Here is a 57,384-nt window from a genome sequence, read left to right as displayed (position 1 = left end):
ACCATCGGGAACATGTGGTGTTCGACGTGATAGCCCATGTTCCAATAGATGAAGCGGCTGACGGGATTCATATGGACGGTGCGCGAATTAAGCCTATGGTCGAGCACGTCCTCTGCGAGCCCGCCGTGCTGGAGGAGCCCGGTCATCACCATATGCCAACAGCCATAGATGCGCGGACCGCCGATCAGAAGAAGCGGGATCGCCGCCTTCCAACCGGCACCGGCGATGAGCATGCCGATGCTGGTCAGCATAGCGGCTGCGTAGATTGCCATATGCACCCGCGCCCAGAACATCGCCTTGGGCCATTCGCTCTCGGGCACATAGTCCTTCTCGTCCGGCGAGAGGGCCCCGGCCGCATTACGCGCCAGCGTCCTGAGGTTCTGCCAGACCTCGACCACGCCGGTATAGGCCAGCGCTTTCAGCGTCAGCGCGATTGGATGCATCCAGGCGATCTCGGGGTCTCGGCCGACAATGATTGTATCGGTATGGTGGCGGGCGTGGCTCCAGCGCCAGTTCACCGGGTTGCGTGCCACCTGGAACGAGCAGATGTGATAAAGCACGTCATTCATCCAGCGCGTGCGAAAGGCGGTGCCGTGGCCGCATTCGTGCCAGCGTGCGTCGCAGGCCGAGCCATACATCACCCCATAGGCAAACCAGAACGGCACCGCCCACCAGCTGCCCCAGAACCAGATGCCGCCAGCGGCAAAAGCCACGTGGAGAACTGCCCATAGAATCGTGTCGCGGATCGCTGGCTGGTCGCTGCGCTGCATCAACTCCTTCATCAGCTTGCGCGGCACGTCGGTGTGATACCATTCGGCCGCCACCAGGCCGGCCTCGACGGCTTGTCTAGCGGAAGCACCGGTCAAACCGTAGCCGCGGGGGAGGGCGGCAGACTGCCCGCATGTTTCGCTATTGGCCGAATTGGCGCTCATGCGATCATCTCCGGTGGCGGGAACAAATGCTGCGCTGAAAGCGACTGACCGGTCCCGCTCAGGCCGTTCACCTGTATTGCCGCCGGCACCTCGGATCGCTCCGGACACATCACCCGTTCGCCCCTACATCCATATTCATCACGCAGGGCCGCTGCGAGATCTGGCGATCCTCGGCCTGCTACCCGTGATGTTGTAATGACCCTGCCGATGCCAAACTGGGCTGCCGACAGAAGCTTCGCAACTCAATATCACATCAAATCACATCAGTTTCTTCCTCCCATATTGATTGGATTTCAGCGGAACTCTTGGTAATTATTGTATTTCAGATGCTCATTTCATTTCGCGGCCCTTACTTATGTTGCAGGTGGAGTATGATGTAATTAGCTTCATCTTTTGATGTGACAAAACGGCATTTCCCTCAACTGCGCAAAGGGAAGGATCATGAAGAAAACGACGATTTCCGATGTCGCCCGGAAGGCTGGCCTCTCGACTGCAACGGTCGATCGAGCATTGAATGACCGTGGTGGTGTCAGCGCCGCCAATCGCCAGAGGGTGTTTCGCGCCGCGAAGGAACTGGGCTATCTGCCGACCGAGGGGATGCTTGCCTTGCCCTCGCGCCCCGCACATCTGGAGTTCTTCATCCCCTTTGCGCACAACTCATTCATGCAGGACGTCGCCAGGAAGATCACCACCTTCGCGTCATCCCTGCCGCTCGTGGCGTCGTGCAATGTCACGGCACTCGACGGCATCGACCCTGACGCGCTCGTAGCGGCGCTGGAAGGTCTTCCGCTCCGGACCAACGGCGTCGGCGTGATTGCCGTCGATCACCCGAAGACACGGCATGCGATCCGGCGCCTGTGCGAATCCGGCGTCCGCGTCGTGACCATCGTGACCGATGTTCTCTCGACCCCACGCTCTGCCTTCGTCGGCGTCGATAATCTGGTGGCGGGGCGAACCGCGGCGCTGATCATGGGCCTCACGTCGCGTGAGAAGAAGGGATCGATAGGACTGTTCCTCGGCTCGCGAACGCTCCACGGACACCAGCAGCGGGAATATGGATTCCGGACGTTGCTGGAGGAGCAATTCAAGCATCTGACGATCCTTCCTGCCATCGAAACCCGTGACGAGAACAAGCTGTCCCAGCCGGCGATGGAACGGATGCTACGCGACACCGACGATCTCGTCGGCGTCTATTGCGTCGGCGCAGGCAGGGCCGGCATCGCTGAAGTTCTGCAAGCAGCGCAAGGAAACAAGCGTCCCTTCGTCATCATGCATGACCTCACTGACGCGACGCGGGCATGGCTGGCAGAAGATCTGATCGACGTCGTGATCGACCAGAATGCGCGCCTGATCGGCGAGCAGGTTGTCATAAGGCTCCTCGGCTCGATCGCGGCAAGCACGCCGACCTTGTCCTTGAAGAACATCGAGCCACGAATCATCTTTCGCGAGAATATCCCACTCGTTTGAAGCAGAGTGATTCCATGACGGGTTGTTGCGCCGGGCAGGCGTTGCACTTTCTGCTATGCCATGCCAGAAAACGCGCGATAGTGGAATGTGGCCGAGTCGGGGGTTCCATTGAGTTTGAGTCTGGCAAAGATAGAAGAGCTTGCCCCGGATCAAGGCTCGCTCGCCGCGGCCAAGAAGCTTCTCAAATCCTCGAGCTGGCCGACACTCGCCCAGGACGGATCGGGCCTCATCTGGGGCGAATGCCAAGGCTCCGGCGCCACGCCCTACAGAATTTCCGTCACCGAACCCGATGCCGGCTACAAATGCAGTTGCCCCAGCCGGAAGTTTCCCTGCAAGCATTCGCTCGCCTTGATGTGGATGCGCGCTGACGGCAAGGTCGATTTTGCGACCGGAACGGCGCCGGACTGGGTGAACGACTGGCTGTCGCGCCGACGCGGACCTTATGCGGGCGCTCCAGCAGCCGGCGCCGATAAACCCAAAGCGTCGATCGCGGCGACCGAGGAAATCGACGCGGTGGTTGATCCGAAGGCGGAGGCCCGGGCCGCGGCGGCTCGGGAACGCAACCGGCTTGAGCGCGAGACGTCCATCGCCAACGGCCTCGACGAGCTCAATATCTGGATTGCAGACCAGATGGATGCTGGTTTCGCCGCCTTTCCGGCCAAGGCAACGGCTACCTGCCGGGTAATGGCTCAGCGCCTGTTTGACGCCAAGGCCTCCGGCCTGGCGCTCCGGGTCGATACCATTCCGGCGCGGCTTTTCGCCTGCGCGGAGGCTGCCCGCCCGATTGCTGCCATTCAGGAACTCGCTACCCTGCATCTCCTGGCCGAGGCCTATCGGCGCCAGGATAGCCTGTCCGAGCCGTTGCGCCAGGATCTCAGGCAGATGATGGGCTGGAACGTCACGCGTGAAGCGCTGCTCGAGGATGAACGGGCGCTACGCGTTTCCGGCGCCTGGCGAGTTTGGGCGACCCGCAGCGAGGTGCAGCCGGATAAGCTCCGCCGAATCGAGACCTGGCTTCACGGTAGCGACAGGCATGCGGTGCTCATCGAATACGTCCCGGTTTCGACGGGCGCCTCCTCAAGCGGCTACAGCGTTGGCGATACTTTCGAAGCTGAATTGATCTTTTATCCGTCGAGCGTGCCATTGCGGGCGCTGATCGCCAGCCAGGCAACCGGCAGCGTCATGTCCGACGCTGCGCTGGCGCTTCCGCCGCACGATCTCGCCGACGCCTATGGCCTTTACGAGGAGGCCTTGACCGAAAAACCCTGGCTCGGCGACTATCCGGTCATGTTTCGCGGCGCGCGGCTCAGGCGCTCGGGCGAAACCATCCACCTCAGCGGCCATGGGATCAGTCTTCCGCTTGCGAAATCGCAATCGGCGGCAAGCTGGCCGCTCCTGCAACTCGAAGCGATCGATGGCGCCGGGCTTTGGGATGGGACCGAGCTGACGCTCTGCTGGTCTGAAACGGCGCTTGGACGGTGGACCGCATGAGCTTGACCAGCCTGAAGAGCGAGATCCTGCCGAAGCTTCTGTCCGGTACCCGGAGCGGGTTGCCACTCGATCGTATCGGCGCCACCGATCCGCTGCAGGCGCTGGCGCTTGCTGGCCAGGCATTGCGGTTCGACCGTCCGCCGCCGCCGGGACAGTTCCAAACCGAGGAGGCTATCACCGATCATGCGGCAATCCTGCCGGACGCGGCAAGGAAGCTCTTGCTTCGGCTGCTTTCCGGCAAGAACCAGGCGTCGGGTCAACTGTCCGCGGCAATCGTCCAAAAGCTTGCCGAAAAGAGGCTCCGGCTGCATCCGTTCGATCTGCCCAGGCTCGAACCGTTTGTGAAAGCCCACGCCGAAAATCTCGGAGCGGAAGCGCTTGCCTTTTCCGAGCGTGAAACGCCGGTCGCGCAGAAGCAGAATTACTTCGCGCCCGACAGCCTGAGTGACGACACCTGGATGCTTGCGACGCCAGCCGTGAAAGCTGGCTACATCAACGGCCGCAGAGCTTCCGATCCGGATGCTGCGCGGGCGATGGTCGAGGCAGCCTGGACGTCGGAGAATGCCGATAGCCGCGTGCGCCTTCTCGCCGCGTTCTGGAAAAATCTGTCGGAAGCAGATGCGCCGTTTCTGAGGAGCTTGGAGAAGGATCGCGCGCCACGCGTTCGCGAGCTCGCTCAGAGGCTGCTCGTCCGCTTGCCGGGGTTCGAAGGGGACAATCCGGCTTTGCGCGCCGCCCTGGAACGCATCAAGGTTTCCCAGACCGGGCTGATTTTCAAGAAGACGGCCCTGTCGCTCGACGTGCCCGCCACCGTCCGAGATTTTACAAAGATGAGCTGGCTCAACGAGACCTTCGGCTTAGTCGGTCTGGAGGTTCTGGCCGACGCCTTGTCGATGACGGTAGATGGCGTGGTGGCTGCCGCCGAGAAGCAAGGCGACCTCTTGGCGGCACTGCTTTTCATGGCGACGCAGGATAAGCGGCTGGATATCGTCAAGCTGATCACCGAGCGCCATCTCCTCAATGGTTGGGAGGCCTTTCACCAGCTCGATAGCGAAATACTGGCGGATTATCCCGCTGATATGCGGCAGCTCTGGATCGAATACATCTTTCGGCCGAACAGGTGGGCGGCCGACACGTCGCCTTGGGCGATGCGGGGGATGGCGCAATGGCTGGGAGGGCAGACGACGGAAAACGTCTTCGGCGATATCCTGCGCTCCAAGCCGTGGCAGGCGTTGCGCGGGGACAGTGGGCGCTTCGAAGCCGATATCGCCGACAGCATGGCCGTCATGTGCCCGTCATCGATGCGTTCGACGCTGCGCGCCGAGCTTGCCGGGCTCGATCCCGCCAAAAGCAGCAATGCCATTCTTTTCCTCGACCTCATGGACAGCCTGGAGACCGCAAATGCCTGAAGCCCAACTTCGCCGTCCTGCAGAGCAGATCTACGCTGGCGAACTGGCCGCCCTTGCGAAGGGCGACGACCGTCCCCGACCCGCCAACTGGAAGCTCTCTCCGCAGGCGGTCGTTACCTATCTCCTTGGCGGAAAGGCATCCGATGGAACGCCGGTATCGGCCAAATACGTCGGCAACCGGCGACTGATCGAAACTGCCGTCGCCACGCTCGCGACGGACCGGGCGCTGCTGCTGCTTGGCCTGCCGGGGACGGCGAAATCCTGGGTTTCCGAACATCTGGCCGCGGCGATATCAGGTTCTTCGCAACGCCTGATCCAGTGCACAGCCGGCACGGACGAAAATCAAATCCGCTATGGCTGGAACTATGCCTTGCTGCTCGCCAAGGGGCCGTCGCCGGAGGCGCTGGTCAAGACGCCTTTGGTGCGGGCGATGGAGGAGGGAACGCTGCTCCGGCTCGAGGAACTGACCCGCATGGGCTCCGACGTGCAGGACACGCTGATCACGGTTCTTTCGGAAAAGATCCTGCCTGTGCCGGAGCTCGATATCGCGATCGATGCCGAACGCGGCTTCAACGTCATCGCCACGGCCAATAATCGCGACAAGGGCGTCAACGAGCTTTCCTCGGCACTGAAGCGGCGTTTCAACGTCGTGGTCCTGCCATCGCCGAACACGCTCGAAGAGGAGACCCAGATCGTCGTGAAGCGCGTCGGCGAGATCGGCACCAACCTCAGTCTGCCGCCGATCCAGCCCGCGGACAAGGAACTCGCCCGCGTCGTTACCCTGTTCCGTGAAATTCGGGACGGCAAGACCCTGAACGGCAAGACGAAACTGAAGACCTCGACCGGTACGCTGTCGACCGCCGAGGCGATCTCCGTCGGCGTTTCGGCCTGGGCGGAAGCCGCTCATTTCGGCGATGGCCGCATCGATGCCAATGCGCTTGCCACCAATATTGTCGGCGCGGTCGTCAAGGATCCGGTGCAGGATGGCGTCGCCTTGTCGGAATATCTCGAAACCGTGGTGCGCACCCGCGACGGCTGGCGCGATCTTTACGAGGCCATCCGCGAGGTGATCTGAACCATGAAGCGGAAGGCGCATCTCTTCGGCATCCGCCATCACGGGCCGGGTTCGGCGGCGCTTCTGAAGGGCGCGCTCGACGCGCTCGATCCCGCCTGCGTGCTGATCGAAGGGTCGACGGAAGGCGATGCGCTGATCCAGCATGCGGCGCTGCCTGGCATGAAGCCGCCATTGGCCATGCTGTTTTACGCGGCCGATGAGGCCGCCAATGCCGTCTTCGCGCCTTTTGCTGAATTCTCTCCGGAATGGGTGGCCATGCAATGGGCGCTTGCTCACGGCCGTCCTGTCCGTTTCATCGACTGGCCGGCCGCCGTGTCCCTGGCGCTGACCAAAGCGGCCCGGGAGGAACGGCTTGCCGCCCTCGAAAGGAAGGCGGCGGAGTTGGCAGAAAATAGCGAGGGCGAAGATCCGGAGGAGGGCGTTTCGGAAGCCCCCACGATCCGCCTCGACCCTCTCGATCTGCTTGCCGAGGCCGCCGGATATGGTGATGGCGAAAGCTTCTGGAACGGATTGATCGAACAGCACGGCAGCGGCCAGTCGCCGCTCGAAATTTTCGCCGCCATAGAAGCGGCAATGACGGAAGCGCGTCAGCATCAGGCGGATGCGGGCGGCATGAGCGATGCCGAATGGCTGCGCGAAAAGCGCCGTGAGGCCTTCATGCGCGGGCATATCCGGGATGCGCTGAAGCAGCATGACGGCGAGGTCGCGGTCGTGATCGGCGCCTGGCATGTGGGCGGGCTGCGCGCCGAGACAACGGTCGCCGAGGACCGCGCCATCGTCAAGGATCTGCCGAAGGTGAAGGTAGAGGCGACCTGGGCGCCCTGGAGTGACGGGCGGTTGAGCTACGCGTCCGGTTATGGCGCAGGCGTCATTTCGCCCGGTTGGTATCGGCATCTCTGGAGCCTCTATTCCAGCGATCGTCATGACGGGCCGGAAGCCTTTGCCGCCGTCTGGCAGGCGCGGACGGCAGCTCTTTTGCGGCAGGAAGGTTTTGACGCTTCGACAGCCTCAGCCATTGAGGCGGCCCGCCTTGCGCTCGGGCTCGCCAGCATGCGGGGGCTGAGCGTGCCCGGACTGGCCGAAATGCGGGATGCCTCGCTTTCCAGCCTATGCCATGGCGACGACATCCCGCTCGCGATGATCGAGCGCAAGCTTTATATCGGCAGCCGGATCGGCGAGATCGACGAAGCGGTGCCGCAAATGCCGCTCGCCAAGGATTTCGAGCTGTGGTGCCGCAGGACGCGGCTGAAGCCGGAAGAAACGGCAAGCGAGATCAAGCTCGATCTGCGAAGCGAGGCGGGGCTGCTCAAATCGACCTTCCTGCACCGCCTCAACCTGATCGGCGTCCATTGGGGCCGGCTGATCGACGCGGAGGCCGGGCGCGGAACCTACCGCGAGATTTGGAGCCTCGCATGGTCGCCGGACATGTCCGTCGGGCTGGCGGAGGCGCTTGTCTGGGGCCTGACGATCGAACAGGCCGCAGCGGCGGCGACGATCGATCGAGGCAGAAACGCGAACGGCATCGCGGCGCTTTCGGAACTGGTGCGCGGCGCGCTGGTTGCCGATCTTCCCGAAGCTGCCAGCGCCTGTATCGATCTTCTGCAGGCCGCCGCCGTGCAGAACAATGACATCACCGATCTGATGAACGCGGTCGCGCCGCTCGTGCGCATTGTCCGCTACGGAACCGCCCGCAAGCTGCCGGAGCCGGAGCTTCGCGCGCTGATCGCCGCACTCAGCGTCGAAGTCAATGCCGGCGTCCGGATCGGTTCTCGCCAATTGGACGATGATGCCGCATCTCAGCGCATCATCGCCATGCGCGCCTATGACGAAGCTCTTGGCCTGTTTGGCGATCCCGCGCTGCTCGAGGAATGGCGGCGCCAGCTCGCCCTCCTGGTCGACGACGAGCAGGCGGCGGCGCCGGTCGTGGGCGTCAGTCTCCGCCGTCTGCATGACCTTAGTCTTTGGGACGAGCCGCGAATCTCGGCTGCCTTCTCGCGGCAGATCGTGGGCGAGAGCCCCACACGGGCCGGCGCCTTCATCGAAGCCTTCATTTCGGGGTCTGCGGAGGTGCTGATCCAGGATCAGACGCTGCTCTTCCTCATCGACGAATGGCTCTGCGGGCTGGACGAAGAGGTTTTCGTGGAGAGCCTGCCGCTCTTCCGGCGTGCGTTGACCGGTTTCGATGCGGTCGGCCGCAAGCGGATCATGGAACGCATCGCCGGTGGAAGAAAGGAACGATCGGCCGCGCCTGATGTGATCGAGGACAACCCTGCCTTCGAACGGGCGCTGCCTTTGCTGAAGACGATCCTGGGAATGGACGCGCATGACTTCTGAACGTATCCGACGCTGGAAGCTGGCACTTGGCGACGACGACATGGAGGGTCTCGGCGAGCGGGACCAGCGCCTGAGCCGCGCGCTGTCGGTCCTCTACGAATCCGAGGGGCGCAAGGGGCGCGGCGGGCTCGGTGCATCCTCGCCGAAAGTATCGCGCTGGCTCGGCGACATCCGCGAGTTCTTTCCTTCGCCTGTCGTCCAGGTCATCCAGAAGGACGCGTTCGAGCGCCTCAATCTCAAGGCGCTGATGCTGGAGCCGGAGTTTCTCGAGACGCTGGAAGCGGACGTGCATCTCGTTGCCGATCTCATCTCCTTGCGCGGCGCAATGCCCGCCAAAACCATGGAGACTGCCCGCGCGGTGGTCAACAAGGTGGTCGAGGACCTGATGAAGCGATTGCAGTCCAAAACGGTGGAGAAGGTGACCGGCGCCCTGAACCGTTCGCAGCGCACCCGTCGGCCTCGTCACGCCGATATCGACTGGCCGAGGACGATCCGCGCCAATCTTCGCCACTACCAGGAGGATTTCCACACGATCGTGCCGGAGACCCTGGTGGGGTTCGCGCGTAAAAGCCGGACGCAGGCCGATCTCGATCATGTCATGCTGTGCGTCGACCAGTCCGGTTCGATGGCATCTTCGGTCGTTTACGCATCGATCTTTGCCGCCGTCATGGCGTCCCTTCCGGTCCTGTCGACGAAGCTCGTCTGTTTCGACACCGCGATCGTCGACCTGACGGAAGATCTGGCCGATCCGGTCAAGGTTTTGTTCGGCGTGCAACTCGGCGGCGGCACGGATATCAATGCGGCGCTTGCCTATTGCGAGACCAAGATCGACCGGCCGAACAAGACCCATCTCGTTCTCATCACCGACCTTTACGAAGGCGGGGATGCCGGCTCCATGCTGGCGCGTGTCGCCGCGCTCAAGCAATCCGGCGTCAACGTCATCGTTCTGCTGGCGCTCTCCGACGACGGCAGGCCGGGCTACGACGCCCGCCACGCCGGCGCGATCGCCGCCATGGATTGCCCGGTCTTCGCCTGCACGCCGGATCAATTTCCTGACTTGATGGCCGTCGCCCTAACGAAGCAGGATATCGGACAATGGGCAAGCGCAAATGGAATCGGACTTGTGCGCGGTGCTTGAGAACGCGTGAAATGGTCAACTTGGCCGCGGGGCGGGGCTTGCCTATGACGCAAGCGGGGCGCTGCTTGCCGCCCATCCGGCAATCGTCGGCATCGTCAAGTTCGGCGACCAGAACAGGATGTCGCCCGAAAACCGCTCACACTTTTCGGCATCATGCTCTAGTCCCCCTCAAAGCCGTTCAGCTCAGGCCGACCGCCCTGAGCAGCGCTACGCAGACGACGCCGGCCGCGACGGAGACCAGCATCGGCAAGCGAAGGGCCGCGAGCGCGGTAACGCCACAGGCGGCGCTCTCCGCGATCCCTGTCGAAAAAGCGGTCGGCGCCACCACCGCCATGAGCACTGCGGGCGGAATGGATTCGATCGCTTTGCGCCTGCCGCCGTCCAGCGACACATACCGCAGCAGAAAGAGCCCGCTGACACGCGTCAGGATCGTCGCAGCCGCCATGGCCAGAATGGCGAGCAGGGTCTGCAGGTCGAGAGTCATGGCGTCACCTCCAGGCGGCGCATACCGCTGAAGGTCGCGGCCGCGACACCGGCAAGAGCACCGGCCGCGACATACCAGACGCCGGGTACGAAGTGATGGGTAAGCACGGCCGCCGCGGCGCTCGCAAGCAGAACGGCGCCGGTCTCTCGTCCCTTCCAGAAACCCATGACGAGCACGATGAAGACGGCCGGAAAGGCAAAGTCCAATCCGAGCGTTGCGGGATCGCCGAGGAACGTCCCGAGTGTGGCGCCCGCCAGCCCGGAAAGAACCCATGCCAGGTAGAAGGGCGCTGCCAGCCCAGCAAACCATGCCGGTTTCAGCCTCGCCGCCCCGGCGCGGAATTCCGCCATCGCCCAGATTTCATCGGCCAGAAAGAGTACCGAGAGATAACGGGCGCGCGGTGAAAACGACTGCATCTTTGTGACGATCGATGCTCCCATCAGCACGTGGCGGATGTTGACGAGAAGGGCTGCAAAACCGAGGCTTGTCCACGAGGCGGGATGTGTCCAGATATCCATCGCCACGAATTGCGAGCCGCCGGCAAAAACCAGCGCGCTCATCAGGCCGACTTCAAGAGGCGAGAGCCCCTTCGTCGCGGCGACGGCACCGAACACCAGCCCAATCGGGATGACGGCGGCAACGAGTGGCGCGATCGCCCGCATTCCGCCTGAAAATTCGGCCCAGATCTCATTTTTGCGCACGTTCGAACCTCCGCTTGATGCCGAGGTCATAGAGCCGTGCCGAAGCGACGTCTTGAACGAAAGTGATTATCTCGCCCGATACTGGCCAGGAGTTAATCCCGTGCGCGCCTTGAAGTGCCTGGTGAAATGCGCCTGGTCGGCAAAACCGCATTCCAGCGCGACCTCTGCCGGCAGGTCACCCGCCCGCAGCCTGCGGCGCGCGCTCCTGACTCGGACATCGGTAAGGAAGGCGTGCGGCGTGATATGGAATTCCTTGCGAAAGGCGCGGATCAGATGCGCGCGGCTGAGGCCGGCGACGGCGGCGAGTTCTTCCAGCCCCAGATCGGTCGCATAATGTTCCGTCAGATAATCCCGCGCGCGCCGAACCGCTGAACGCTCCGAGGTGTCGGTCGGCACGATGATCGAGCTTCCATGCTGACGAAACATTGCGTCGAGCACCAGGAACATGCTCTGGCTGGTCTCCAGTGCCCCGACTCCGGCCTCCAAGGTCCGGTGGGCACCAAGAAACGCCGCGGCCAGTTTGGGATCGTGAAGAATCTGCTTGCCGAAGGCCGGCGTGCCGCGAAAGGTGCGGCCGGTGACATCCTCGAGGATTTCGCGAAAGAGCGACAGGTCGGGATAGATCATGCGATAGCGATAGCCGCCATCGGTCGGCGCCCCGTCATGCGTCTCGCCCGGATTGATCAAATAGAGATCGCCGGGGCCGGAGGCCTCGCGTGCACCGCAGATCGTGGCGATCTGGCTGCCGCTCTCGATGGCGCCGATGCTGAACGTATCATGGGCGTGCGGTGCGAACTCATGCGTCAGGAAGGTCGCGCTCAGGCATTCCATGCCGCCGAAGCGCGGATCGCGCCAAAAGCGCGTCGTCTCCGCTCCCGCGAGTGGCATGGCTTCGGTCGCCTGTTCCTGGGAAATATTCTGCATCGGGCGGATATAGCAGTTTTCCCGCGACGCTTCTTGAACAAAAGTGATCATTGAAACTGGCCACATTCCCAGCCGATCGGCAAAAGATACCGGTCTTCTGGAAACGTTGAGCTGGACTTATGCCGCGTTCAGACGTTCGGCGCTAACCGGCATTCCCACATGAAAGCCTTGGACGCGGTCAATGCGAAGATCCTTGAGCAGGGACAATTGTGCTGCCGTTTCGACGCCTTCCACCAGGATCGTATTCCCACGATTGCGGATGAGAGAGACCATGTCCTGAAGCATCGTCAACCCGCGTGGGTTGGAGCAGTCGTGCAGAAAAGTCCGATCGACCTTGACCGTCTGAAACTCGATCGCCCTCAGCCAAGAGAGGCCGGCGAAGCCGGAGCCGAAATCGTCAAGCCAAATTTCGACGCCGAGAGCCCGCAGATCGGCAATGCATTTCAGCACCTCCGACTGCATATCCATGTCCAGGCCCTCGGTGACCTCTAAGGCCAGCCGCGACCCGCAGACCCCGCACCGAGCAAGAATATCAGCGACGCTCGCAGCGAAGCCCGGGGAGCGCAGTTGTATGGGCGACACGTTGACGCTGACGGTGGCCATCCGATCTGTCATCAGTATGTCACGGCATGCCGTCTCGATCGCCCACTTACCCAATTCGAGGATAGCGCCCGTTCGTTCTGCAACCGGAATGAATGTCCTCGGCGAAACCGCAGTACCGTCCGGCATCCTGAGGCGCATCAAAGCCTCGACGGCTTTTGCTCTCCCGTTCGTCAGGTCGAAGATCGGTTGGTAAACGAGCGAGACCAGTTTGCGGTCAATGGCGGCCGTCAGTAGCGGGACGAGCTTACCAGCATTGTCATCGGGGCGAGGCAACGAGGGATCAAACCTACGAATGCAATTTCGGCCACTTGCCTTGGCATTGTAGAGAGCAAGATCGGCTTCGCGCACTATTCGCTCCACTTTCTCTCCGACGTCGTCGCGGGTGAAAGCAACGCCGATGCTGACGGTTACGATCGGGCTATCATCTGGTCGCTCGTCATGGGCAATCGCAAGAAACTCGACTTCCATTCTGATCTTTTCGGCCAAGCTCATCGCGATCGAGGGAGTTTCAGCCGGCATGACCACGATAAACTCCTCGCCGCCGTACCTGCCGATCATGCCACCGGACGACTCTACAACCGCCTTCAGCGCATTGGCGACGACGGTCAGGCATCGGTCTCCCTCCTGATGCCCGTAGCGATCATTGAAGCGTTTGAAGAAGTCGACGTCGATGAGGAACACGACAAAGTCACGGCCTTCGTCTTTCCAGGCGGCCCAGCATTCGTCGAGCCGCAGGTCCAGCGCGCGTCGGTTGCTTATGCCTGTCAGATAGTCGGTATTTGAAAGCTCGAGCAGCGACCTTCCGCGCTCGGAGGCTTCCCAGTGCTGATAGCGAGCCTCCGCCGCGTTCAGCAGCACGTTTCGACGCTCGACATTCAATCGCCAATTGATGGAAGACGTGAAGACAAAGCAGGAAATATAGAACATGCCGAAGGCGAGCTTGTAGATTTGACTTGAAGGAAAATACGCCTCGATCGTCACGAAAAACGCGCAGAGCACGAAGCTGGAGGTGATCACCGACAGCCGAAACGAGAAACTGAAAAAGAGGTTGGCGCCCATCATGAAGATGGCGCCGAAAATCATATAGTAAGACATGGCAGCGACGTCACGGGTGCCAATCGCCGGGTAAAGCCAGCCCAAATAGCCCGCAAGCAGTGCCGCGGCGCATGTGATGTCGAGCCAGACGATTTTCGCTTTTGCCAATCGCAAGGCTTCGAAAGTCAGCAGCGCCATCGTTGCGACGACGAATCGCGCGGCGATCGTCACAGGCGCAACGTCGGGGATAAGCCACTGGTCGGGAAGTGCGAAGGACAGATAAACGGCGACCGCGATCCAAAGACCATGCCGTGAGCTTTGCCTTCTGGCAGAATCATTTTCGGCTTCCAGAGATTTGCAAGCCTCGGCAAATGAAAAGCTGTCGGTTGATTCGTCACCCCGCACAGTAGGGTAAGCCGCGCTCATGTAACGATGCCAGCTCGGCTACGATCCAGCGAAAATAAACTGCAAGCCATGCTTCGGCGCCCTCCAAAATTTCGTTCGGCAACCTGCAACGGGTTTGTCTTGTTATTTAACATTCGTAGAGAAGCAGGTTCCCACCCGCAACAGTAGAATTACCCTTATCCCGTGTGGATTCCAGTCGCATCCTATTTCGAGGTTGATTATGCTTAACGCTAGGTCAAGGGAGTCTCGAAATGGCACGAAGTCTTGTCTTGGATGGTGAAAGTCTTGTTGCGCCCGGTGAAATTCGCCAGGCAGCAAGGAGGTTTGCCGCGCCGAAGCCGGGCGACCTTATAGTTGCCAAAGCCGAGCTTGCCGTCAGCCTTGACGTGTCGCTCCGTCAGTTCAAATCCGGTGTCGAGCCAGGTGCGATAATCGAGCGGCTCACCGAGGCCCTGCATCAGTTGCGGCGTCGCTTTCATCCCGACGTGTGGGACGTCATCGTTCCGACCGCGCAATCTCATCCGGTTGCTCACTATCTGCATCAAGATCCATTAACCCGCTGGTCGTTCGAAAAGCCGCGCGGCTATTCCGGCGACGCACGTCTTCTCGACTTCATCTACGGCAGGCCCGAGATCGAGGACGCAGTCGCATCATCGAGCGACTTGGGACGTTCGATCTACGCCTATACTCGAAATGCTTCGTCATCCGTCGCGGTAAGGGAGCGTCGAGACATTCTGGCGCGCCGCGTCGACGAAATCGCTTCGGCTCGGCCTGGTTCCACCGAAGTTCTGGCCATCGCTTCGGGGCATCTTCGTGAAGGGCCTTTGTCGCGCGCACTCGGCGCCGGCGCGATCAAACGCTGGGTCGCTTTGGATCAGGACCCGATGAGCGTCGGAACCGTAGCCCGCGATTTCGCCGGCACGTCGGTCGAGGCGGTGAACGGGTCGGTCAAATCCGTGCTCGGTGGAAAGCATGCGCTGGGAATGTTCGATTTCGTCTATGCCGCAGGTCTCTACGACTATTTGCCGGACGCGGTGGCCGTCAGGCTGACCAGGAAGTGCGTCGGCATGCTTAAGCCCGGCGGCACATTTCTCTTCGCCAACTTCTCTCCGGAAACGGATGTCGATGGTTATATGGAGACATTCATGAACTGGGCGCTGCTGTTGCGCTCAGAACGCGAAATGGGCTTGATCGCCGGTGAAAGCGTGACTGGGACAGATGCGAAGATGTCTGTTTGGTCCGGCTCAAACCGCAGCATTGTCTACTGTGAAATTGAAAGAAAGTCCTAGGCCGCGCGTTCATCGACGCATGAAGGGAACTTCCGGCACTGGGTCTTTACAGCTAACATGTCAGTCTGCTAGATCTGATCCACCAGATGGGGGAGGAATGATTTTGCCATCAAAATTCGGGCTTTCTGTCGCCCTTGCCACGCCGTTTGACGGCAATAGCGATATCGCCCTCGATGCGATGATTGCGCAGGGGCGGCGGTGCCTTGCTGCTGGCTGCGGCAGCGTGACGTTGTTCGGGACGACGGGCGAGGGCTCATCCATCGGAAGCCGGGAACGCGAACGCGTGCTGGCGGCCTTTCTCGATGCAGGGATCGCGGCAGAGAACATCATCGCCGGCGTCCTGGTCGACTCGGTGGAGGATGCGGCGATACAGGCGGGCCATGCCCTTTCCCTGGGAGCCAGGAACATTCTTCTGGCTCCGCCGTCCTATTTCAAAAATGTCGGTGACGACGGCGTTTTCCAGTGGTTTTCGGCCGTCTTCGCCATGCTGGGCGATCGGGCGCGGGACATCATCGTCTACAATATTCCCTCGATCACCATGGTTCCGCTGACGGTGTCGCTGATCGGCCGCTTGCGGAGCGCCTTTCCGAACATCGTCACAGGCGTCAAGGATTCGTCCGGCGACTGGCCGTTCACGGAAAGCCTGCTCAAGGCCCATGGTGACCTCATCATCCTGATCGGCGATGAACGCCATCTTGCCAGGGGCGTACGACTTGGCGGCCAGGGCGCGATCTCGGGCATGGCAAATTTCGTACCCCACGACGTCAAGCTGATGGCCGAAGACGGCAAGGACGATCCCCGCATCGAGGCATTCGTGGACGAACTGCTCAAATATCCGGTCGTCCCAGCCGTGAAAGCCATGGTGGCACATCAGACATCGGATGAAATCTGGCTTGCGGTTCGTCCGCCGCTCGTTTCAATATCCGGGGAGGGGCGGACCGAGCTCTTCCGCGCCTTCGACGGTCTTTTCCGGTCGAAAGCCGCATAGGTCGGACATGGTGCTGGAGGAGGCGATGGACGGAACGGACGAGCAGCCGACGCTGCGGGAAAAGGCCTATGCGAGTTTCACGCGCCACCTGCTCGCGCGTGACGTGCGTCCCGGCCAGTTCGTTTCGCAGCGCCGTCTCGTGGAATTGACGGGACTGACACTCGGCGCCATCCGCGAGCTCATTCCCAGGCTTGAAGCCGAAGGGCTGATCAAGACGGTGCCGCAGCGGGGCTTGCAGATCGCTCACATCGATCTGAACCTCATTCGCGAAGCGTTCCAGCTGCGTGTGTTCCTGGAGAAGGAGGCCGTGGCACTCTTCACCCGGTCGGCGTCGGACGAGACGATCGCCGGGCTCTTGAAGCAGCATCGGGATATTGCCGACGCCATCCGAAACGGGGATGGCTCGCACGAATTGGAGCTGCGCGCCCAGGCAGTCGATTGGGGCATGCACGATGCCTTTATCGACGCTCTTGGAAATACCATCATTTCGAACGCCTACCGCGTGAACTCGATCAAGATGCGGCTGATCAGCCAGGATCGCTTTCGCATCGAGGGTCACGTCGGACCCGTCATGGGCGAGCATCTGAAAGTGCTCGAGGCAATCGAACGACGATCGGCGGAGGACGCCGTCAACAGCCTTGTCGCACACATCAATCATGCAAGGGATCGTGCGCTCAGGATATAATCGGGAATGAACAGCCGGGGATGAGGAGATCGCCGGCAAAAGGAGGAGGATCAACATGCCATCATTCATCAATCCGACGCGGCGCGGTTTTCTGGCGGGGACGGCCGCTCTCGGGGCCAGCAGCGTGCTCGGCATGCGGCCGGCCGCCGCTGCCGTCGACTGGAAGCGCTTCGCCGGCACCACGCTCGAAGTCAACCTGGTCAAGAGCCCGCGCAGCGAGATCCTGACCAAGTACCTGCCCGAGTTCGAGGAACTCACCGGCATCAAGGTCAATGCCGAAGCAACGCCCGAACAGCAGCAGCGCCAGAAGACGACCATCGAGCTCAGCTCCGGCAAGCCGAGCTTCGACGTCGTGCACATGAGCTACCACGTTCAGAAGCGGCAGTTCGAGAAGGGCGGCTGGCTTGCCGATATCAGCGGTTTCCTCAAGGACCCGGCTCTGACCGATCCGTCGCTCACTGAAAGCGATTTTGCCGAAGCAGGCCTGGCCTTCGCCAAGGATGCGGATGGCGTCCTGCGTTCCCTGCCTTTCTCGGTCGATTACTGGATCATCTACTGGAACAAGGCGCTGTTCGAAAAGAAAGGGCTTGCTTACCCCACCAACTTCGAAGAGCTGGCAAGTGCCGCCGAAGCGCTCACCGATCCCTCGACCAATACTTACGGCTTCGTCGCCCGCGGTCTGAAGAACGCCAACACGCCGGTCTGGACGACGTTGCTGCTCGGCTACGGTTCGAGCCCGCTCGGACCGGACGGCAAGCTGCGCACGACATCGCAGGAAGCGGTCGATGCCGCCACGCTGTACCAGAAGCTGATGACCAAGACCGCCCCTCCCGGCGTCTCCGGCTTCAACTGGGCCGAGGCGCAGTCGGCCTTCCTGCAAGGCAAGATCGGCATGTGGCTGGACGGCGTCGGCTTTGCGCCGCCGATCGAGAATCCGGAAAAGTCGCGTGTCGTCGGCCAGGTCGGGTACGGCATCATGCCGAAAGGCCCGAAGGCGCAGGCAGCGGGAACCTTCGGCGACGGTCTTGGCGTCGTCGCGGCAAGCCAGAAAAAAGAAGCAGCCTACCTCTTCTGCCAATGGGCGATTTCGCACGACATGGGCGCGCGCCTGCTGCAGGCCGGCGCCGGCGTTCCTTTCCGCCAGTCCGTCCTCGAGGATGCGAAGGTCCGCGAAGGCGTCAAGATGCCGGCCGCATGGCTGGATGCGGTCGCCGGCTCCGGCAAGATTTCGCAGCTCGCGCTGCCGGTCATCATTCCGGTCACCGAGTTCCGCGACATCTATGGCGTCGGTCTGACCAACATGATCGGCGGCGCCGATCCGGCAACCGAGCTGAAGGCGGCGACGGCCCAGTTCGAACCCGTGCTGGCGAAAAGCGAGGGATAATGGCGGCGAGCATCGAAACGGCCACAGCGACCAAGACCGCGTCCAAAGGAAGGAGCAAACCGGATCGGTTTGCTCCCAACTACTGGCCCTTCGTCATCCCGGCGCTGATCGTCATAGCCGCCGTCATCGTCTTTCCATGGGTGTTTACCCTGTGGATGAGCGTGAACAGCTGGACGCTCGGTCAATCGCAAGTCTTTGCGGGACTGGACAATTACGCCCGCCTGGCGGTCGACATGCGTTTCTGGGAGTCGCTCTGGCACACGGTGCTCTATACGACGCTCTCTGTGGCAGCGCCCCTGTTTCTCGGGACGCTCGCCGCGCTGATCTTCGATGCCCAATTTCCGTTCCGCGGTCTGTTGCGCGGCATATTCGTGATGCCGATGATGGCGACGCCTGTCGCCATCGCGCTGGTGTGGACGATGATGTTCCATCCGCAGCTCGGGGTTCTCAATTACCTCCTGTCCTTTGTCGGCATTGGACCGCAGGAGTGGATTTATAACCAGAGGAGCGTCATCCCCTCGCTGGTTCTGGTCGAGACCTGGCAATGGACGCCGCTCGTCATGCTGATCGTGCTCGGCGGCCTGGCGGCGGTTCCGCGCGAGCCTTATGAAAGTGCGGAGATCGACGGAGCGAATGTCTGGCAGAAATTCCGTTATCTGACGCTGCCGATGATTGCGCCGTTCCTGATGATCGCCGTGATCATCCGCAGCATCGATGCCGTAAAAAGCTTCGACATCATCTACGCCATGACCCAGGGCGGCCCCGGTACGGCCTCGGAAACGATCAACATCTATCTCTACAACACTGCCTTCGCCTATTACGATATCGGTTATGGCTCGGCCATGGCGGTCATCTTCTTCATCCTGATCGTGCTGCTGTCCTTCGTGCTTCTGATGGTCCGGCAGCGGGCGAACTGGTCGAACGGGGAGGGACGCTGATGAAGCGCAAGACGCTCGACCGCATCGGACTGCTGTTCGTCGCTCTGGTGATGATCTCGCCGGTCATCCTGTTTTTCCTCTGGATGATCTCGCTGTCGCTGAAATATGAAATCGACAATGGCGCCTATCCGCCGATCTTCATTCCGGAGCGTTTCGCCTGGACGAACTATCTGAAGGTCTTCGAGGAAAACAACTTCTTCCTCTATCTCTGGAATTCGCTGCTGGTGACAGGCAGCGCCACGCTTCTGGCGCTCTTGATCGGCGTGCCTGCCGGATATGGCATTGCCCGCCTGAAGGCGGAGAAGTCGGCGATGGTCATCATGATCGCGCGCATGACGCCGGGGCTGTCCTTCCTCATTCCGCTCTTCCTGCTGTTCCAGTGGCTGAACCTGCTCGGCACACTGATGCCGCAGATCATCATCCACCTCGTGGTCACGGTGCCGATCGTTGTCTGGATCATGATCGGCTATTTCGAAACCACGCCGATGGAGCTGGAAGAGGCCGCAAGCATCGACGGCGCCACCCCGTGGCAGGTTTTCCGCCTGGTCGCTCTGCCGATCGCGAGGCCGGGCATCGTCGTCTCCTTCATCCTGTCGGTCATCTTCTCGTGGAACAACTTCGTCTTCGGCATCGTGCTCGCCAGCCGCGAGACGCGCACACTTCCCGTCGCCGTCTACAACATGCTCTCCTTCGAACAGGTCAGCTGGGGGCCGCTTGCAGCGGCGGCGTTGATCGTCACCTTGCCCGTGCTGATCTTGACCGTGTTCGCGCAACGGCAGATCGTGGCAGGCCTGACGGCCGGAGCCGTCAAGTGAGCGGGCGAGGCAGCCCTTGACGATTTCCTCCGACTTCAATCCACCCCGCCGCGTCCTGTGTGTTGGCGCGGCGGTTCTGGACACGCTGTTTCGCGTCCGAACTCTGCCCGCCGGCCAGGGCAAGATCCTGCCCTATGAGATGCTGCAGGTCGCTGAAGGCATGGCGTCGAGTGCGGCCTATGCCATCGTCCGGCTCGGCGGCGCTGCCAGCCTCTGGGGCGCGGTCGGCAATGATGCCGCCGGCGAACGCATTATAGCCGATCTCGGCAAGAGCGGCATTGAGACGAGCGACATGCTGCGTGTCGACGGCGCCCGCTCGGCCATCTCGACGATCCTCATCGATGATCAGGGCGAACGCTTGATCGTGCCCTTCTACGACGAGCGGCTGCACGATACGGTCAGGCCGGTCAGCGCGCAGGAGATTTCTGCCTTCGATGCCGTGCTTGTCGACGTCCGCTGGCCGAAGCTGGCGCTGCGGACGCTGATCGCGGCCGGCGAAGCCGGCAAACCTGCCATTCTCGATGGCGATGTTGCAGGCGAGGGCGTCATCGAGATGCTTGCGCCGGCCGCCTCTCACATCATCTTTTCACAGCCGGCGGCCGAGCGGCTTGCCGGGACCGCGGATCTGGTGGAAAGCGTCGGCCTTCTGAAGCGGAAATTCGAACATGCCTTCATCAGCGTCACGGCCGGCGAGAGCGGCTCGCTGTGGTTCGATGAACCAAGCGGCGACATCCGCCATCTTGCCGCTCCGACAGTCAGAGCGGTCGACACGCTTGCGGCGGGCGACATCTTCCATGGCGCCTTCGCGCTGGCGATCGCTGAAGGCCTGCCGATCGAAGAGACGATGCGATTGTCGTCCATGGCGGCGGCGCTCAAATGCCAGGTGTTCGGCGGACGCACCGGCGCGCCCACGCGAGCCGAGGTGTGCGATGCTCTTCGGGCTTGGAACATTGGCGTTTCCCAGCAGGCGAGCAAAATCGTTCGATAGCTGAGCCGGACGCAGTGGCGTCGCCGACGGCGCGATGCGCCTCGCCGCCGGACGAAGGCTCATGCCTTGCCAAATTTTGCCATGGCGGCTACTTTGGTCCCATGAGCACAATGAATATCTCGCTACCGGATAATCTGAAGCACTTCGTCGACCAGCAGGTCGCCGGTCGAGGATATGGCACGAGCAGCGAGTACGTGCGCGAACTGATCCGTCGCGATAGGGATCGGCAGCAGTTGCGCAATCTTCTGCTTGAGGGCGCGTCATCCGAGGCGACCGAACCCGTTAATACGAGCTATTTCGATAGTTTGCGCGAGCGCGCAACGAAACAAAGCTCCAAGTGACCGCGAAACCTATCGTCCCGCGCCAGTCGGCTCGCGGGGATGTCGAGAATGCCGTGGATTATTACGCTCACACGGCGGGAGCACAGATAGCGATAGGCTTCATCGATGCACTGCAATCAACCTATACCTTGATCGCAGAGCGTCCCGCATCGGGTTCACTGCGCTACGCATATGAACTCGGCCTGCTCGATCTGCGCTGCACGACGATCAGGGGTTTTCCCTATGTGATCTTCTACCTTGAGCGGGCCGACCATGTCGACGTGTGGCGGGTTCTGCACGCCAAGCAGGATATTCCGGCGTGGCTGCAGGGCTCAGAGGCATCGGATCAGCTCCGCATATGATAGGCCCCAAGACTGACACGGGACTGGCTCCATAAGCTATCTAGGGGAGCTGGCCCGGCATGTCTTCTTTTCAGACATCGCTCCGCAGCTTCATGAAGCAGGGTGCTTCGACGCCCGCGTATTCGGCATCCCGTCTGGCCGCAGCCGTCTCTTCAGCGCTGCGATGCGGAAGATCGCATTGGGTGCTCCGTAGCCGGCATAGCCGCGGCGCTCCACAATTTCAAAGAAGAAACCTTCTCCAAAGGTCGTGCTGTAGAGCTGGAAGTATTCTCCGTGTTCATCATGGTCATAGAGGATGTTGTGTGCCTTCAGCCGCTCGGTCAGCTTCGGATCGAGGCCGAAACGGGCTTCGACATCGTCGTAGTAGTTCGGAGAGATATCGAGTGGCCGGAAGCCGTTCCGTTGCAACCCCTCGGCTGCTGCGAAGATGTCGTCTGTGTGGAAGGCGAGGTGCTGCACGCCCGAGCCGAACGTCTCGGCGATGAAGTGGCCCGCGAGCGTGCGGCGATTTTCCGCCCCATTGAGCGTGATTCTGAGCGTGCCTCTATCATTCTCAACGACTTGGCTGCGCACGACCCCGCCAGGATCGATGATGTCGACCATCGGCGTCTTTTGTGAGTCGAAAATCGACGTGTAGAACAGGAGCCAGGTGAGCATCTCGTCATAGGCGACAGTCTGCGCGACGTGGTCGACCCGTTCGAGATGAACCGGCGCAATCTCACTCTCGTCGTCGACCGCGATGAAGTCGATCTCGGAAAAGCGGCCGAGTTCGCTCTTGTCGTCGATTAGATAGATCAGCCCGCCGCCAACGCCGCGGATCGACGGAATCCGCACCTCTCCGTCCGCCACCGGTTGCTCGAACGGCTCGGCACCAAGCGCGATCGCCCGGTCGAGCGCCCGCTGCGCGTCCTCGACTTGAAGCGCGATCGCATAGGCCGTCGTGCCGTGCATGGCGAATGACGCACCGGCGAAGCCGCGCTCCTCGCTGTTGATAATCAGCCTGATGTCGCCCTGGCTGTAGAGCGAGACCTTTTTGGTCCTGTGCCGCGCGCTCAAACGGAAACCCAGCGTCTTGAGGATTTGGCCGAGATCGGCGGCGCTCTCCTCGTCAGCGGAGAACTCCACGAAACCCACGCCCTTGACGACCGCGCGTTCGGGCATGGCGGGCAGGGTGAGCGCCGAAACATTCGGGCTGCGGCGCACTTGGTCGCCGAGATAGATCAGAGAGCGATAGCCGTCGGCGGCGATCGAGCGCGTGGAGCCGCCGCGGAACTGATCGTTGAAGATTTCCAGCGAGAAATAGCCATCGTAGCCGGTTTCGGCGATCGCCTCGGTGAAAGCGGTCACCGGCAGGTCGCCTTCGCCGGGCATGCTGCGAAAATGTCGTGACCAGTAAAGAAGGTCCATGTCGATCAAAGGCGCGTCGGCGAGCTGGACGATGAAGATCTTGTCCTTCGGGATCGACCGGATCGAATTGACGTCGATCTTGCGCGAAAGCGTATGAAAGCTGTCGAGAATGAGGCCGATATTGGGGTGGTCGGCGCGCCGGACTATTTCCCAGGCGTCGCGGTGATCGTTGATATGACGGCCCCAGGCGAGGGCCTCGTAGCCCACGCGCAGCCCGCGCCTCGCGGCCCGCTCGCCGAGTTCGCGAAAGTCGTCGGCCGCGCGTTCGATACCACCGAGCGATATCGGCGAGACGTTCGAGCAGACAAGGACGAGATCGGTGCCCAGCGCCTCCATGACATCGAATTTGCGTTCGGCACGGTCGAAGGTGCGTTGCCTGTGGCTGGGCGGCATGCCTTCGAAATCGCGAAACGGCTGGAACAGGGTGATTTCCAGCCCGTGATCGCGCACCATTCGTCCGACATCCGCCGGACTGCCATCGAATGCGAGGAAATCGTTTTCGAAGATCTCCACGCCAGCAAAGCCGGCGCGCGCGATCGCCTCCAGTTTCTCCGGTAGCTCCCCGCTGATGGACACTGTCGCTATCGATGTCTTCATCGTCGCCTCCTCATGCGCCGAGCAACCCGTCCGCCGTCAAAGCCGAACGGTGTCGCCAGTGGCTGCCGCTTGCTTCACTGCCAGGACCACGCGCAATGTCTCCAGCCCTTCGCGACCGCTGACGAGCGGCTCTTCATTACCGCGGATGACATCACAGAAGTGCCGGATCTGTTCTGCCAGCGGGTCCTTTTGTTCGAATGTTTCGGCAGACTTTTCGAAGGGTTCCCACCAGCTCCGTTCGGCGGTGTTCCGCCACAGCTGCAGGCCTGGCATGCTCAGCGATCCATGCGTTCCACCGATCAGGTAACAGAATTGATCTTCGCGCGGATAAACGGGATTTTCGCCGGTCGTATGCTCCCAGCTCCATGGTGCGACGACGGCATCGCTTATAGAGCAGGTGGCCAGGGCGCCACTCGCGAATTCCAGGATGATCACCGCTGTCTCCTCGACAGCATGGCCGCGTACTGCGTTCGATTCCCTGGCCTGCACGGATACGACGTCGCCAAGGAGGTAGCGCAGATTGTCGATGTCGTGGATGAGGTTGATGAAAACCGGCCCTGCGCCGGCCTGGCGCCGCCAGTCGACTTCGAAATAGTCGTCCGGCTTGTAGAGCCAAAACATCGCATGTGCTGTGAGCACACGGCCGAGCTTGCCGCCTTCCACCACGGCCTTCGCTTTCCGGATTATCGGGTTATATCGTCGATGATGGCCCACGAGAACGGGCACTTCTGCCGCCGCCGCTGCCTCCACCAGGCGTCTTCCGGATACGACATCGTCGGCGAGCGGTTTCTCGATGAGCATCGGCAATCCGGCCGCAACGGCTTGCAGGCCGTTTTCGACATGCATCTGATTGGGCGTCGCGATGATCAACCCATCCGGCCTGTGTTGCCTGAGCAGGCTATCGAGGTTCTGCGCCCATGGCACGCCGAGCTTGTCGGCAAGGGCCCTGGCAGGTTCGGATGGATCGACGATGGCGCAAAGACGGGCCGATTGGTCACCGCATATGAATTCGATGTGGCGTTTTCCGATCAGTCCGGCGCCGAGAACGGCTAGGTTCACGGGAGCATTCATTGGCTGACTCCGGGGCTGACTCCGGCCAGAAGTGACGCCATCCGCCGCAGCGCCAGGAGGTAGCCTTCGGTACCGCATCCGGCGATGACGCCTCCTGCGACCGCCGATACGTAGGAGTGGTGCCGGAAGGACTCTCGGCGGTGGATATTCGAGATGTGCACCTCGATGATCTCGCCTTCGAAGGCATTGAGAGCATCAAGTATCGCGACGGACGTGTGCGTAAACGCGGCGGAATTTATGATGATGCCCGCCGCAACGTCCCGCGCCTCATGGATCCAATCGATGAGTTCGTATTCGCGGTTGCTTTGACGGAATTGCAATTCGAGCCGCAGCGCGGCGCCTAGTTCGCGGCATCTGACCTCAACATCGGCCAGGGTCTCATTGCCATAGATCTCGGGCTGGCGCTTTCCGAGAAGGTTCAGATTTGGCCCGTTGAGGACGTAGATCACACGATTCTTCACACTTGCTCCCTCGGTGCGTGGCCGAAACGTGGGCCGAGAGTGCCGCAGCAAATCGTAAATTGCAATGCAAATCATCTTATCAAAATAAAAATTATAAGATGATTGACGAATTATCTTTTCGCGTCGATTATTGTCATGTGCTAGAGATGCACATATGAAATCAGCCAGGGGAGGAATCGCTGATGGATTTGACAAGACGAGGAACGCTTGGCGTTATCGGTGGACTGGCGGCCACGGCTGTGCTGCCCGGTCTGGCAAGGGCGCAGGCCTATCCCACCAAGCCGATCACGATGATCGTCGGCTTCGCACCGGGCGGCCTGACCGACCTTCTGGCAAGACTTGTTGCACCGATCATGGCCGAAAAGCTGGGTCAGCAGGTGCTCGTCGAAAACCGTACAGGCGCGGCGGGCAATGTCGGAACGGCTGCTGTCGCCAATGCCACGCCGGACGGCCACACGCTGCTCTTCACCTCCGCCGGGCCGATCATCTACAACCCGCATACCTACCAGACCATGCCGGCTGATCCGCTGACGCAACTCAAGCCGATAACCATGGTGGCCGAAGGACCGCTCTTCGTGACCGTGAGCAGCAAGACGGGGATCAAGTCGGTCGCCGATCTGATTGCTTACGCGAAAGCCAATCCCGGCCAGCTCAATTATGCGACGTCAGGCGCGGGCGGCAACATGCACGTCGTGCTCGAGATGTTCCGAGCCCATCTCGGCGTACCGGTGACGCCTGTGCATTACCAGGGTACGTCCGCCCTGCTTCCCGATCTTCTGACCAATCAGGTGCAGTTCTTCGCCGATAGCGCCTCGTCGATCGTCGAGCACGTCAAGAGCGGGGCACTCACGGTCATCATGGCGACTGGCCGTGAACGTTATCCGGCCTTTCCGGATGCGCCGACGGCGGCTGAGCTCGGCTATGACGATTTGGCGGCCATCAAGAACTGGTTCGGCGTTCTGGCACCGAAGGATACGCCCGATGACATCGTGAACAAGCTCTATGAGGTCATCAAGGTCGCAGTGGATAACCAAGAGGTCCGGAAGCGCCTCGAAGCCGCCGGCATGAGCCCGGTGGCAAGCACGCCGAAGGCCTTTTCGGAGGAAATCGCAGCATCGAGTCCTTTGATCGGCAAGGTCACTGAAACCGCTCACATCAAGGTCGAGTGAGCGTATGGCCATGACGAAGATAACGTTGAACAAGGAATTCCTCGGCGGCGTCCTTCTCATGGCCCTCGCTGCTTTTTTCATCTTTTTCGGATGGCGCCTCCGCGTCGGATCGCCCGGTCAAATGGGGCCGGGCTTCATTCCGATGTCGATCAGCGTGCTCCTTGCTTTCATTGGCATGACAAAAATCGCCATGTCCGCCCGGGCCGCAATGGAGGAAGAAGCGCCGATCGCAAAGCTGCGGCCATTGCTCTTTGTTGCGATAGCGCCCGTGCTCTTCGGGCTTCTCATCGGCCCCATGGGCGTCGTCGCGACAGTCGTGATCGTCTCGGTCTTCTGTCGGTTCGCGATGGGCGGCGGCTTTTCGCGCTCCGATATGGTGATCGCGTTGCTGCTTAGTGCATTCTGCGCCGTCGTCTTCGTGGTCCTGCTTGGCCAGGCACTTCCGCTTTGGCCGAGGTGGACGCCATGATCGACAGCCTCGCAAGCTTTTTCGCCGGCTTCCTCCACGCCGCGACGCCAACCAATATCTTTTTTGCTTTCATCGGTTCGATCCTCGGCACGCTGATCGGCGTCCTGCCCGGCATCGGGCCGCTCGCCACGATCTCGATGTTACTGTCGTTCACGCTGATGATGGACCCGCTGACATCGCTCATCATGTTGGCGAGCATCTATTACGGTGCGCAATACGGCAGTTCGACCACGGCGATCCTGTGCAATCTACCCGGGGAAGTGACCTCGGCCGTCACCTGCATCGACGGTCACCAGATGGCACGGCAGGGCAGGGCCGGCGTGGCACTCGCGACGGCGGCTCTTTCATCCCTCTTTGCCGGCTGCGTCGCGACGTTTCTGATCGTTCTCTTCGCGCCGCCGCTGGCGTCTCTCGCATTGAACTTCAGCGCGCCCGAATATTTCCTGCTGATGCTGCTTGGCCTCGTCGCCTCCGTCGTTTTCTGCCACGGCTCCGTCCTCAATGCCTTTGCGATGGCGCTTCTTGGTGTGCTCTTGGGGCTGGTCGGCACGGATGTCGAGACGGGGTCCCTGCGCTATACGTTCGGAATCGGCGAGATATCGTCGGGACTCGATATCGTTCCGGTCGGAATGGCGCTTTTCGGGCTGACCGAGATCATCTTCAACCTGTCGATGCCCATGTCCCGCCAGGTGATGACGCAGAAGATCACCAATCTTCTGCCGAGCCTGTCGGACTTGAAGGAGGCCGTGCTTCCTGCCATTCGCGGGACGGCGATCGGATCCCTGCTCGGCATCCTGCCCGGCGGCGGTGCCACGCTCAGCCCCTTCGCCAGCTACATGGTGGAGAAGCGGATCGCCAAGGATCCGTCCCGGTTCGGCCGCGGCGCCATAGAAGGCGTCGCCGGTCCTGAAGCCGCGAACAATGCGGCGGCGCAGACATCCTTCATTCCGCTGCTGACGCTGGGCATACCGACCAATCCGGTGATTGCCTTGATGCTCGGAGCCATGCTGATTCAGGGCATCCAACCGGGGCCGCAGGTGATTTCTTCCCGCCCCGACCTGTTCTGGGGCCTCATCGCCAGCATGATTATCGGCAATTTGCTGCTCGTCGTCATCAATCTGCCATTGATCGGCATCTGGGTTCGGCTTTTGAAGGTACCCTACAGGGTGCTTTTTCCGGCGATTGTCGTCTTCTGCTGTATCGGGGCCTACACGCTCAATGTGACGCCGATCATGCTGTTCATCATGGCCGGGTTCACCGTCTTCGGCGTCGTGCTCATCATGCTCGGCTTTCAGCCGATCCCACTTCTGCTGGGTTTCGTCCTGGGCCCGATGGCGGAGGAGAATCTGCGCCGCGCGTTCGTCATCTCGAAGGGCGACCCTTCGATCTTCGTCACCCGGCCGATTTCGATCGTCCTTATTCTGATGATCCTGGCCCTGGTACTTCTGATCTTCCTGCCGGCATTCCAGCAGAACAAGGAAGAGTTCGTGGAGTCGTAGAGCCATTCGCCCGTGTCGGTTTCTCCGAGGCATCGCGCACCCCGCGCGATGCCTTCGTCATTACCGAGCAAGGCTTTTGCTCAGGGGCCCGGTGGCGATTGCCTGCTTCACACCTTCGGCGATATGAACGTGGAGAACCTCGAGTGCCTTGTTCACATCCCGGGCAAGTGCCGCCTCGAGAAGTTGGCGGTGTTCCTGTGCCGCCGACTCGCCGCGAAAGCCGAGCGCAAGCATCTGATATCGCAGGTAATGGTCGAAGACGCTGTTATAGGTGCGAACGAGAAAGTCGGAGCCGCAGGCCGCGATCAGTGCCGCATGAAACTGCCGATCGCACTGCTTCCATGTCCTGACATTCACCTTTTCGCCACGGATCATGGCGCCTTCGATCGATGACAGTCGATGATGAGCGGCCAGTACGTCCGACTCCCATTCCACATCGCCTGCTTTCAGCGAGTCCTGCAGGCCGCTGGACTCCAACAGCTCACGCAGCGAGGCTATTTCCTTCAATCCCTTGATGGATACCGGTGCGACTTGGAAACCTTTCAGATCTTCGGACACCACGAAACCTTCGGATGTCAGTCTGTTCAGGACTTCGCGGAGCGTGGGCACGCTGGCGCCATAGCGCTCCCGAAGCGGCGCAAGCGTCAGCTTCGATCCAGGCGGCAGACCGCCAAAAATGATGTCTCCCCGTATGTTGAGGTAGGTCGAGGCGCCAGTGAGTGAGTCGATGGATTTGTCCATAAGAGATTCGTTACGGCGACGTTGGTTGGCTGACAAGAGGAGAAGCGAAGGCAGACGTGATCTGCTCGAGTTCACGTGGCTTACACGAGGATTAACGGTCTCCGGAACAGCACCTAGATATTCTCCGCGATGTAGAGCGAAAAGGGAATAGGTCCGGGCTTCGATACATCGTCTGCTTTGCCGGTTGCGGCGTGGGCGGCTTCATAAACCAGCTGCTCGGCAAGTTGATCGATCGGCGTGGCGATGACCATTGCCACGCTCCGGTCGATGAGGGCCTGTCGGGAGCTCGGCGTCAGCTCGTTGCAGATCAGGCTTACCGCCCCGATCTTGTCGCGCCGGCGCAGCGCCTCCAGCGCGCCCTCGAAGCCACCCGATGCCACATAGATGCCGACGATGTCGGGATGCCCATCGAGAAGGCGGCCCACGGCCATGCGCACATCGTCTTCCGACTCTGCTGCGGCCACTGTGTCCATCACCGAAAAGTCGGTTTCATGGTCCCGAATATAGGCACGAAAGCCGGCCTCCCTCATCTCCTGGGCCAGATAGCTGTAGTTTCCGACGACGATGCTGAGTGCGCCGGGTCTGGGGGCGGTATGCGCCGCAGCCCAGGCCGCCGACCGGCCCGCCTTCCTGTTGTCGAGACCGAGATAGGCCTGCCGGGCGTCGACGGCGAAATCCGATAGGAAAGAGAAGACGAAGACGTTTCGGCTTCGCACTTCGATCACGGCCTCTGACACCACCCGATGGTCGGGCGCCATGATGGCGATCGCGTGGCATGTCTCGGCAAGCTTTCGGATGATGGACGCGGCCTCCCGCGGCGAATTGTTGGACTGGTAGACCACCGTGAGATCGATGTCCGCCTCCTCGAATTTCGTGGAGGCGGACCGGATGGCGGCTTCGACCGCGACATAGAAGGAGTTGTGCCGGCGCCGGAGCGCCAGGCCTATTCGCACGACCTTGCGCCTGACGGGCAGTCTCGATCTCAAGGCGGGCACGCCGTGGTAATTCAGCTCGCGCGCCGCCTGGTAAACGAGTTCGGCGCGCTTGTCGCTGACTGCCGTGCGTCCGTTCAGGACGCGGTCGACAGTCGCCGTGCTGACGCCCGCTCTTCGTGCGACGTCGGCTGCGGTAACACGTTTTGCCATCGTCTGCCTCTCTTGATGAATTTTCATCAAAAATTGCCAAGAATGATGGAAAGCATCATAGCGCCTTGATCAAGAAGATCGCAAGGGTATCCTTTTCTCCATCGATCGGAGGTATCCAGATGACAGGCACCCAAAAGCGCGACTACAGCCTGGTCGGTGCGGATTCAAAAGCTGCGGAACAGGCGGGGCTGGCCGCCGCCGAGTGGTATCACACTGCGCTCGACCGCAAGGACATGAAGGCGATGATGAAGCGCCAGGATGGCCCGGCGCTCAGGGATACCGCGATATGGTGGGGGCTGATGGTCGCCTGCGCCCTCGGCGGCGTCTATTTTTTCGGCAGCTGGGCGGCGCTGCCGTTCTTCATCATTTACGGCGTGCTCTATGGATCGGCCTCGGACTCCCGCTGGCACGAATGCGGCCACGGCACGGCCTTCAAGACGATCTGGATGAACGACGTTGTCTATCAGGTGGCGAGTTTCCTCATTATGCGCGAACCCGAAGTCACGCGCTGGAGCCATGCCCGCCATCACACGGACACCCTGATTGTCGGACGCGATCCCGAGATCGCGGTCAAGCGGCCGCCCAATATCCCGTCGATCATCTTGAGCTTCTTCGCGGTTCCCGGAGTCTACAAGGCGACGATTTCGATGATCCAGCACAGCTTCGGTCGGCTGACGGCGGATGAGCGTGCGTTCCTGCCGGAGACGGCGCGGGCCAAGGTCTTTCGCACCGCCCGCATCTGGCTGGCCATTCATGCGGCGTCGGTATTGTTGTCGATCTATTTCGGCAGCTGGATTCCGGTTCTGCTGGTCGGGGCGCTGCCGACGATGTACGGCGCCTGGCTGGCGCGCCTCTTCGATCTCACCCAGCATGCGGGACTGGCCGAAGACGTGCTTGATCATCGCCTGAATTCGAGGACGGTGATGATGAATCCGCTGTTCCGCTTCATTTACTGGAACATGAACTATCACGTGGAGCACCACATGTTCCCGATGGTGCCTTACTACACGCTTCCCAAGCTGCATGAGGCCATCAAGCACGATACGGCAACACCCTATCCCAGCCTGCTCGCCGCCTATAGCGAGATCGTGCCGGCGGTTTTGAAGCAGGTACGGGATCCAGGCTACTATGTCGAACGACGCTTGCCGCCGACGGCGAAGCCCTATCGCGGTGAACTTCATGATCTCGTTGTCATGCCCAGCGCGGCGCTGGTGAGCTAGGAGCCAGGATCATGAGCGACCAGATCTGGATCGACGTCTGCGGTATTGACGACATCGATGAGGAAGACGTCATTCGCTTCGACCACGGCGGCAGGACCTATGCCGTCTACCACAGCCCCGACGGAAAATTCTTCGCGACCGATGGCCTGTGCACCCATGAGCGCATCGCGCTCGCTGACGGGCTTGTCATGGGCGACATCATCGAATGTCCCAAACACAATGGCCGGTTCAATTATCGCACCGGCAAGGCGCTGAGCGGTCCTGTCTGCGAAAACCTGGCGATCTATGCCGTTCGGTTGGACGGCGACCGCCTGCAGATGGCGATTTCCTGATGCCGGCGCGCGGCATGGTCATCGTCGGCGCGGGCGAAGCCGGTTGCCGGGCGGCTGTGGCCTTGCGGGAGAAAGATTATGAGGGAACCGTGACCTTGATCAACGGCGAACGTCATATGCCCTATGAGCGTCCGCCGCTCTCGAAGGGTTCGCCGGGTCGCGCAGCGACCACGATCATCACCGAGGCCGAACTCGCCGCTCTTCGGATCGATCATCTGTCGTCGACCACTGCGGCCGCTATCGACCGGTCAAGCAGGGAAGTCGCTCTTCAGGACGGCAGGCGCGTGCCCTATGAAAAGCTGTTGCTGGCCACAGGGGCGAGCCCGCGATCCCTGACAGGCGTGGCCGCGCATGACCGGATCATGACGGTTCGGACGCTGGATGATGCGGATCGTTTCCATGGTCGCATAAGGCCCGGCATCAGGGTGGCAATGGTCGGGGCCGGCTTTATCGGCCTGGAGCTTGCTGCCGTGGCACGGCAACAAGATGCCGATGTCATCGTGATCGAGGCGCAGCCGCGAATCCTTATGCGCGGCGTGCCATCCTGTATCGGTGAGGTGCTTGCCGCCCGCCATTCCGAGGCAGGTGTCGTCATCGAGACTGGCTCCGTCATCCTGGGCATACATGCCGGCGACGAGGCCGCCACGATCGAGCTTGCCGGCAGCAAAGCGGTGAAGGCTGACCTCGTTGTGGTCGGGATCGGTGCGACTCCAAACACTGAACTTGCCCATGCTTGCGGGCTGGCATGCCACGACGGCATTCAAGTCGACCTCAATTTGCAGACAGGTGACGCCAATATCTTTGCGGCCGGTGACTGCTGCAGCTTTCCAGCAGCACTATTCGGCGACCGGCGCATTCGCATCGAAAGCTGGCGGAGTGCACGGGAACAGGGGGAGCATGCCGCTATTGCCATGCTGGGAAGTCGCGAGCCCTTCGTCAACGTCCCTTGGTTTTGGTCCGATCAGTATGAACTCGGACTGCAGGTGGTTGGGCTCACCCGCAACGACGGCACCTCCATTGTCAGAACAATGAACGACGGCGCCGTGATCGTCTTCCAACTCGCGCCGGACGGAACCATGGTCTTCGCCGGCGGAATCGCGCGCGGCACAAGCATCGCCAGGGACATAAAGATTGCCGAAGCGATGATCCGAAACCGAGTTTCGCCTGACCCTGTCTGCCTCGCCGATGCAGACATCAAACTGAAAACGCTCCTCGCCCCCAAGGTCGCCATGTCATGAACAACCGAAAACGGCTAACGGTTGCCGACCTGCGCACCCTGAAAGGCAAGCGCCAGCTGTCGATGCTTCGCGTCGAAAGCCTGGAAGAAGCGGCCGCTGCGGAGCAGGCCGGCATCGACATGATCTCCGTGCCGCCGCCTCTGCTCGATCAGCCGAGCTTCAAGGACGCAGCCCCAACGATCTTCTGCGTGACGAGCCTGAGCTACGGCCTCTTCGCTACGCCCAAGGAATATCTTCACGCAGCCTTCGCCGCGCGTCGTGCTGGGGCCGACGCCGTCTACTGTGCTGCCAGCACGCGGATCATTCGACGGCTGGCCGAAGAAGGAATTCCTGTCTGCGGCCACGCCGGATTGATCCCGGCAAAAGCGACCTGGACAGGCGGCTTCAAGGCCGTGGGAAAGAGCTTGGAGACGGCAGTGCGCGTCTATGATGACGTACGCCACTTGGAAGCGGCAGGTGCCGTCATGGTGGAGCTCGAAGTCGTCCCCGCAGCCGTTGCCGCGGAAATCACGAAAAGAACATCGCTCATCGTCATGTCGATGGGCGCCGGTGCCGGCTGCGACGGCCAATATCTTTTCGCCACCGATGTGTTGGGGTCCAACAGAGGTCATTACCCCCGGCACTCGAAAACCTATCGCAACTTCGCCGCCGAATTCGACCGTCTGCAGAATGAACGTGTCAACGCATTCCGCGAATTTTCCGCCGACATAGCGAGTGGCGCCTACCCCGAAGACAGGCATGTCGTTGGCGTAGACGGGACGATCTTAGCCGAACTCATCAACGCTCTTGAGAACCACCATCTTCGCGCCAACCGTAAAGAGGCCGATTGAATAGAACATGGGCGAGATCGAAAGGTGCGTCATCAAAAGCACGGATGAACGCAGGCAATCATCCTCCCTTGCAGACCACGAGTTTTCCGGGAAATATTTCGGGATGGGCAGGATAAGCGCAACCTGAGGGAGCATTTCTGCGGCAATGGAACTAACCGCCTCGGCCGGCGTTCGACGAACTTCTGGGTTTGAAGCAGAGGGGAATTCCTTTGAGCGAGCTGCAACGTGAGTTCCTCCTGCAAAGAGAGTTTCTGCCGGGACTCCAGGAGGATGAACGCCTCGAGCCACATGCGCCGCCGTCGGCGGTCTGTCCCGGAAACCTCGAAACGTTACTGCAGCCTTGCCCATTGGTGGTCGATCTGGACGGCACCCTCGTACGATCCGATCTGCTGATCGAAACCGCTTTCTCCGAACTCGCTCGACGCCCTCACTCTGCTGTGGATCTCGTCAAGGCCCTGTTCGGCGGAAAAGCCTGTCTGAAGCACCGTCTTTCGCAACCAGTGGATTTCGATCCGGCTCTCCTTCCGTATGACGAGGAGGTCTTGAAGGTGATCCGGGCCGCAAAGGAGGAGGGACGACCTATCTATCTCGCGTCAGCGAGCCATGAGCGTCTCGTTTCCGCAGTTGCCGAACATCTCGGCCTTTTCGACGGTTGGTTTGCAACCAGCGAAACAACGAACTGCGCTGCCGATGTCAAAGCGGAACAACTCGTCGCCGCTTTCGGAAAAAGCGGGTTCGACTATATTGGCAACGATGTGGCCGATCTTCCTGTCTGGCGCCATGCCGCAAAATCCTATGCCATACGGACATCGCCCGCGGTCGCGCAAAAACTCAGCCGACAGTGCGCCAACGTCCAACATCTTCCGTGTGAAAAGGCGACCTGGCGCACTTGGGCGCGGCTGTTGCGTGTGCATCAGTATGTCAAGAACGGGCTGGTCTTTGTCCCGCTTGTGATAAATCAGCTCTTCGATGTCGACAGCATGGTCAGCGCCGGTCTGGCTTTCCTCGCCTTCTCACTCTGTGCTTCCGGCGTCTATATCCTCAATGATCTGGTGGATCTCCAGGACGACCGCGGCCATCGCACGAAATGCCGCAGGCCTCTTGCTTGCGGTGACATCCCGCTTTCGGACGCCATTGCCGTCATCCCAATCCTGCTTCTCCTATCGCTCATGGTTGCCGTCATGGTGACGCCAGGGTTCGTTCTTGTGTTGGCGGGATATTTTGCATTGACCACCGCCTATTCGTTTTTCTTCAAGCGCAAGATGATCCTGGATGTCGTGGCCCTCGCGTCTCTCTATACCACGCGGGTGATCGGAGGGGCCGCAGCCCTCTCGGTTTGGCCATCGCCTTGGCTCCTGGCTTTCATGATGAGCTGGTTCCTCTCGCTCGCTTTGGTCAAACGGTACACCGAGTTGATCGGACGTCGCGCCGCGCGCCTGCCGGACTCCAAGGGCCGGGACTACAGGAAGGCCGACATCGGCATGGTGGGTGCCTTGGCAGCGGGGGCGGGGATGAATGCGCTGACGCTGTTTGCCCTCTATGCCGCGAGCGACAACGCACAGGACATCTATGCCCGGCCGGGAATGCTGTGGCTCGCGGGGCCGGTCCTCGCCTGCTGGATCGCGCGCATCCTCATGCTCGCCCATCGGGGGCAGATGCATGATGATCCGGTGGTCTTCGCTATCAGGGACAAGGTCAGTCTCGCCACGCTGGGGGCTGCCAGCCTGTTCGTCGTTGCCGCGATGTGAGGTGGTCATGATGGGCTCGCAGTTCCAGCAGCGAAGCACTCCCACCGGCGTCGCGCTCCGCTATGTCGCCTTCGCGATGCTCTCCACCGCCGCCAATTTCTTGGTCCAGGCGATCGTTCTCCAAATAGCGCCGTGGCCGGGCCTGATGCCATCGATCCTCGCGGGCACCGCCGCCGGCTTCGCCCTGAAATATGTTCTCGACAAAAATTGGATCTTCTTCGACCGCTACTCCTCGCATGGCGACGAGATGTCGAAGGTTGCGCTGTACGGCTTGTTCAGCGTGCTGACGACGCTCATATTCTGGGGGTTCGAAATTGCCTTCTGGACACTCTGGAAGACGGAACTTGCCAAATACACCGGCGGAGCGATCGGCTTGGCGATCGGCTATGTCTCGAAATACGCTCTCGACCGAAAGTTCGTCTTCAAGCCAAGGGAGGCGTGACGGACGATGGAGGGCTGGGGACGTTATCCGCGTCATGAGAGCGAGGTGTTGAACTGCCGGTTTCCGGAGGCCCTGAGCGGGATTGCAGCATCGCACCCAGGTTTGATCGCTCGCGGCAATGGCCGCTCCTATGGTGACGCTGCGATCGGCGAGCATTCCACCTTGATGTGTGGTGGATTGAACCGGATGAAAAGGTTCGATGCTACCGATCGCGTCCTCACCGTAGAGGGGGGCGTCATGCTTTCCGACGTCCTGCGTTCGCTGGTGCCCCGCGGCTATTTTCCGCCGGTGGTTCCGGGCACGAAGTTCGTCACGATCGGCGGAATGGTCGCATCAGACGTTCACGGCAAGAACCATCATTGCCATGGTGGATTCGGCGATCACGTCGACGAACTGAAGTTGGTGACCGCCAGCGGCGAGATCCTCACCTGTAGCCGCTCGCAGAATACGGAGCTTTTTTCAGCGACTATCGGCGGGATGGGCCTGACAGGCATCATTGCCGAAGCAAGCTTTCGCTTGAGGCCGATCGAGACCGGTTGGATCACCCAGAAGACGACCGTAGCCGAGAATCTCGGCGAAGCATTGAGGGCGCTGCGGCAATCGGAGGACGCGACCTATTCGGTGGCTTGGATCGATTGCCTGTCGAAAGGCGCTTCTCTCGGACGGTCGCTGATTTTTGCGGGCGAGCACGCAACACAGGATCAGGTCGGTGAGACGCCGAAGGCCGATCGCTTTCCTTCGCCCTCCAGCGCGGCCCTTTTCCTGCCGCTCGATATGCCGGGTTGGCTCCTGAACAGGGCGAGCGTTGCCGCCTTCAATGAGCTCTATTTCCGGTCCGGTATTCGCAAGTCTGCCAAATCCTTGTTGGTCCATTGGGATAATTACTTCTTCCCTCTCGACCGCATCCTTCAATGGAACAGACTTTACGGCAAACGAGGCTTTCTCCAGCATCAATGCGTGGTGCCGGATGCTGACGCGCTCCAGGTTCTCGCGAGCATCCTCGACCGTTTTGCGCACTCGGGCAAAGGTTCATTTCTTGCCGTTCTCAAACGGCTGCGAGGCAGTGCAGGTCTGCTCTCCTTTGCTGCGCCGGGCTATACGCTCGCGCTCGACCTGCCGGCCACGCAAGAGGTGTTGCGGCTGCTCGACGAAATCGACGAGCTGGTTGTCAAGGCAGGGGGGCGCCTCTATCTCGCCAAGGATGCGCGCCAGTCCCGCCTTACCTTCGAATCCGGCTACCCCAGACTGGACGCGTTCAAAGAGCTGCGAAGAGCAACCGGGGCCGATCGTCGCTTCAATTCCCGCTTGGCAAAAAGGCTCGGCATATGAAGGGGACCGGCAAGACACTGCTCATGATCGGCGCGACCTCGGATATTGGTCGGGCGACGGCAATTGTGTATGCCGAGGCAGGCTGGGCCATTCATTTGGCAGGACGGACGCGCGCGGCCGTTCAACGTGAAGCCGACGACATCGCCGCTCGGACTGGAGCAGCGGTCAGCGTTCATGAGCTCGATATCCTGCAGACTACGCGCTTCGAGGCCTTCCTCGGCGCCGTATCGCCCTTGCCCGACACGGTGGTCTGCGTCGTCGGCGAACTGGGTGAGCAGTCGCGGGCTGAACAAGAGCTCGAATATGCCGCCATGGTCATGCGGACCAACTTCGAGGGTCCGGCTTTGCTTCTTGGTCTTCTGGCCGAGCGTTTCGCGGCGCGCGGATCGGGCACGATCGTGGGGACAAGCTCTGTCGCCGGCGATCGCGGACGAGCGTCGAACTATGTCTATGGCGCCGCCAAAGCTGGCCTGACCGCCTTCTTGTCCGGCTTGAGGAACAGGTTGTCCCGGTCCGGCGTGCGCGTGCTGACCGTGAAGCCCGGCTTCGTTCGCACGCGGATGACGGATGGGATGAAGCTTCCGCCGCTTCTCACGGCCGAACCGCAGGAGGTGGCGCAAAAGATTTTCGCGGCCGCCGAGGACGGGAGCCGCAGTGACGTCGTCTACGTCAGAGCGGTCTGGCGTCCGCTGATGACGGTAATCCGGTCAATCCCAGAGTCCATCTTCAAGAGGTTGCGGCTGTGACGGAACCCACCAATCAGGCCGCCTACGCCATCGGAGCGAGAGGTAGTGCCCACAGGCGACCTGCGGCCTGGATACGGCGATTGCTGTCGGCGGAACTCGCGATCATCGTCGTCGCCTTGGCCTGTGCGGCCATGCTGGCACTGCCGGGCAGGACCATCAATGCCGCTTTCATCAATGACGTGCTGATCTTTATCGACGGTGCGCATCGCATCGCCTTTGGTCAGGTGCCGAACCGCGATTTCCACACGGCGCTCGGGCCACTCGTATTTTACATTCCGGCTGCGGGATATCTTCTGTCAGGAAATTTCGGAGCTGCCATACCACTTGGGATGGCGATCGTCCTCGTCGCTTTCATCCCCGCGATGATCCGCATTCTTGCGTCGCGCCTCGCACCTTCGTTGGCTGCCGCACTCGGCATATTCCTTGTTCTCATTCTCGCGGCTCCGATCAATCTCGGCAGTTCGATCTGGTATCCTTCCTTCGCGATGTTCTATAACCGCATCGGTTGGGTCGCTCTCGGCCTGTTGTTGGTTATGTATCTGGCGCCGCAGTCGCCAAACAGGCGCAATAATATTGCCGATGCTCTCGCGGCCGCCTTTCTTCTGCTTGTCTCGTTCTATACGAAGGTGACCTACGGCCTTGCCGGAACCGGTCTGATCCTGATCATTCTATCGGATCGGCAACAACGCCGCTGGGGCGTGACAGCCCTGCTGCTGACAGGACTGGCGATGGTCGCCATCGAGTTCTTCTGGCGCGGAACTGCCCAGCACATCGAGGATCTGCGGGCGGCGGCGCGCGTCAGCGGCGGTCATGATGTCGGCAGCATTCTGAAAAATCTGCGCGAAAATATGTCCGATCTCGCCGTGTTCGCGGCCGTCGCTTCGCTCGCCGCCTGGCAAAGCCGCAGCTTGAAAGATCTTGTCTTCTGTGGCTTTTGCATCGGCGCCGGTGTGGCGCTCATCAATCAGAACGCCCACAGCTGGGGCATCATCACGCTCTATTGCGGGGCCACCGTACTGGCGCAGAAGACGGCCCGGCTTCAACCGGACAATGAAGGCGGACGAGCAGGACGCTTGGCTCGTGCTGCCGGCGCCCTGCCGCTGATCGTTATCTTGTTCCTGTTGCCTCCGATCGTGCAGCACAGCGCGGCCGTCGCCCTGCATACGGCTCTCGCGACCGAGAAGGCGGGTCAGTCTCTCGGGCTGCCGCGATTTGACGATGTCCGGGAAGTCGATCCACCGGGCGGGGAGCCCGATTTCATAAGGCGCTACCTCGATGGCATCGTCAGCGGCGGCGCGCTGCTTCAATCTCTGCCGGTTCCAGCCGAACGGGTTTTCGTTCTCGATTTTGCAAACCCGTTTTCGGCCGGATTCGGCATTCGCCCGCCCGCCGGCGACACCGCCTGGCTTCACTGGAACCGCAACATCAACGAAAGATCCTACATCCCGCCGGAGGTGCTCTTTGCCGACGTCAAAATCGTCATGGTGCCCAAAACAGGCATCAACAGCCTGCCGTTGCAGGAGCTGTATGGCCCGTTCCTTTCGGCGAATTTCGATGTGGTGCGGAAGACATCCGAATGGACGATTTATCAGTGGCGCCCAGGCAAAGGCGCGAAGTGAGGCACGGTGACGCAAGCATCGACGTCGATACGGGAGAAAGGTACAGCGCGACCGGCCGTTCGGTTGAACTGGTGGCGTGCCATTGTCCCCTGCATCGGATTGTTTCTTGCCGGACTCCTCGCACTGCCGGGCGCAACGGTCACAACCAAATACGTCAACGATCTATTCGTTTTTCTGGATGGCGCACATCGGATCGCGGCTGGACAGGTGCCGAACGTTGATTTCCACACACCTCTCGGGCCGCTGACATTCTATATCCCGGCTGTCGGCTACACTCTGTCCGGTAGCATGGGTGCGGCAATGCCAGTGGGACTGTCCCTGCTGATCCTCTTATTTTCGCTCGTCGCCGCCGAAATCGTCGGCAGCCGAATGCATTGGCCGCTCGGGCTGCTGCTGGCAAGCTGTCTGCTTCTGGTGCTTGCGGTACCTGCAAACCCGGGCGAGCGGATCGGGGAGCTCAGCTTTGCCATGTTTTACAACCGGATCGGCTGGGCGTCACTCGGCTTGCTGCTGGTCATGTACCTGTGCCGCTTGCCTGGCGCCACCAGCGGCAAAGGCGCGGACGCAGCATGCGCCAGCTTCCTCGTGCTGCTGATGCTTTACACCAAGATCACCTATGGTGTCGTGGGCCTTGCTTTTCTGGTGTTCATGCTTTTTGACCGTCGCCAGACCGGCTGGGTGGCGCTCGCGTTTGGGATCGTCGCCGCTAGCATCCTGGCGATTGAGATGGTCTGGGGCGGAGGGGTCAACTACCTCCTCGACATCAGTCTTGCCGGGAAGAACAGCGGTGGCCTCCCGACGATGACGGCGATCGGTCACGTGGTACGGAATAATTTCGCCGACCTTCTTGCTTACCTGGCTGTCGCCGTCGTCCTTCTCATCCTGACACCAACCTATCGGCATCTGCTCTTTGTCGGCTTCTGCATGACATCAGGAATCCTCCTGATCGAGCAGAACTTCCAATTCTTTGGGATTCTGACGCTGGGTGCGAGCGCTGCCGTGCTCTCGGAAAGTCTCTTTCGCGCCGAGCTTCGCTCTCGGTATGCAAGAGCGCGGATCGCCCTGCCGCTGCTCGTAGCATTTCTGCTCATGCCGGCTGCGGTCGGCAATGCTGCGTCGCTTGCCATTCATGCCTATTATTCGGCCGGCGGACGAGGCGAAGCTGTTCCGCTGCCTGCCTTTTCCGGGGTTCGGCTTGTTGAGATGTGGAGTGCCGGCCAATTCGAATATTTCCAACGTTACAACCGTACACTTGCCGACGCCTCGGCCGCCCTTTCCCAATTGGATGCCGGGTCTAAGCGTGTTGCCGTTCTGGATTTCGTTAATCCGTTTTCTGCCGGCCTCCGTCTCACGCCGCCGGCCGGAGATAGCGTCTGGTATCATTGGGGACGCACTCTTGGGCCTGAGTATCATCCAGCCGCGAAAGAGATGTTCGCCGACGTGGACCTGATCCTCGACCCGAAGTGGCCCATAGAAATCTGGACCGGAGACGGCATGCGGGACATCTATGCGCACTATATAGCCCGACACTATGACCTCGTGCGGGAGACCGCCGATTGGCGCATCTACCGCAGAAACCCCTCCTGAGCTGGAGCAGATCGTCTTCCGAATTCTGAAATGACGAGACCAGCGAGCACCAGCACGAGCGCCCACGCGTATACAGATCCTGCCGTCAGCTGGTCAGGCGGGGAGCGCCGAAGTAAGCGGGCGGCACTGAAAAGCGTTGGGCTACGTTTTCCTGGCTTGTTAGTCGGTCCGCTTCGCCGGCCTCACGGCGCAATGGGATCGATGCTGATCTCCTCCAACCAGATCGGTGGCTACACGTTAGCTGCCGCTTTCAAGAAATGGCCGTTCCGGTCTTTGCAAAGGCCGGAACGGCTGTACTCGCTCAACAGCTAATGAAGCGCACCGTCCCCTGCGGCCCAATTTGGATACCGACTGGCGAAGACAGGGGTCGGCGCCATGGTGCGCGCGAAGCGAACGTAACGCTCACTCGTGCGTATCTCCTTCAAAATGCAATACCCCGCCGACCGGATTATATTGCTGCCCATCGAACTGGTAAAGCTGGAGTGCCTCGATCGGAAAGACGTCGGACCCCTCCTTGGTTGTCACCTTGATGCCGTCGAAAAGCAGCGGGCTCTGCCAGCCGTCCATATTGTGGACGACCTTCATCAGTTCCTCGCGGGTCGGCTCCTTTAGCTTTTCAAGTGACTGGATGAGCGCATCGCCGATCGAATAACCGGTTTGGCCGATCGTGTTGGCGAAGACAAAGTTCACTTTGGCCGACTTGATGGCATCGAGGTATCGGTTGATGCCCTCGTCACTGGACTTCTGGTCGCTAATGATCGGCTTCAGGAAGTCTGAGGTGATGATACCCTTGGCATTTTCCAGGCCAACGGACTGAAGGACCGGATACGAAGACGAAAGATTTGTGACCAGGGTCAACGGCTTCCAGCCGCTTTCGGATTGGAAGCGGATGGCCTCGCCGCCCTGGCGAGGCGCGGCGATGATGACGAGCGTGTCGGCGCCGGAGGCCTTCAGCGTATTGAGCTGGGTTTCCACAGTGGGGTCTTGTGATGTCACTGGTTGACGTTCGACCACTCTAATCGCCGAACCCTCGATCGCGCGGTCGAATGCCTTCATGAATGTCTGGCCTGTTTCCGTGTTCAGATACAGGAACGCGACCTTGGCGTCGGGCTTGTTCATCGCGAGATATTCGGCAAACGCGTCCGCTTCCGTCGAGAAGGACGGCACGAACCCAACTTCCCACTCCGGAGCGTTCAGGGAAATAACCCCGGAGTACATGAAGACGTTCGGCACCTTCTTCTGAGTGATGTAGCGTCCGATCGCGAGATTGTTCGGGGTGGCAGCCGTGCCGACCAAGGCGAAGACCTTGTCCTTTTCCACCATCTTGCGGACATTCGCCAATGTGCGCTGCGGATCAAGGCCATCGTCCTCGATGACGAGTTCGATCTTGCGTGTCTTGCCGTCGCCCATCTTGACGCCGCCTTCGGCGTTGGCCTGTTCGACACGCGCCCTAATGCCCTCGGCGACGCCGCCGACGACCGCGACAGGACCGGTCAAAGGTCCGGTCACGCCGACCTTGATCGTGTCATCTGTGATGCCTGGCGAAGGTTCCGCGGCGCTAGCGTGAGAAGCGACGAGCAACCCGGCCGCGGCCAGCTGCATCGTACATCCCTTCAGTATAGAGATCAGTCTCATTTCAATTCCTCCCAGTTCGATGGCGGGCTTTCAGCCAGCCGACCTCCGAAAAATCACCGAAAGCCATTTTTCGATGAAGCCAGTCACCCCGTTGCGTGCGACCATCATGATGAGGATCAGCGCGAGGCCGTAAATCAGATTGCCGAGGCTCAGGTTGATGTCCGATGCCCAACTCGGAACGAACACCATGAACAGGCCGCCGACGAAGGCGCCGACGATGCTGGTGACGCCGCCAACAATGCTGCCAATCACGATGTTGATCGACAGGATCGCCAGGAAAGACTCCGGGCTGATGAAGCCGCTGACGATCGCGAACACGCCACCGCCCAGTCCCGCGAGCGCCGAGCTGATCGCGAACGCCCAGAGTCGGCTGCGCGTCAGGTTCACGCCAAGCGCCTGGGCAATCTGAGGGTTGTCGCGCTGTGCCCTCAGAGCGCGACCGGCGTCGCCGAACAGCATTCGGGAGACGAGCAATGCACCGACGCCGGCACAGGCGAGCGAGATCAGGTAAAGCCAAAGCTCCGGAACATCCGCCATGAAATCAGGCGTCTCGGGAGCGTCGACGGGAAGCCCGGATACGCCGCCGGTCAGGCTTCCCATCTTGAGGAGCAACTGCGGGAATGCCGCCGCGATACCGAAGGTGACGATGGCCAACTGCAGACCTTGAAGCCTGAGCGCCGGAAGGCCGATCACCAGGCCGACTGCGGCGGCGACCGCAGCCGCGGCCGGTAGCGTGGCCAGCGAAGAAATGCCGTAGGTCGCGTTTAGGATGGCGGTAACATAGGCGCCAACGCCGAACAGCGTTCCTTGGGCGAGGCAAATCTGCCCGGCATATCCCATCAGAAGGTTCAGACCGAGGATCGCAATTGTATAGGCGATCGCTATGGCCACTTGCTGGAGTGCGTAGGCCGGGGCGAAGACCGGGATCGATACCGCGACGATTGCGAAGACACCAAGCTTGATCGCGGTTGAGAGGGAAATGTCTCTCATAGTTTTGTCACCTTGTAGGAGCCGAACAGGCCGACGGGCTTCACGAGCAGGATGGTCAACGTCAGCGCGATCGGGACCGCGATACGCATGTCGGCTCCGATGAACGGGAGGTAGCTTGCCCCCAGGCTTTCGGCGACACCGACCGCGAGACCGCCGACGATGGCGCCGAGCGGACTATCCCAGCCACCGAGCGTTGCAGCCGCCAGGGCATAGAACAGGATCGGTGTCATCATCGTCGGGCTAAGGAATAGGCGGGGCGCAATCAGGATCGCGGCGAGTGCCCCGATGACGGCGGCGAAGCCCCAGCCGAGCATCAGCATTCTTTCGACATCGACACCAACGAGAACGCTGCGTGTACGATCGAAGGCAGCTGCGCGCATCGACAGGCCGAGCTTGGTGAAGCGGAAGACAAAACCCATCGCCAAGGCAATCGCCAGGAGGATTGCCAGTGTCCCGACGGCAGAGGCAAGCACGCGGACGTCGCCGATACTAAAGCCGCCACCTGGAAAAAGGCTTGGGAAGGAGAGCTGTTCCGCCCCCCAAATCCACATGCAGGCGGCCTGGAATAGCACGAGGATGCCTAGCGTGATGACGACGGTCGCTTCCACGGGAGCGTCCATCATCGGTCGGATGATCAGGCGGAATGTCACGATCCCGATGGCGAATGCCGCCACGAGGCTCGCGAGAACGGCGAGCCAGAGCGGCACGCCCCACTGCATCAGTTGCCAGGCGCCATAGGCCGAGAACGTCGCCATCTCGCCCTGGCCGAAATTGACGACATTCGTCGCCCTGAAAATCAGGACGAGCGCCAGCGCCAGCGCCGCGTAGATGGCGCCCGTGGTCAAGCCGCTGACGACGAGCTGGAAGAAAAAACTCATCAGGCGACTCCCAGATATGATTTCTTGATGTCTTCGTTGCCGATCAGATCGCTTGCCGCACCGCTCGCGACGATCTGGCCAGCTTCGATGACAAAGGCCCTGTCGGCGTATTGAAGGGTAATGTCGACGTTCTGTTCGACCACGAGCAAAGTCATGCCGGCCTCTTTGTTCAGGGATTTGAAGATCGCCAGGATTTCCTGCGTGATCGAGGGCGCCAATCCGAGAGATGGTTCATCGCACATCAGCAGTTTCGGTCTGGACATCAGAGCCCGAGCCACGGCGAGCATCTGCTGTTCGCCGCCGCTGAGGTTTCCGGCGAGTTGGTTGCGCCGTTCCCGCAATCTGGGAAACGTCTCGTACCAGCGTTCCTTGTCTTCCCTCACCTGTGAGCGGCTGGCCACGATCGTGGCGCCGAGCGACAGGTTTTCCTCCACGGTAAACTCCGTGAATGTGCCGCGACCTTGCGGTATGTGTGCAACACCGAGGGCAAGGCGCGTCTGGGCGGAGATCTTGTCGAGCGCTTTGCCGGCATAGGAAACCGAGCCCTTGAAGGGCAGGAGGCCAGAGACTGCGCGCAGCAGCGTCGTCTTGCCGGCGCCGTTTGCGCCGAGCAGGGCGACGAACTCGCCTTCGCCGACTGAGAACGAACAGTCAAACAGTGCCCGCGTCTTGCCGTAAAAAACGGACAGATCTTTGATATCCAGGAAGGTCATGCCGCTTTCCCGAGGTAGGCGGCGATCACCGCATCGTTTGACTTGATTTCGGCGGGAGTTCCCTCGGCAAGGTTGCGGCCGAGGTGAAAGACGACGATCCGGTCGCAAAGGCTCATCACCAAACCCATGTGATGCTCGATAAGGAGGATGGAGAGATTGTGTCTGCGCCTTATCCCGTCGACGAGCGCGCCGAATTCGTGGACCTCGCCGTGGGTCAGCCCGCCGGCGGGTTCGTCGAGAAGGAGTATTTTCGGCTCCGCGGCAAGCGCCCGGGCGATTTCCATCCGTTTCTGCAGGGGATAGGGCAGCGAGCCGGCCGCGCGTGCGGCGAGGTTCGCCATGCCGACCTCCTCGAGCACCGCCATTGCCTTTTCACGCGTAGACCGCTCCAGCACTCTTGCGCGGAACGGTGCGAAGATCGCCTTAGCGAAATTTCCGCCAAGCCGGTGATGGGCACCCAACATGACGTTCTCGAGAACCGTCATCGAAGCGTAGATGCCCAGATTCTGAAACGTCCGTGCGACGCCCTTTCCAATCATGTCACGCGTTTCCACGCCTTCGAGCGGCTGGCCGTCGAGCATGATCGATCCAGTTGCGTAATTTACGAGGCGGGTTGCCGCGTTGAGAAAGGTCGATTTTCCGGCGCCGTTCGGCCCGATCAGCCCACAGATTTCGCCCGGCCTTACGGAAAGCGACACGTCTGTCAGCGCTTTCACGCCGCCAAATTGCACGGAAACATCCCGCGCCCGGAGCACCGGGCGCACCTCTTCGATGCTGCTGTCGTTCACTTTATTCCTCCCTCCTGAAGCGGCTTCTCCTCGATCTGTCGATTTCTGTTGTTGACAGCTCACCCCGCTTTGGATACCTATCAGTATCCGAAGACGTTTCGGTATGTCAAGTATCAATCGCACTCGATTGCTTCCCCGAAACGTCCACGTACCGTCCGGCTGGAGACCGTGGCGGCTAGATTGGCGACAGCTCCCCAAGGGGGCATGGGAGGAAATCAATGACGGGATCACACACCGAACTGACGGGCGATAACCTCTACCGGGATCCGTATCCCGTTTACGCGCGTCTGCGGGCAGAGCAGCCAGTGGCCTTCTTCGAGGGAACGAAGGAATATTTCATCACTCGGTTCGACGATTGCCGCACCGTCGGCGGCAACGACAAGGTGTTCGGACCGTCGGGATCGACTGACCGGCCGGAAGCCCGCGTGATGGGCATGCCGAACGTCCTGACGATGTCCGGTGAGGACCATCAATGCCTTCGCGAAGGCATCGATGAGAACCTTACGCAGGAGCGCGTGCGCTCGTTCGTTGAAGGTCTGACGCGCCCGGTCGTGCAGCGCTATATCGACTCCATCAAGAAGAATGGAGAAGCGAACCTCACGGTCGAACTCTTCGAGCCGATCTCGGTGCGCTGCATCGGCGACGTCATCGGCCTGACGGAAACGCCCAACGAGACCCTCGTCGAGTGGTTCCATGCGATGGCGCTCGGCCTGCAGAATGTCGGCAACGACGCGGCAATCTGGAAGCGGCTCGACGATGCGCTTGCCGACATCGACAGGCAGATGGGCGATCTTTACCAAGCCTGCCTCACCAGGCCCAACAATTCGCTTCTGAGCCACGTCATGTACGGAGGCATGCCCAAAGGCGAGGTCCGCAGCTGGGAGGAAATTTCGCCCACCATGCGCGTCATCATCCTCGGCGGCCTGCAGGAGCCGGGCCATGCGGCAGCGAACGCCTGCGCCGGTCTTCTTACAAATGCCGGTCAAGCGAAGGTCATGGCGGAGCAGCCGCAGGAAAACGCCATGCGCGCCTTCGACGAGGGCCTCCGCTGGATCGCTCCGATCGGCGTGACGCCGCGCGTCGCCAAAGAAGATTTCGAGATCGCGGGAACTGTCATTCCGCAAGGAGCATCTGTGGCGATCGTCATGGGCTCCGCCAACCGCGACGCGACCCGCTTCGAAGACGCCGACAGCTTCGACATGTTCCGCAAGAAGAAGCAGCACCTGTCGTTCGGCTTCCGCCCGCATTTCTGCTCCGGCCACTTCCTGTCGAGGGCCATGGGCGAGATCGCACTGGCGGAGGTGTTCCGGCAATTGCCTGAACTCCGGCTCGACCCCTCGCGCGAGATGAAGGGCAAGGGTTGGCGGTTCCGCGGCATTTCCGATCTTCCGGCGAAGTGGAGCGCCTGATGTCGCTCATCATCGACTGCCACGGCCACTTCACGACGGAACCGCCGGAGCATCATGCCTTCCGGACGGCGCAGGTCGCTTATGCGGAAGGCAAATCCTTCGAGCAGCCCATCTATCCGGGCATTCCGGACAAGCAGCTCCATGACATCATCGAAGCGAACCAGTTGAAGATACAGCGCGAGCGCGGTTCGCACGTGACGCTCTTAAGCCCGCGTGCCTCCGGCATGGGCCACCACGTTCCAGGCCTGGCAGTCGCCAAGGAGTGGTCGCGTTTGTCGAACGACAATGTCGGCCGCATCGTCGACATGTTTCCCGACAATTTCGCCGCAGTCTGTCAGCTTCCGCAGACGGTCGAGGGCGACCTTTCCGCTGTCATCGACGAGTTGGAGCGTTGCGTCGGGAACGGCTTCGTCGGCTGCAACCTCAATCCCGATCCCTCAGGCGGACGCTGGAGCGCGCCGCCGATTTACGATCCGTGGTGGGACCCGATGTGGGAGGCCATGGTCGCCCTCCAGGTTCCCGCGATGATCCACGTGTCAAGCTCCTGCGAACGCTGCCTTCACATGACGGGAGCGCACTACATCAACGCGGACACCGCGGTATTCATGCAGCTCATCCAGGGAGATCTGTTCGAACGCCACCCGGAACTCAAGCTGATCATCCCGCACGGCGGCGGCGCTGCCCCGTACCATTGGGGCCGTTACCGCGGACTGTCGATCATGCTCGAAAAGCCCAGCCTCGACACGCATCTGATGAACAACCTGTTCTTCGACACCTGCGTCTACCATCAGGCTGGCATCGATACGCTATTCAACGTCGTCGATGTCAAGAACATCCTTTTCGGCTCGGAGCTGCTCGGCGCGGTCAAGGCGATCGATCCCGAGACCGGGCATCCGTTCGACGACACCAAGAGATACATCGATCAGCTCGGGCTCGACGACGACCAGAGACATGCGGTCTTCGAAGGGAACGCGCGGCGAGTCTACCCGCTGTTGGACAAGAGACTACGCGAGCGCGGCCTTTGAAGCCGCAACTATCAGGGAGAAATCAAATGGCTTCGAGCCAACATCTGAGCCTCGCAGGCGGGGCGCAAGGGTTCAACTGGCTACCGGTCTTCGTCGCCGAAGAACTCGGTATTTTCGCCGAACATGGGCTGTCCATCGAATACAAAAAGATGGGTACCGTCGACAAGGCGACCAGCGCCGTAATGGAGGGGGAAGCAGACCTCGCCATCACGCCGCCGGAAGGCGCGGTCTCCGACTTCGTCAAAGGTGGGGAACTGCGTGTGATCGCTTCGAACTCGAACCGCCTGCCGATGTCGCTCGTCGCCCAGCCTTCGATCAAGTCGATCAAGGATCTCAAGGGCAAGAAGATCGGTACGTCGTCGCTCACCGAAGGCACTGCGATCTACACGCAGATGCTGCTCGCCAAGGATGGGCTGCATTATCCAGGCGACTATGAATTCGAACTCGCCGGCATCCACACCAAGCGCTGGGAAGCACTCCAGGCAGGTGAGATCGACTGCGCGCCGCAGCCGGCACCCTGGAATTTCCTGGCCGAGCGGGACGGCTTTAACCTGATCGGCGAGATCAACGACATCATCCCTGAAATCGTCTTCGCCGCCGTCATCGGCCGCAAGAGCTGGCTGGACGGCAACCGCGACAAGGTTGTCCGCTTCCTGCGGGCGCTCATCGATGCCTATGCGATCACCAACGATCCCGGTCGGGACGATGTCACGCTGCCAATTTTCCAGCGGATCACGACGAAGGAGGATGTCGATCTGGCGTCACATGGGCTTCGCTATATGCGTGACATGGGTATGTGGCCCAGTGACCTGTCCATTCCACAAGCTGCGATGGACACCACCATCGACCTTATGATCCGCGCGAACTTGCTTGACGAAGCCGCCAGACCTCTAGCGGGGGACGTGTTCGATCGCGGTCTCCTCGAAGCTGCATCCAGCTAAGCGATCTGTTGAGGCGCGTTCCATGGTCACACCAGGAGATTTTCGATGAAAGTAATGACAAAGACCCCGCGGACGGACCGCGAAATATGTGAGGCGCTGGGTAAGCTCGGCGTCGCCACGGTTCATGAAGCTCAGGGACGGAAAGGGCTGCTGGCGCCGCACCTGCGTCCGGTAATCGACGGCGCGCGCATCGGTGGAACGGCACTGACCTGCGAGGTTCCGCCCGGCGACAATTGGATGATCCATGTGGCGCTGGAAATGGCCCAACCGGGGGACATCCTGGTTGTCGCACCGACCTCACCATGCACCGACGGCTATTTCGGCGACCTGCTCGCCACCTCCTGCAAGGCGCGAGGGATTCTCGGCCTGGTGACCGACGCCGGCGTCCGCGACGTAGCCGATCTTCGTGCGATGAAGTTTCCGGTATGGGCGAAGGCCATATCAGCCCAGGGCACCGTCAAGGAAACGCTGGCGAACGTGCAGGTGCCAGTGGTCTGTGCCGGCGCCTATATCGAACCGGGTGACGTCATCATCGCCGATGACGACGGGGTCTGCGTGGTCAAGCGCGATGAGGCAGCTCAGGTGCTCGAAAAAGCCCGCAAGCGACAACAGATGGAAGACGAAAAGCGCGGCCTTTACGAGTCGGGCCAACTCAGCCTCGACATCAACAACATGCGTCCGCAGCTCGAAGCGAAGGGCCTGACCTATGAATAGGGCTACTGAATTGCGCATTCCTCGCCGCATCGTCACGGGTATCAGGGACGGGAAGTCGGTGTTTGTCAGCGACGGCCAGACGCCCAACGCCCACGCCTACGATTCTGTGCCGGGACATTTAACGTCGGTTCTTTACGCCACCGCCGCCAAACCCGTCCTCCCGCAAGATCAGGCTGAGCAGGCGCCGCCGCAAATATTGATCACGCCTGAGCCGGGAGCGACGAAACTCATGATCGTCGTCTTCCCGCCGGATTCGGTATTCGCAACCGTCGATCACGCCTCCGCCTTCGCGGAGCAGACAGTCCACATCCCCGGCCTGATCCAGGCTTTCGAGCCTGACGCGCCCGGCATGCACACCACCGACACGGTCGACTATGACATCGTCCTCGACGGCGAGATCTGGCTCGAACTCGACGATGGCGTCGAAACCTTGCTGAAGCAGGGCGACGTCGTGGTCCAGTGCGGCACCCGCCATGCCTGGCGCAATAGGGGCGACAGGCCTGCCACGATGTGCTTCGTCCTCATCGGCGCTGAAAGAAAGTCGTGAGATGACACCGGACAACCTCACCCGATCGTTCGACTGCGTGATCGTCGGCGGCGGACACGGCGGTTCGCAGACCGCCGCCGCACTCAGACAGTCCGGCTTTACGGGAAGCATCGCGCTGATCGGCGCTGAGCCGGAAGTGCCTTACGACCGCCCCTCGCTTTCGAAAGACTATCTGGCGGGCAAGAAGACATTCGACAGGATGCACCTGCGGCCCCAGGATTTCTGGGGCGCGCGTGAGGTGGAATTGTTGCTTGGGCGGCATGTGAGCGCGGTCGATCCCACGGCTCGCACCGTGATGACCGATCGCGGTGAATCTTTCTCCTACGGCCAGCTGGTCTGGGCCGCGGGCGGCGATCCGCGGAAGCTTACCTGCCCCGGCAAAGACCTGGCAGGCGTTTTCTACATCCGCAGCAAGGCGGATTGCGACGCACTGCTCGATGTTCTTCCCGATGCGCAAAGGATCGTGATCATCGGCGGCGGGTACGTCGGCTTGGAAGCGGCCGCAGTGTTCCGGGAGATCGGCAAGGACGTGACCCTTGTCGAGGCCCTTGACCGTGTGCTGGCGCGCGTGGCGGGGGAGCCAGTATCACGCTTTTACGAAAAAGAGCACCGGGCGCGCGGTGTCGACATCCGCCTCAATAGCAATGTCGCCTCTGTGGAGGGCGTGAACGGCCGCGTGTCGAGCGTCGTTCTTGCCTCCGGCGAGGCGATTGCAGCCGACATCGTGGTCGTCGGAATTGGCATCATCCCATCGGTCGATCCGCTAATCGCGGTGGGAGCCAAGGGCGAAAACGGTGTTGATGTCGATCAGTTTTGCCGCACGTCGCTGCCGAACATCTATTGCGTCGGCGACTGCGCCCGCTTGGAAAATGGCCCGGGCATCCGCATCGAATCTGTGCAGAACGCGACCGATCAGGCGACCACCGCTGCCAAGGCGATCTGCGACCAGTTCAAGGAATACGATGCAACGCCGTGGTTCTGGTCCAATCAGTACGATCTGAAAATGCAGACGGTCGGCCTCAATTACGGCTTCGACAGTGTCGTCATGCGAGGAGATCCTGCGTCCCGAAGCTTCAGTCTCATCTATCTGAAGGACGGGGCGGTTCTCGCCCTCGATTGCATCAATTCGCCGCGCGATTACGTGCAGGGGCGAAAGCTTGTCGACAGCGCAGCAAGGATCGATCCCGCCGCTTTGGCGGACACATCGAGACAACTCAAGGAAATTGACCTCGTCACGTCGTAAGGCGGTGCAGGCGTAGGAAAAGTGGAGGAAAAATGGCTACCATATCAGTACGGACCCGAGACGGAGAGCTTCATAGCTTCGACGGACGGATAGGCGCCTCGCTTATGGAGAATATCCGGAATGCTGGGTTTGACGAACTTTTGGCGATGTGCGGCGGCTGTCTGTCCTGCGCCACCTGTCACGTGTATGTAGAGCAGCTTCCCACGAGCGCAAATTTGCCGGTATCCTCGATCGATGAAACCGAGCTGCTCGAGGGATCCGACTACCGCCAGGAGAACTCCCGGCTTTCCTGTCAGCTACCGTTCGACGAGACACTCAGTGGCATCGTGATTGGAATTGCGCCCGAAGACTAGGGTGTGAGGATGGTGCACTTTAATCTACCGAACATCCTGGGCGGCTGGACGACGCCCGGGTAGACCTGACGATCAGGTCTGCTCAAGCTCAAGGACATTTCCCTCGGGATCGCGTGCGTAGGCGATGAGAAATGGCTTTTCCGCCGTCCCGAAATCCGTGATTTCGCCAATCTGCGCGCCACCCGCTCGAGTAATTTCCGACAGCATACTGCCGATATCTGGTGTCTGGAACGACAGGTGACCGAAACCCGGTTCATTCACTCTCGGCTGCTCCCTATCAAACGTGACTTCGTGTTCGTGTATTTCGAGGAACGGACTGTCGAGTTCGGGGAACTTGAGCCAGATCGAGTATATTTCTGAGTTGGCAATCCCATTGCCTCGCGACACTATTTCTCCCGACAAGACCTTGGGTGCCCGAAGGGTAAGCGGTGTCTTCCTGCCACATTGACCAAGCGCGGTAGGCCGTTCCGAAAACTACCGCTGCAACATCAACAGCAACAAAGCGCCAAAAGCAGACCAATACTTTTCCAATTTATTCAGATGCTCTCGATAGGCTCACAAGAAGCTTTCGGAGATCAAAATGGATATAGGTGACTTCAAAACCTATGCACTCGCAGCGGTCCCGATCATCCTTCTCAGCGCTCCGCTCACCTACTGGCAACTCGCAAAAGGCCGTTTCAGAGCAGGCCAGACGTGGCTCATGGTAAAACTGCTGCTCATAGATTTAGCGATGATGGCATTCGGCGGATGCTATTGGGGCGACGTTTGCACCTCCAGCGATTTCGTAAATGGGCTTGCCGCGATGGTAGGGCTTATCGGATTGTTCATCTCTTTCCTGCTCGTACCGGTACTTGGCGGCGGGCTTGCTGGACAAGGATTAGGGTGGGCAGTTTGGCGCATGGCCAACCGATCATGAACGTGACGTCCGCTTCGGGCAAAAAAAGCGGACTTCAGCCGTTTGTCCGCCGCGAATAATTCCAGGGCATCAGCACGTCGATCTTGCTTAGCGAGCCATACGTATGGCCCTCGCATGCGAGCCGATGGGATCCGCAGTCTGCCTGGGGGAGGGTAGTCGCCAGGTAGGCGAGACTCCTCCCTCCTGGAGCGGAGATCAGTTGATTATCGGCAGCAGCTTGTTGATCGAGTCCTTCGCGTCGCCGTAGTACATCCGGGTGTTTTCTTTGTAGAACAGCGGGTTCTCGATGCCGGAGTAACCGGTGCCTTGGCCGCGCTTGGACACAAAGACCTGCTTGGCCTTCCAAACTTCCAGAACCGGCATGCCTGATATCGGCGAATTCGGATCTTCCTGTGCTGCGGGATTGACGATGTCGTTGGAGCCGATGACGATGACGACGTCCGTGTTCGAAAAATCCTCGTTGATTTCGTCCATTTCCAGAACGATGTCGTAGGGCACCTTTGCTTCGGCCAGAAGCACATTCATGTGGCCGGGCAGGCGTCCAGCGACGGGATGAATGGCGAAGCGTACGTCCTTGCCGGTCGCACGTAGCTTGCGGGTGAGCTCGGAGACCGCACCCTGTGCCTGTGCAACCGCCATGCCGTAGCCGGGCACGATGATGACTGAGTCGGCATCGTTAAGCGCGGCGGCAGCGCCTTCGGCGTCGATCGCAACCTGTTCACCCTCGACAGCCATTGCCGGGCCAGAGGCATTGCCGAAACCGCCGAGGATCACCGACAGGAACTGCCGATTCATGGCTTTGCACATGATGTAGGAGAGGATCGCGCCGGAGGAGCCGACGAGTGCACCGGTGACGATCAGAAGATCGTTTCCGAGCAGGAAGCCGGTCGCCGCCGCTGCCCAGCCCGAATAGGAGTTGAGCATGGAAACGACCACCGGCATGTCGGCCCCGCCAATCGCCATGACGAGATGGGCGCCGATGACGAAGGCGATCAGCGTCATCATATAGAGCGTCCATGAGCCCGCGCCGTTCATGTAGAGCAGCATGAGGATGAGGGAGGTGGCGACCATCGCGATGTTGAAGGCATGGCGGCCGGGCAGGATCAGCGCCTTACCGCCGATGCGGCCTGAGAGCTTGCCATAGGCGATAATCGAACCGGTGAAGGTCACAGCACCGATGAAGACCCCGAGGAAGATTTCCACCTCGTGGATGATCTGCTCGGCATGCGCAGTGAATTCATGCGCCGTGATATCGGAGTTGAGGCCGATAAAGACGGCGGCAAGGCCGACGAAGGAGTGAAGGGCCGCCACAAGTTGCGGCATGCCGGTCATTTCGACGCGCCGCGCCATGACCGCCCCGACGACGGCGCCGATCACGAGCATGACGATGAGGACCGCCGAAAGGCCGACGCCTGGCCCGAAGATCGTCGCAATGACGGCGATCGCCATGCCGACGATACCGTACCACACGGCGCGCTTTGCGTTTTCCTGGCCCGAAAGACCGCCCAGCGCGAGGATGAAGAGGACCGAGGCTGCGATATAGGCCGCGGTCTGGATACCGATAGACATTGTCAATTCTCCCTCGACCCGGTCAGGACTTCTGGAACATGTTCAGCATGCGGCGTGTCACCATGAACCCGCCGACGATGTTGATCGTTGCGATCGCCACGGAAATGGCAGCAAGCGCCGTGACCAGCCAACCGCCAGCGGTGATCTGCAGGACCGCTCCAATGATGATGATGCCGGAGATGGCGTTGGTGATTGCCATGAGCGGCGTATGCAGCGAGTGCGACACGCCCCAGATCACCTGGAAGCCAACGAAGCAGGCGAGTGCGAAGACAATGAAATGACCCATGAACACCGGCGGTGCAAAAGCGCCGATGAGGAGCATAAGGAGACCGCCAATGATGAGAAACCCGACCTGGTTTCGCGTCGCAGACCTGAAGCCGGCCGCCTCCGCGGCCTTCTTTTCTTCAGGCGTCAGCTCCTTGGGCTTTTCCTTTGGTTTCTGGGCGGCAATCGCCTGGATCTTTGGCGGTGGCGGCGGATAGGTGATCTCGCCCTTCAAAGCGATCGTCGCACCACGGATCACGTCATCCTCCATGTTGTGGACGATGACGCCATCCTTATTTGGGGTCAGGTCCGTCATCATGTGGCGGATGTTGGTCGAATAGAGCGTCGAAGCCTGTGCGGCCATGCGGCTTGGGAAGTCGGTGTAGCCGATGATGGTGACGCCGTTGTCGGATACGATTTTCTGGTCCGGGACGGTCAGGTCGCAATTGCCGCCGCGCTCGGCGGCAAGGTCGACGATGACCGAACCCGGCTTCATCGTGGCTACCATGTCGGCAAGCCAGAGCTTCGGCGCGTCGCGGCCCGGGATCAGCGCCGTCGTGATGACGATGTCGATGTCAGTCGCGATTTCGCGGAACTTCTTCAGTTGTGCCGCGCGAAACTCGGGCGAGGAGGGCGCGGCATAACCGCCCGCCGCAGCGCCGTCCTGCTGCTGTTCGTCGAAGTCGAGGAAGACGAATTCCGCGCCCATGGATTCGATCTGCTCGGCGACTTCCGGCCGCACGTCGAAAGCATAGGTGATGGCGCCGAGCGAAACGCTGGTGCCGACCGCGGCAAGACCGGCGACGCCCGCGCCGATGACCAGGACCTTGGCCGGCGGGATCTTGCCGGCGGCGGTCACCTGACCGGTAAAGAAGCGGCCGAAATTATTTCCGGCCTCGATCACGGCGCGATAACCAGCAATATTGGCCATGGAGGAGAGGGCGTCCATCTTCTGGGCGCGCGAAATGCGCGGCACCATATCCATGGCGATCACGTTGGCGCCGGTCGATTTCGCCTGGTCCAGCAGGTCCTTGTTCTGTGCCGGATAGAAGAACGAGATCAGCGTCTTGCCGCTCGAAAGCCTCGCCACGTCGCTTGACTCCGGCGGGCGCACTTTGGCGATCACGTCGGCGCTTGCAAAGAGCGTTTCGGCGCTGTCGACAACCGTTACCCCGGCAGCACGGTAGGCATCGTCGGAGAAGCCCGCGGGTTTGCCGGCGCCAGTTTCGATGGCACATTGATATCCGAGTTTCTGAAGCTGTGTGGCGCTGTCAGGCGTCATTGCAACGCGCGCCTCTCCTTCCAGCCTCTCTCGAGGCGACCCTATTAGCACGTATCCCTCCCTTAAAATTTGAAAGTCACTGATCCGACGTGACGCTGGGGTTCGGTCCGGCCGAGGCTAAACCAATGAAAACCTTCGCCGCATTCCGTTCGGAGATTTGCGTCAGTACACCACGACGCCGCGGATGCTTTCACCCTTGTGCATCATCTCGAAGCCCTTGTTGATGTCTTCGAGCGGCATCGTATGGGTGATCATCGGGTCGATCTGGATCTTGCCCTGCATGTACCAGTCGACGATCTTCGGCACGTCGGTTCGCCCACGCGCGCCGCCGAAGGCGGTGCCCATCCAGTTGCGGCCGGTGACCAGTTGGAACGGCCGGGTGGAGATCTCCTGGCCGGCGCCGGCAACCCCGATGATGATCGATTTGCCCCAGCCGCGGTGCGATGCTTCCAGCGCCTGGCGCATCACCTTGGTGTTGCCGGTGCAGTCGAAGGTATAGTCGGCGCCGCCGATCAGGTCGCCATTGCGCTTCGTCATGTTGACGAGATAGGGCACGATGTCGTCGCCGACCTCCTTCGGATTGACGAAATGCGTCATGCCGAACTTTTCGCCCCAGGCCTTGCGGTCAGGGTTGATGTCGACGCCGATGATCATGTCGGCGCCGGCAAGACGCAGGCCCTGCAAGACGTTGAGGCCGATG

The 57,384-nt window shown here is 60.8% G+C and carries 55 protein-coding genes (1 of these 55 only partly in view); 36 read left to right on the top strand and 19 right to left on the bottom strand.

All coding sequences use genetic code 11. The features are described from left to right. A protein-coding gene (locus CO671_RS19890; RefSeq protein ID WP_097607350.1) for a fatty acid desaturase family protein crosses the window boundary here: on the bottom strand, window positions 1-932 show its 5' portion. Its footprint begins 214 nt before the window's first position; only the first 932 of its 1,146 coding nucleotides appear in the window; its start codon is at window positions 930-932; its stop codon lies off the left edge, out of view. 441 nt (window positions 933-1,373) lie between these two features. Here CO671_RS19890 and CO671_RS19885 point away from each other — a divergent pair, with 441 nt between their 5' ends. The 6 genes from CO671_RS19885 (at window position 1,374) to CO671_RS19860 (ending at window position 9,846) form a co-directional block, all read left to right on the top strand. Continuing rightward, window positions 1,374-2,399: a LacI family DNA-binding transcriptional regulator gene (locus CO671_RS19885; RefSeq protein WP_097607349.1), complete on the top strand. Its 1,026-nt coding sequence runs from the start codon at window positions 1,374-1,376 to the stop codon at window positions 2,397-2,399. A gap of 108 nt (window positions 2,400-2,507) precedes the next feature. Then, window positions 2,508-3,890, top strand: a complete 1,383-nt coding sequence (locus CO671_RS19880; RefSeq protein WP_097607348.1) for an SWIM zinc finger family protein — start codon at window positions 2,508-2,510, stop codon at window positions 3,888-3,890. Further along, window positions 3,887-5,299 carry a DUF5691 domain-containing protein gene (locus CO671_RS19875; protein WP_097607347.1) on the top strand — a complete coding sequence of 471 codons (1,413 nt, stop codon included), beginning with the start codon at window positions 3,887-3,889 and terminating at the stop codon, window positions 5,297-5,299. The genes CO671_RS19880 and CO671_RS19875 overlap by 4 nt, the downstream gene beginning before the upstream one ends. Further along, a complete protein-coding gene (locus tag CO671_RS19870; protein ID WP_010032790.1) occupies window positions 5,292-6,374 on the top strand; it encodes an AAA family ATPase in 1,083 nt (360 codons plus the stop codon). The genes CO671_RS19875 and CO671_RS19870 overlap by 8 nt, the downstream gene beginning before the upstream one ends. 3 nt (window positions 6,375-6,377) lie before the next feature. Then, a complete protein-coding gene (locus CO671_RS19865) occupies window positions 6,378-8,708 on the top strand; it encodes a DUF5682 family protein (protein WP_097607346.1) in 2,331 nt (776 codons plus the stop codon). Further along, window positions 8,698-9,846, top strand: a complete 1,149-nt coding sequence (locus CO671_RS19860; RefSeq protein ID WP_097607345.1) for a VWA domain-containing protein — start codon at window positions 8,698-8,700, stop codon at window positions 9,844-9,846. Before CO671_RS19865 ends, CO671_RS19860 begins: the two co-directional genes overlap by 11 nt. Before the next feature lie 178 nt (window positions 9,847-10,024). On the opposite strand, the gene CO671_RS19855 is transcribed toward CO671_RS19860, so the two are convergent. The 4 genes from CO671_RS19855 to CO671_RS19840 form a co-directional block, all read right to left on the bottom strand. Then, window positions 10,025-10,330: an AzlD domain-containing protein gene (locus CO671_RS19855; RefSeq protein WP_097607344.1), complete on the bottom strand. Its 306-nt coding sequence runs from the start codon at window positions 10,328-10,330 to the stop codon at window positions 10,025-10,027. Beyond that, a complete protein-coding gene (locus CO671_RS19850) occupies window positions 10,327-11,061 on the bottom strand; it encodes an AzlC family ABC transporter permease (protein WP_170965014.1) in 735 nt (244 codons plus the stop codon). The genes CO671_RS19855 and CO671_RS19850 overlap by 4 nt, the downstream gene beginning before the upstream one ends. A gap of 36 nt (window positions 11,062-11,097) precedes the next feature. Then, the gene (locus CO671_RS19845; protein WP_097607343.1) at window positions 11,098-11,955 is read right to left on the bottom strand and encodes an AraC family transcriptional regulator; all 858 of its coding nucleotides are present in this window, start codon (window positions 11,953-11,955) and stop codon (window positions 11,098-11,100) included. 117 nt (window positions 11,956-12,072) lie between these two features. Further along, window positions 12,073-14,019 carry an EAL domain-containing protein gene (locus CO671_RS19840; protein ID WP_097607342.1) on the bottom strand — a complete coding sequence of 649 codons (1,947 nt, stop codon included), beginning with the start codon at window positions 14,017-14,019 and terminating at the stop codon, window positions 12,073-12,075. A gap of 230 nt (window positions 14,020-14,249) precedes the next feature. On the opposite strand from CO671_RS19840, the gene CO671_RS19835 reads away from it, so the two are divergent. The 9 genes from CO671_RS19835 to CO671_RS19795 all read left to right on the top strand — a co-directional run bounded on the left by CO671_RS19835 (window position 14,250) and on the right by CO671_RS19795 (window position 21,767). After that, window positions 14,250-15,287 (top strand): class I SAM-dependent methyltransferase, encoded by a 1,038-nt coding sequence (locus tag CO671_RS19835; protein WP_097607341.1) that lies wholly within the window; start codon window positions 14,250-14,252, stop codon window positions 15,285-15,287. A gap of 103 nt (window positions 15,288-15,390) precedes the next feature. Next, window positions 15,391-16,275: a dihydrodipicolinate synthase family protein gene (locus tag CO671_RS19830; protein ID WP_097607482.1), complete on the top strand. Its 885-nt coding sequence runs from the start codon at window positions 15,391-15,393 to the stop codon at window positions 16,273-16,275. Window positions 16,276-16,282: 7 nt separating this feature from the next. Continuing rightward, a complete protein-coding gene (locus CO671_RS19825) occupies window positions 16,283-16,960 on the top strand; it encodes a GntR family transcriptional regulator (RefSeq protein ID WP_010032809.1) in 678 nt (225 codons plus the stop codon). Between the two features lie 55 nt (window positions 16,961-17,015). Next, window positions 17,016-18,344, top strand: a complete 1,329-nt coding sequence (locus CO671_RS19820) for a sugar ABC transporter substrate-binding protein (protein WP_097607339.1) — start codon at window positions 17,016-17,018, stop codon at window positions 18,342-18,344. Further along, window positions 18,341-19,282: a sugar ABC transporter permease gene (locus tag CO671_RS19815; protein WP_097607481.1), complete on the top strand. Its 942-nt coding sequence runs from the start codon at window positions 18,341-18,343 to the stop codon at window positions 19,280-19,282. The genes CO671_RS19820 and CO671_RS19815 overlap by 4 nt, the downstream gene beginning before the upstream one ends. Beyond that, the gene (locus CO671_RS19810) at window positions 19,282-20,097 is read left to right on the top strand and encodes a carbohydrate ABC transporter permease (RefSeq protein ID WP_097607338.1); all 816 of its coding nucleotides are present in this window, start codon (window positions 19,282-19,284) and stop codon (window positions 20,095-20,097) included. Before CO671_RS19815 ends, CO671_RS19810 begins: the two co-directional genes overlap by 1 nt. A 16-nt stretch (window positions 20,098-20,113) precedes the next feature. Next, the gene (locus CO671_RS19805; protein ID WP_097607337.1) at window positions 20,114-21,085 is read left to right on the top strand and encodes a sugar kinase; all 972 of its coding nucleotides are present in this window, start codon (window positions 20,114-20,116) and stop codon (window positions 21,083-21,085) included. 101 nt (window positions 21,086-21,186) lie between these two features. After that, window positions 21,187-21,426 (top strand): type II toxin-antitoxin system ParD family antitoxin, encoded by a 240-nt coding sequence (locus CO671_RS19800; RefSeq protein WP_097581545.1) that lies wholly within the window; start codon window positions 21,187-21,189, stop codon window positions 21,424-21,426. After that, entirely contained in the window at window positions 21,423-21,767 is a 345-nt protein-coding gene (locus CO671_RS19795; RefSeq protein ID WP_097607336.1) for a type II toxin-antitoxin system RelE/ParE family toxin, read from the top strand. The genes CO671_RS19800 and CO671_RS19795 overlap by 4 nt, the downstream gene beginning before the upstream one ends. A 90-nt stretch (window positions 21,768-21,857) precedes the next feature. On the opposite strand, the gene CO671_RS19790 is transcribed toward CO671_RS19795, so the two are convergent. Genes CO671_RS19790 through aroQ form a run of 3 tightly spaced genes read right to left on the bottom strand, consistent with a single transcriptional unit; the run spans window position 21,858 to window position 25,291 of the window. Next, a complete protein-coding gene (locus CO671_RS19790; protein ID WP_097607335.1) occupies window positions 21,858-23,771 on the bottom strand; it encodes a sugar phosphate isomerase/epimerase and 4-hydroxyphenylpyruvate domain-containing protein in 1,914 nt (637 codons plus the stop codon). 36 nt (window positions 23,772-23,807) lie between these two features. Then, the gene (locus CO671_RS19785; RefSeq protein ID WP_097607334.1) at window positions 23,808-24,842 is read right to left on the bottom strand and encodes a Gfo/Idh/MocA family oxidoreductase; all 1,035 of its coding nucleotides are present in this window, start codon (window positions 24,840-24,842) and stop codon (window positions 23,808-23,810) included. Next, a complete protein-coding gene (gene aroQ / locus CO671_RS19780; RefSeq protein ID WP_245425005.1) occupies window positions 24,839-25,291 on the bottom strand; it encodes a type II 3-dehydroquinate dehydratase in 453 nt (150 codons plus the stop codon). The genes CO671_RS19785 and aroQ overlap by 4 nt, the downstream gene beginning before the upstream one ends. 194 nt (window positions 25,292-25,485) lie before the next feature. Here aroQ and CO671_RS19775 point away from each other — a divergent pair, with 194 nt between their 5' ends. From CO671_RS19775 to CO671_RS19765, 3 genes are read left to right on the top strand one after another with little or no spacing between them, the layout of a single operon-like run. Beyond that, complete coding sequence (locus CO671_RS19775) at window positions 25,486-26,472, top strand: tripartite tricarboxylate transporter substrate binding protein (RefSeq protein ID WP_097607332.1); 987 nt, start codon at window positions 25,486-25,488, stop codon at window positions 26,470-26,472. Between the two features lie 10 nt (window positions 26,473-26,482). Then, window positions 26,483-26,941, top strand: coding sequence for a tripartite tricarboxylate transporter TctB family protein (locus tag CO671_RS19770; protein WP_170965013.1), 459 nt, complete (start codon window positions 26,483-26,485; stop codon window positions 26,939-26,941). Beyond that, entirely contained in the window at window positions 26,938-28,440 is a 1,503-nt protein-coding gene (locus tag CO671_RS19765; RefSeq protein ID WP_097607330.1) for a tripartite tricarboxylate transporter permease, read from the top strand. Before CO671_RS19770 ends, CO671_RS19765 begins: the two co-directional genes overlap by 4 nt. Before the next feature lie 60 nt (window positions 28,441-28,500). Here the strand turns inward: CO671_RS19765 and CO671_RS19760 are convergent, their stop codons facing one another. Next, entirely contained in the window at window positions 28,501-29,181 is a 681-nt protein-coding gene (locus tag CO671_RS19760) for an FCD domain-containing protein (protein ID WP_097607329.1), read from the bottom strand. A 113-nt stretch (window positions 29,182-29,294) separates the two neighbouring features. Continuing rightward, the gene (locus CO671_RS19755) at window positions 29,295-30,326 is read right to left on the bottom strand and encodes a LacI family DNA-binding transcriptional regulator (RefSeq protein WP_010029923.1); all 1,032 of its coding nucleotides are present in this window, start codon (window positions 30,324-30,326) and stop codon (window positions 29,295-29,297) included. A gap of 119 nt (window positions 30,327-30,445) precedes the next feature. Here CO671_RS19755 and CO671_RS19750 point away from each other — a divergent pair, with 119 nt between their 5' ends. The 10 genes from CO671_RS19750 (at window position 30,446) to CO671_RS19705 (ending at window position 41,417) form a co-directional block, all read left to right on the top strand. Further along, window positions 30,446-31,546, top strand: a complete 1,101-nt coding sequence (locus CO671_RS19750) for a fatty acid desaturase family protein (protein WP_097607480.1) — start codon at window positions 30,446-30,448, stop codon at window positions 31,544-31,546. An 11-nt stretch (window positions 31,547-31,557) separates the two neighbouring features. Then, a complete protein-coding gene (locus CO671_RS19745; protein WP_097607327.1) occupies window positions 31,558-31,878 on the top strand; it encodes a MocE family 2Fe-2S type ferredoxin in 321 nt (106 codons plus the stop codon). Beyond that, window positions 31,878-33,116 carry an FAD-dependent oxidoreductase gene (locus CO671_RS19740; RefSeq protein ID WP_245425004.1) on the top strand — a complete coding sequence of 413 codons (1,239 nt, stop codon included), beginning with the start codon at window positions 31,878-31,880 and terminating at the stop codon, window positions 33,114-33,116. The genes CO671_RS19745 and CO671_RS19740 overlap by 1 nt, the downstream gene beginning before the upstream one ends. Beyond that, a complete protein-coding gene (locus CO671_RS19735; protein WP_097607326.1) occupies window positions 33,113-33,946 on the top strand; it encodes a 3-methyl-2-oxobutanoate hydroxymethyltransferase in 834 nt (277 codons plus the stop codon). The genes CO671_RS19740 and CO671_RS19735 overlap by 4 nt, the downstream gene beginning before the upstream one ends. 209 nt (window positions 33,947-34,155) lie before the next feature. Continuing rightward, window positions 34,156-35,694, top strand: coding sequence for a UbiA family prenyltransferase (locus CO671_RS19730; protein WP_097607325.1), 1,539 nt, complete (start codon window positions 34,156-34,158; stop codon window positions 35,692-35,694). A 10-nt stretch (window positions 35,695-35,704) separates the two neighbouring features. Further along, window positions 35,705-36,136, top strand: coding sequence for a GtrA family protein (locus tag CO671_RS19725; RefSeq protein WP_097607478.1), 432 nt, complete (start codon window positions 35,705-35,707; stop codon window positions 36,134-36,136). A gap of 6 nt (window positions 36,137-36,142) precedes the next feature. Then, window positions 36,143-37,465 carry an FAD-binding oxidoreductase gene (locus CO671_RS19720; RefSeq protein ID WP_097607324.1) on the top strand — a complete coding sequence of 441 codons (1,323 nt, stop codon included), beginning with the start codon at window positions 36,143-36,145 and terminating at the stop codon, window positions 37,463-37,465. Continuing rightward, entirely contained in the window at window positions 37,462-38,211 is a 750-nt protein-coding gene (locus CO671_RS19715) for an SDR family oxidoreductase (RefSeq protein ID WP_097607323.1), read from the top strand. The genes CO671_RS19720 and CO671_RS19715 overlap by 4 nt, the downstream gene beginning before the upstream one ends. Beyond that, complete coding sequence (locus CO671_RS19710; RefSeq protein WP_097607322.1) at window positions 38,208-39,830, top strand: hypothetical protein; 1,623 nt, start codon at window positions 38,208-38,210, stop codon at window positions 39,828-39,830. The genes CO671_RS19715 and CO671_RS19710 overlap by 4 nt, the downstream gene beginning before the upstream one ends. 6 nt (window positions 39,831-39,836) lie before the next feature. Next, on the top strand, window positions 39,837-41,417 hold the full coding sequence (locus CO671_RS19705) for a hypothetical protein (protein ID WP_097607321.1): 1,581 nt from the start codon (window positions 39,837-39,839) through the stop codon (window positions 41,415-41,417). Window positions 41,418-41,819: 402 nt separating this feature from the next. On the opposite strand, the gene CO671_RS19700 is transcribed toward CO671_RS19705, so the two are convergent. The 5 genes from CO671_RS19700 to CO671_RS19680 are packed head-to-tail and all read right to left on the bottom strand — an operon-like array spanning window position 41,820 to window position 46,421. Continuing rightward, on the bottom strand, window positions 41,820-43,052 hold the full coding sequence (locus CO671_RS19700) for an ABC transporter substrate-binding protein (protein WP_097607320.1): 1,233 nt from the start codon (window positions 43,050-43,052) through the stop codon (window positions 41,820-41,822). A gap of 30 nt (window positions 43,053-43,082) precedes the next feature. Further along, complete coding sequence (locus CO671_RS19695) at window positions 43,083-44,042, bottom strand: branched-chain amino acid ABC transporter permease (RefSeq protein ID WP_097607319.1); 960 nt, start codon at window positions 44,040-44,042, stop codon at window positions 43,083-43,085. Further along, the gene (locus tag CO671_RS19690) at window positions 44,039-44,920 is read right to left on the bottom strand and encodes a branched-chain amino acid ABC transporter permease (RefSeq protein WP_097607318.1); all 882 of its coding nucleotides are present in this window, start codon (window positions 44,918-44,920) and stop codon (window positions 44,039-44,041) included. Before CO671_RS19690 ends, CO671_RS19695 begins: the two co-directional genes overlap by 4 nt. Next, on the bottom strand, window positions 44,920-45,633 hold the full coding sequence (locus CO671_RS19685; RefSeq protein ID WP_097607317.1) for an ABC transporter ATP-binding protein: 714 nt from the start codon (window positions 45,631-45,633) through the stop codon (window positions 44,920-44,922). Before CO671_RS19685 ends, CO671_RS19690 begins: the two co-directional genes overlap by 1 nt. Further along, the gene (locus tag CO671_RS19680; protein WP_097607316.1) at window positions 45,630-46,421 is read right to left on the bottom strand and encodes an ABC transporter ATP-binding protein; all 792 of its coding nucleotides are present in this window, start codon (window positions 46,419-46,421) and stop codon (window positions 45,630-45,632) included. The genes CO671_RS19685 and CO671_RS19680 overlap by 4 nt, the downstream gene beginning before the upstream one ends. A 218-nt stretch (window positions 46,422-46,639) precedes the next feature. On the opposite strand from CO671_RS19680, the gene CO671_RS19675 reads away from it, so the two are divergent. From CO671_RS19675 to CO671_RS19645, 7 genes are read left to right on the top strand one after another with little or no spacing between them, the layout of a single operon-like run. Further along, window positions 46,640-47,830 carry a cytochrome P450 gene (locus CO671_RS19675; protein ID WP_097607315.1) on the top strand — a complete coding sequence of 397 codons (1,191 nt, stop codon included), beginning with the start codon at window positions 46,640-46,642 and terminating at the stop codon, window positions 47,828-47,830. Continuing rightward, entirely contained in the window at window positions 47,830-48,855 is a 1,026-nt protein-coding gene (locus tag CO671_RS19670) for an amidohydrolase family protein (protein ID WP_097607314.1), read from the top strand. Before CO671_RS19675 ends, CO671_RS19670 begins: the two co-directional genes overlap by 1 nt. Before the next feature lie 26 nt (window positions 48,856-48,881). Next, complete coding sequence (locus CO671_RS19665) at window positions 48,882-49,796, top strand: ABC transporter substrate-binding protein (RefSeq protein WP_097607313.1); 915 nt, start codon at window positions 48,882-48,884, stop codon at window positions 49,794-49,796. Between the two features lie 45 nt (window positions 49,797-49,841). Then, window positions 49,842-50,510, top strand: coding sequence for a 4-carboxy-4-hydroxy-2-oxoadipate aldolase/oxaloacetate decarboxylase (locus CO671_RS19660; protein WP_097607312.1), 669 nt, complete (start codon window positions 49,842-49,844; stop codon window positions 50,508-50,510). Continuing rightward, the gene (locus tag CO671_RS19655) at window positions 50,503-51,057 is read left to right on the top strand and encodes a cupin domain-containing protein (protein WP_097607311.1); all 555 of its coding nucleotides are present in this window, start codon (window positions 50,503-50,505) and stop codon (window positions 51,055-51,057) included. Before CO671_RS19660 ends, CO671_RS19655 begins: the two co-directional genes overlap by 8 nt. 1 nt (window position 51,058) lies before the next feature. Further along, entirely contained in the window at window positions 51,059-52,300 is a 1,242-nt protein-coding gene (locus tag CO671_RS19650) for an FAD-dependent oxidoreductase (RefSeq protein ID WP_097607310.1), read from the top strand. Between the two features lie 32 nt (window positions 52,301-52,332). After that, window positions 52,333-52,653: a 2Fe-2S iron-sulfur cluster-binding protein gene (locus tag CO671_RS19645; protein WP_074071251.1), complete on the top strand. Its 321-nt coding sequence runs from the start codon at window positions 52,333-52,335 to the stop codon at window positions 52,651-52,653. Between the two features lie 72 nt (window positions 52,654-52,725). Here CO671_RS19645 and CO671_RS19640 read toward each other — a convergent pair whose 3' ends face one another. After that, window positions 52,726-53,040 (bottom strand): VOC family protein, encoded by a 315-nt coding sequence (locus CO671_RS19640; RefSeq protein WP_010030243.1) that lies wholly within the window; start codon window positions 53,038-53,040, stop codon window positions 52,726-52,728. Window positions 53,041-53,233: 193 nt separating this feature from the next. Between CO671_RS19640 and CO671_RS19635 the strand changes: the two genes are divergently transcribed. Then, on the top strand, window positions 53,234-53,569 hold the full coding sequence (locus CO671_RS19635; protein ID WP_010030244.1) for a hypothetical protein: 336 nt from the start codon (window positions 53,234-53,236) through the stop codon (window positions 53,567-53,569). Window positions 53,570-53,764: 195 nt separating this feature from the next. Here the strand turns inward: CO671_RS19635 and CO671_RS19630 are convergent, their stop codons facing one another. The 3 genes from CO671_RS19630 to CO671_RS19620 all read right to left on the bottom strand — a co-directional run. Further along, window positions 53,765-55,138 carry an NAD(P)(+) transhydrogenase (Re/Si-specific) subunit beta gene (locus tag CO671_RS19630; protein ID WP_097607309.1) on the bottom strand — a complete coding sequence of 458 codons (1,374 nt, stop codon included), beginning with the start codon at window positions 55,136-55,138 and terminating at the stop codon, window positions 53,765-53,767. Window positions 55,139-55,160: 22 nt separating this feature from the next. After that, on the bottom strand, window positions 55,161-56,735 hold the full coding sequence (locus CO671_RS19625; protein WP_097607308.1) for a Re/Si-specific NAD(P)(+) transhydrogenase subunit alpha: 1,575 nt from the start codon (window positions 56,733-56,735) through the stop codon (window positions 55,161-55,163). Window positions 56,736-56,846: 111 nt separating this feature from the next. Next, a partial coding sequence (locus CO671_RS19620; protein WP_141514476.1) for a zinc-binding dehydrogenase occupies window positions 56,847-57,384 on the bottom strand: 538 nt, incomplete at its 5' end.

Source organism: Rhizobium sp. M10, from assembly GCF_002531955.1.
Classification (GTDB): domain Bacteria; phylum Pseudomonadota; class Alphaproteobacteria; order Rhizobiales; family Rhizobiaceae; genus Rhizobium; species Rhizobium etli_C.
The sequence above is the reverse complement of the archived record's forward strand: the minus strand, read 5'-3'. Positions and strand labels throughout refer to the sequence as shown.

Bases quoted from the DNA above. Each gene is read 5' to 3' on its own strand.
- CO671_RS19825 (WP_010032809.1), top strand. From the start codon at position 16,283: ATGGTGCTGGAGGAGGCGATGGACGGAACGGACGAGCAGCCGACGCTG.
- CO671_RS19840 (WP_097607342.1), bottom strand. From the start codon at position 14,019: ATGAGCGCGGCTTACCCTACTGTGCGGGGTGACGAATCAACCGACAGC.
- CO671_RS19740 (WP_245425004.1), top strand. From the start codon at position 31,878: ATGCCGGCGCGCGGCATGGTCATCGTCGGCGCGGGCGAAGCCGGTTGC.
- CO671_RS19790 (WP_097607335.1), bottom strand. From the start codon at position 23,771: ATGAAGACATCGATAGCGACAGTGTCCATCAGCGGGGAGCTACCGGAG.
- CO671_RS19695 (WP_097607319.1), bottom strand. From the start codon at position 44,042: ATGAGAGACATTTCCCTCTCAACCGCGATCAAGCTTGGTGTCTTCGCA.
- CO671_RS19810 (WP_097607338.1), top strand. From the start codon at position 19,282: ATGAAGCGCAAGACGCTCGACCGCATCGGACTGCTGTTCGTCGCTCTG.
- CO671_RS19765 (WP_097607330.1), top strand. From the start codon at position 26,938: ATGATCGACAGCCTCGCAAGCTTTTTCGCCGGCTTCCTCCACGCCGCG.
- CO671_RS19775 (WP_097607332.1), top strand. From the start codon at position 25,486: ATGGATTTGACAAGACGAGGAACGCTTGGCGTTATCGGTGGACTGGCG.
- CO671_RS19670 (WP_097607314.1), top strand. From the start codon at position 47,830: ATGTCGCTCATCATCGACTGCCACGGCCACTTCACGACGGAACCGCCG.
- CO671_RS19785 (WP_097607334.1), bottom strand. From the start codon at position 24,842: ATGAATGCTCCCGTGAACCTAGCCGTTCTCGGCGCCGGACTGATCGGA.
- CO671_RS19855 (WP_097607344.1), bottom strand. From the start codon at position 10,330: ATGACTCTCGACCTGCAGACCCTGCTCGCCATTCTGGCCATGGCGGCT.
- CO671_RS19750 (WP_097607480.1), top strand. From the start codon at position 30,446: ATGACAGGCACCCAAAAGCGCGACTACAGCCTGGTCGGTGCGGATTCA.
- CO671_RS19745 (WP_097607327.1), top strand. From the start codon at position 31,558: ATGAGCGACCAGATCTGGATCGACGTCTGCGGTATTGACGACATCGAT.
- CO671_RS19630 (WP_097607309.1), bottom strand. From the start codon at position 55,138: ATGTCTATCGGTATCCAGACCGCGGCCTATATCGCAGCCTCGGTCCTC.
- CO671_RS19860 (WP_097607345.1), top strand. From the start codon at position 8,698: ATGACTTCTGAACGTATCCGACGCTGGAAGCTGGCACTTGGCGACGAC.
- CO671_RS19800 (WP_097581545.1), top strand. From the start codon at position 21,187: ATGAGCACAATGAATATCTCGCTACCGGATAATCTGAAGCACTTCGTC.
- CO671_RS19720 (WP_097607324.1), top strand. From the start codon at position 36,143: ATGGAGGGCTGGGGACGTTATCCGCGTCATGAGAGCGAGGTGTTGAAC.
- CO671_RS19660 (WP_097607312.1), top strand. From the start codon at position 49,842: ATGAAAGTAATGACAAAGACCCCGCGGACGGACCGCGAAATATGTGAG.
- CO671_RS19875 (WP_097607347.1), top strand. From the start codon at position 3,887: ATGAGCTTGACCAGCCTGAAGAGCGAGATCCTGCCGAAGCTTCTGTCC.
- CO671_RS19645 (WP_074071251.1), top strand. From the start codon at position 52,333: ATGGCTACCATATCAGTACGGACCCGAGACGGAGAGCTTCATAGCTTC.
- CO671_RS19820 (WP_097607339.1), top strand. From the start codon at position 17,016: ATGCCATCATTCATCAATCCGACGCGGCGCGGTTTTCTGGCGGGGACG.
- CO671_RS19655 (WP_097607311.1), top strand. From the start codon at position 50,503: ATGAATAGGGCTACTGAATTGCGCATTCCTCGCCGCATCGTCACGGGT.
- CO671_RS19650 (WP_097607310.1), top strand. From the start codon at position 51,059: ATGACACCGGACAACCTCACCCGATCGTTCGACTGCGTGATCGTCGGC.
- CO671_RS19835 (WP_097607341.1), top strand. From the start codon at position 14,250: ATGGCACGAAGTCTTGTCTTGGATGGTGAAAGTCTTGTTGCGCCCGGT.
- CO671_RS19845 (WP_097607343.1), bottom strand. From the start codon at position 11,955: ATGCAGAATATTTCCCAGGAACAGGCGACCGAAGCCATGCCACTCGCG.
- CO671_RS19685 (WP_097607317.1), bottom strand. From the start codon at position 45,633: ATGACCTTCCTGGATATCAAAGATCTGTCCGTTTTTTACGGCAAGACG.
- CO671_RS19690 (WP_097607318.1), bottom strand. From the start codon at position 44,920: ATGAGTTTTTTCTTCCAGCTCGTCGTCAGCGGCTTGACCACGGGCGCC.
- CO671_RS19715 (WP_097607323.1), top strand. From the start codon at position 37,462: ATGAAGGGGACCGGCAAGACACTGCTCATGATCGGCGCGACCTCGGAT.
- CO671_RS19850 (WP_170965014.1), bottom strand. From the start codon at position 11,061: ATGACCTCGGCATCAAGCGGAGGTTCGAACGTGCGCAAAAATGAGATC.
- CO671_RS19735 (WP_097607326.1), top strand. From the start codon at position 33,113: ATGAACAACCGAAAACGGCTAACGGTTGCCGACCTGCGCACCCTGAAA.
- CO671_RS19755 (WP_010029923.1), bottom strand. From the start codon at position 30,326: ATGGCAAAACGTGTTACCGCAGCCGACGTCGCACGAAGAGCGGGCGTC.
- CO671_RS19700 (WP_097607320.1), bottom strand. From the start codon at position 43,052: ATGAGACTGATCTCTATACTGAAGGGATGTACGATGCAGCTGGCCGCG.
- CO671_RS19635 (WP_010030244.1), top strand. From the start codon at position 53,234: ATGGATATAGGTGACTTCAAAACCTATGCACTCGCAGCGGTCCCGATC.
- CO671_RS19665 (WP_097607313.1), top strand. From the start codon at position 48,882: ATGGCTTCGAGCCAACATCTGAGCCTCGCAGGCGGGGCGCAAGGGTTC.
- CO671_RS19865 (WP_097607346.1), top strand. From the start codon at position 6,378: ATGAAGCGGAAGGCGCATCTCTTCGGCATCCGCCATCACGGGCCGGGT.
- CO671_RS19760 (WP_097607329.1), bottom strand. From the start codon at position 29,181: ATGGACAAATCCATCGACTCACTCACTGGCGCCTCGACCTACCTCAAC.
- CO671_RS19675 (WP_097607315.1), top strand. From the start codon at position 46,640: ATGACGGGATCACACACCGAACTGACGGGCGATAACCTCTACCGGGAT.
- CO671_RS19770 (WP_170965013.1), top strand. From the start codon at position 26,483: ATGACGAAGATAACGTTGAACAAGGAATTCCTCGGCGGCGTCCTTCTC.
- CO671_RS19725 (WP_097607478.1), top strand. From the start codon at position 35,705: ATGGGCTCGCAGTTCCAGCAGCGAAGCACTCCCACCGGCGTCGCGCTC.
- CO671_RS19885 (WP_097607349.1), top strand. From the start codon at position 1,374: ATGAAGAAAACGACGATTTCCGATGTCGCCCGGAAGGCTGGCCTCTCG.
- CO671_RS19870 (WP_010032790.1), top strand. From the start codon at position 5,292: ATGCCTGAAGCCCAACTTCGCCGTCCTGCAGAGCAGATCTACGCTGGC.